60 protein-coding genes (2 of these 60 only partly in view) are annotated in these 53,030 nt (G+C 67.8%); 14 read left to right on the top strand and 46 right to left on the bottom strand.

Going from position 1 to position 53,030, the window contains the following annotated elements:
* From mgtE to NJD74_RS04040, 14 genes are all read right to left on the bottom strand, one after another.
* Nucleotides 1–1,339, bottom strand: the 5' portion of a protein-coding gene (gene mgtE / locus NJD74_RS04105) for a magnesium transporter (protein WP_019185398.1). The gene continues 23 nt to the left of window position 1, outside the view; the window shows 1,339 of its 1,362 coding nt (coding positions 1–1,339); it begins with the start codon at nucleotides 1,337–1,339; its stop codon lies off the left edge, out of view.
* 262 nt (nucleotides 1,340–1,601) lie between these two features.
* The gene (gene ptsP, locus NJD74_RS04100; RefSeq protein WP_046274054.1) at nucleotides 1,602–3,311 is read right to left on the bottom strand and encodes a phosphoenolpyruvate--protein phosphotransferase; all 1,710 of its coding nucleotides are present in this window, start codon (nucleotides 3,309–3,311) and stop codon (nucleotides 1,602–1,604) included.
* A gap of 59 nt (nucleotides 3,312–3,370) precedes the next feature.
* The gene (locus NJD74_RS04095; RefSeq protein ID WP_019185400.1) at nucleotides 3,371–3,640 is read right to left on the bottom strand and encodes an HPr family phosphocarrier protein; all 270 of its coding nucleotides are present in this window, start codon (nucleotides 3,638–3,640) and stop codon (nucleotides 3,371–3,373) included.
* Complete coding sequence (locus tag NJD74_RS04090) at nucleotides 3,633–4,025, bottom strand: PTS sugar transporter subunit IIA (protein WP_019185401.1); 393 nt, start codon at nucleotides 4,023–4,025, stop codon at nucleotides 3,633–3,635. Before NJD74_RS04090 ends, NJD74_RS04095 begins: the two co-directional genes overlap by 8 nt.
* 197 nt (nucleotides 4,026–4,222) lie before the next feature.
* Nucleotides 4,223–5,119 (bottom strand): RNase adapter RapZ, encoded by an 897-nt coding sequence (rapZ, locus tag NJD74_RS04085; protein WP_319623716.1) that lies wholly within the window; start codon nucleotides 5,117–5,119, stop codon nucleotides 4,223–4,225.
* A complete protein-coding gene (gene hprK, locus NJD74_RS04080; RefSeq protein ID WP_019185403.1) occupies nucleotides 5,116–6,066 on the bottom strand; it encodes an HPr(Ser) kinase/phosphatase in 951 nt (316 codons plus the stop codon). The genes rapZ and hprK overlap by 4 nt, the downstream gene beginning before the upstream one ends.
* On the bottom strand, nucleotides 6,063–6,515 hold the full coding sequence (locus tag NJD74_RS04075) for a PTS sugar transporter subunit IIA (RefSeq protein ID WP_019185404.1): 453 nt from the start codon (nucleotides 6,513–6,515) through the stop codon (nucleotides 6,063–6,065). The genes hprK and NJD74_RS04075 overlap by 4 nt, the downstream gene beginning before the upstream one ends.
* 21 nt (nucleotides 6,516–6,536) lie before the next feature.
* Nucleotides 6,537–6,863 carry a ribosome-associated translation inhibitor RaiA gene (gene raiA, locus NJD74_RS04070; protein WP_046274055.1) on the bottom strand — a complete coding sequence of 109 codons (327 nt, stop codon included), beginning with the start codon at nucleotides 6,861–6,863 and terminating at the stop codon, nucleotides 6,537–6,539.
* Between the two features lie 58 nt (nucleotides 6,864–6,921).
* A complete protein-coding gene (locus NJD74_RS04065) occupies nucleotides 6,922–8,361 on the bottom strand; it encodes an RNA polymerase factor sigma-54 (protein WP_019185406.1) in 1,440 nt (479 codons plus the stop codon).
* A gap of 42 nt (nucleotides 8,362–8,403) precedes the next feature.
* Nucleotides 8,404–9,123, bottom strand: coding sequence for an LPS export ABC transporter ATP-binding protein (gene lptB, locus NJD74_RS04060; RefSeq protein WP_019185407.1), 720 nt, complete (start codon nucleotides 9,121–9,123; stop codon nucleotides 8,404–8,406).
* The gene (gene lptA / locus NJD74_RS04055) at nucleotides 9,123–9,698 is read right to left on the bottom strand and encodes a lipopolysaccharide transport periplasmic protein LptA (RefSeq protein ID WP_019185408.1); all 576 of its coding nucleotides are present in this window, start codon (nucleotides 9,696–9,698) and stop codon (nucleotides 9,123–9,125) included. The genes lptB and lptA overlap by 1 nt, the downstream gene beginning before the upstream one ends.
* Nucleotides 9,676–10,242, bottom strand: coding sequence for an LPS export ABC transporter periplasmic protein LptC (gene lptC, locus NJD74_RS04050; protein WP_019185409.1), 567 nt, complete (start codon nucleotides 10,240–10,242; stop codon nucleotides 9,676–9,678). The genes lptA and lptC overlap by 23 nt, the downstream gene beginning before the upstream one ends.
* Nucleotides 10,239–10,787 carry an HAD hydrolase family protein gene (locus NJD74_RS04045; protein ID WP_019185410.1) on the bottom strand — a complete coding sequence of 183 codons (549 nt, stop codon included), beginning with the start codon at nucleotides 10,785–10,787 and terminating at the stop codon, nucleotides 10,239–10,241. Before NJD74_RS04045 ends, lptC begins: the two co-directional genes overlap by 4 nt.
* Before the next feature lie 43 nt (nucleotides 10,788–10,830).
* Nucleotides 10,831–11,832: a KpsF/GutQ family sugar-phosphate isomerase gene (locus NJD74_RS04040; protein ID WP_319623715.1), complete on the bottom strand. Its 1,002-nt coding sequence runs from the start codon at nucleotides 11,830–11,832 to the stop codon at nucleotides 10,831–10,833.
* A 53-nt stretch (nucleotides 11,833–11,885) separates the two neighbouring features.
* Between NJD74_RS04040 and NJD74_RS04035 the strand changes: the two genes are divergently transcribed.
* From NJD74_RS04035 to NJD74_RS04025, 3 genes are all read left to right on the top strand, one after another.
* Nucleotides 11,886–12,119 carry a BolA family protein gene (locus NJD74_RS04035; protein ID WP_019185412.1) on the top strand — a complete coding sequence of 78 codons (234 nt, stop codon included), beginning with the start codon at nucleotides 11,886–11,888 and terminating at the stop codon, nucleotides 12,117–12,119.
* Between the two features lie 104 nt (nucleotides 12,120–12,223).
* The gene (gene murA, locus NJD74_RS04030; protein ID WP_019185413.1) at nucleotides 12,224–13,498 is read left to right on the top strand and encodes a UDP-N-acetylglucosamine 1-carboxyvinyltransferase; all 1,275 of its coding nucleotides are present in this window, start codon (nucleotides 12,224–12,226) and stop codon (nucleotides 13,496–13,498) included.
* Nucleotides 13,495–13,803 carry a hypothetical protein gene (locus NJD74_RS04025; RefSeq protein ID WP_019185414.1) on the top strand — a complete coding sequence of 103 codons (309 nt, stop codon included), beginning with the start codon at nucleotides 13,495–13,497 and terminating at the stop codon, nucleotides 13,801–13,803. The genes murA and NJD74_RS04025 overlap by 4 nt, the downstream gene beginning before the upstream one ends.
* Nucleotides 13,804–13,836: 33 nt before the next feature.
* Here the strand turns inward: NJD74_RS04025 and NJD74_RS04020 are convergent, their stop codons facing one another.
* The 5 genes from NJD74_RS04020 to purM all read right to left on the bottom strand — a co-directional run bounded on the left by NJD74_RS04020 (nucleotide 13,837) and on the right by purM (nucleotide 17,563).
* A complete protein-coding gene (locus NJD74_RS04020; RefSeq protein ID WP_019185415.1) occupies nucleotides 13,837–14,520 on the bottom strand; it encodes a DUF3108 domain-containing protein in 684 nt (227 codons plus the stop codon).
* 2 nt (nucleotides 14,521–14,522) lie between these two features.
* Nucleotides 14,523–15,299, bottom strand: coding sequence for a DUF3108 domain-containing protein (locus NJD74_RS04015; RefSeq protein ID WP_284128265.1), 777 nt, complete (start codon nucleotides 15,297–15,299; stop codon nucleotides 14,523–14,525).
* A 67-nt stretch (nucleotides 15,300–15,366) separates the two neighbouring features.
* Complete coding sequence (gene purN / locus NJD74_RS04010; RefSeq protein WP_319623714.1) at nucleotides 15,367–16,020, bottom strand: phosphoribosylglycinamide formyltransferase; 654 nt, start codon at nucleotides 16,018–16,020, stop codon at nucleotides 15,367–15,369.
* Nucleotides 16,017–16,499: a hypothetical protein gene (locus tag NJD74_RS04005; RefSeq protein ID WP_019185418.1), complete on the bottom strand. Its 483-nt coding sequence runs from the start codon at nucleotides 16,497–16,499 to the stop codon at nucleotides 16,017–16,019. Before NJD74_RS04005 ends, purN begins: the two co-directional genes overlap by 4 nt.
* Nucleotides 16,500–16,507: 8 nt before the next feature.
* Entirely contained in the window at nucleotides 16,508–17,563 is a 1,056-nt protein-coding gene (gene purM, locus NJD74_RS04000) for a phosphoribosylformylglycinamidine cyclo-ligase (protein ID WP_319623713.1), read from the bottom strand.
* Nucleotides 17,564–17,671: 108 nt separating this feature from the next.
* Between purM and NJD74_RS03995 the strand changes: the two genes are divergently transcribed.
* The 3 genes from NJD74_RS03995 to hda are packed head-to-tail and all read left to right on the top strand — an operon-like array spanning nucleotide 17,672 to nucleotide 20,672.
* Nucleotides 17,672–18,796, top strand: a complete 1,125-nt coding sequence (locus NJD74_RS03995; RefSeq protein ID WP_139146388.1) for a DUF2066 domain-containing protein — start codon at nucleotides 17,672–17,674, stop codon at nucleotides 18,794–18,796.
* Nucleotides 18,793–19,965 (top strand): AI-2E family transporter, encoded by a 1,173-nt coding sequence (locus tag NJD74_RS03990; protein ID WP_319623712.1) that lies wholly within the window; start codon nucleotides 18,793–18,795, stop codon nucleotides 19,963–19,965. The genes NJD74_RS03995 and NJD74_RS03990 overlap by 4 nt, the downstream gene beginning before the upstream one ends.
* Nucleotides 19,962–20,672 carry a DnaA regulatory inactivator Hda gene (gene hda, locus NJD74_RS03985; protein WP_019185422.1) on the top strand — a complete coding sequence of 237 codons (711 nt, stop codon included), beginning with the start codon at nucleotides 19,962–19,964 and terminating at the stop codon, nucleotides 20,670–20,672. Before NJD74_RS03990 ends, hda begins: the two co-directional genes overlap by 4 nt.
* A gap of 228 nt (nucleotides 20,673–20,900) precedes the next feature.
* On the opposite strand, the gene murU is transcribed toward hda, so the two are convergent.
* From murU to NJD74_RS03965, 4 genes are read right to left on the bottom strand one after another with little or no spacing between them, the layout of a single operon-like run.
* Nucleotides 20,901–21,614: an N-acetylmuramate alpha-1-phosphate uridylyltransferase MurU gene (gene murU, locus NJD74_RS03980; protein WP_102789117.1), complete on the bottom strand. Its 714-nt coding sequence runs from the start codon at nucleotides 21,612–21,614 to the stop codon at nucleotides 20,901–20,903.
* Complete coding sequence (locus NJD74_RS03975) at nucleotides 21,611–22,636, bottom strand: phosphotransferase (RefSeq protein WP_070471131.1); 1,026 nt, start codon at nucleotides 22,634–22,636, stop codon at nucleotides 21,611–21,613. The genes murU and NJD74_RS03975 overlap by 4 nt, the downstream gene beginning before the upstream one ends.
* 53 nt (nucleotides 22,637–22,689) lie before the next feature.
* On the bottom strand, nucleotides 22,690–22,959 hold the full coding sequence (locus NJD74_RS03970) for a GlsB/YeaQ/YmgE family stress response membrane protein (RefSeq protein ID WP_019185648.1): 270 nt from the start codon (nucleotides 22,957–22,959) through the stop codon (nucleotides 22,690–22,692).
* Nucleotides 22,960–23,018: 59 nt separating this feature from the next.
* A complete protein-coding gene (locus tag NJD74_RS03965) occupies nucleotides 23,019–24,512 on the bottom strand; it encodes a M20 family metallopeptidase (protein WP_019185649.1) in 1,494 nt (497 codons plus the stop codon).
* Nucleotides 24,513–24,765: 253 nt separating this feature from the next.
* On the opposite strand from NJD74_RS03965, the gene NJD74_RS03960 reads away from it, so the two are divergent.
* From NJD74_RS03960 to NJD74_RS03945, 4 genes are all read left to right on the top strand, one after another.
* Nucleotides 24,766–25,041: a helix-hairpin-helix domain-containing protein gene (locus NJD74_RS03960; protein ID WP_319623812.1), complete on the top strand. Its 276-nt coding sequence runs from the start codon at nucleotides 24,766–24,768 to the stop codon at nucleotides 25,039–25,041.
* 408 nt (nucleotides 25,042–25,449) lie between these two features.
* Nucleotides 25,450–26,511, top strand: a complete 1,062-nt coding sequence (locus NJD74_RS03955) for a L,D-transpeptidase (RefSeq protein ID WP_019185651.1) — start codon at nucleotides 25,450–25,452, stop codon at nucleotides 26,509–26,511.
* 27 nt (nucleotides 26,512–26,538) lie between these two features.
* Nucleotides 26,539–27,246 carry a murein L,D-transpeptidase catalytic domain family protein gene (locus NJD74_RS03950; RefSeq protein ID WP_319623711.1) on the top strand — a complete coding sequence of 236 codons (708 nt, stop codon included), beginning with the start codon at nucleotides 26,539–26,541 and terminating at the stop codon, nucleotides 27,244–27,246.
* 37 nt (nucleotides 27,247–27,283) lie between these two features.
* Nucleotides 27,284–27,895 (top strand): HutD family protein, encoded by a 612-nt coding sequence (locus NJD74_RS03945; protein WP_102789116.1) that lies wholly within the window; start codon nucleotides 27,284–27,286, stop codon nucleotides 27,893–27,895.
* A 17-nt stretch (nucleotides 27,896–27,912) separates the two neighbouring features.
* On the opposite strand, the gene NJD74_RS03940 is transcribed toward NJD74_RS03945, so the two are convergent.
* The 19 genes from NJD74_RS03940 to NJD74_RS03850 all read right to left on the bottom strand — a co-directional run bounded on the left by NJD74_RS03940 (nucleotide 27,913) and on the right by NJD74_RS03850 (nucleotide 46,907).
* Complete coding sequence (locus NJD74_RS03940) at nucleotides 27,913–29,526, bottom strand: flavodoxin domain-containing protein (RefSeq protein WP_319623710.1); 1,614 nt, start codon at nucleotides 29,524–29,526, stop codon at nucleotides 27,913–27,915.
* A complete protein-coding gene (locus tag NJD74_RS03935; protein WP_319623709.1) occupies nucleotides 29,523–30,503 on the bottom strand; it encodes an FAD:protein FMN transferase in 981 nt (326 codons plus the stop codon). The genes NJD74_RS03940 and NJD74_RS03935 overlap by 4 nt, the downstream gene beginning before the upstream one ends.
* Before the next feature lie 121 nt (nucleotides 30,504–30,624).
* Nucleotides 30,625–31,431, bottom strand: a complete 807-nt coding sequence (locus NJD74_RS03930; RefSeq protein ID WP_293984385.1) for a DUF4198 domain-containing protein — start codon at nucleotides 31,429–31,431, stop codon at nucleotides 30,625–30,627.
* A 25-nt stretch (nucleotides 31,432–31,456) separates the two neighbouring features.
* Complete coding sequence (locus tag NJD74_RS03925; RefSeq protein ID WP_319623708.1) at nucleotides 31,457–31,975, bottom strand: DUF2271 domain-containing protein; 519 nt, start codon at nucleotides 31,973–31,975, stop codon at nucleotides 31,457–31,459.
* Nucleotides 31,976–31,998: 23 nt separating this feature from the next.
* Nucleotides 31,999–32,637: a PepSY-associated TM helix domain-containing protein gene (locus NJD74_RS03920; protein ID WP_345785050.1), complete on the bottom strand. Its 639-nt coding sequence runs from the start codon at nucleotides 32,635–32,637 to the stop codon at nucleotides 31,999–32,001.
* Nucleotides 32,638–32,787: 150 nt separating this feature from the next.
* Complete coding sequence (locus tag NJD74_RS03915; RefSeq protein ID WP_319623707.1) at nucleotides 32,788–35,211, bottom strand: TonB-dependent receptor; 2,424 nt, start codon at nucleotides 35,209–35,211, stop codon at nucleotides 32,788–32,790.
* Nucleotides 35,212–35,351: 140 nt separating this feature from the next.
* The gene (locus tag NJD74_RS03910; RefSeq protein ID WP_146027609.1) at nucleotides 35,352–35,786 is read right to left on the bottom strand and encodes a hypothetical protein; all 435 of its coding nucleotides are present in this window, start codon (nucleotides 35,784–35,786) and stop codon (nucleotides 35,352–35,354) included.
* Between the two features lie 129 nt (nucleotides 35,787–35,915).
* Nucleotides 35,916–36,629, bottom strand: a complete 714-nt coding sequence (locus NJD74_RS03905; RefSeq protein ID WP_102789109.1) for a tetratricopeptide repeat protein — start codon at nucleotides 36,627–36,629, stop codon at nucleotides 35,916–35,918.
* Nucleotides 36,622–37,311 (bottom strand): Fe2+-dependent dioxygenase, encoded by a 690-nt coding sequence (locus NJD74_RS03900; RefSeq protein WP_019185662.1) that lies wholly within the window; start codon nucleotides 37,309–37,311, stop codon nucleotides 36,622–36,624. Before NJD74_RS03900 ends, NJD74_RS03905 begins: the two co-directional genes overlap by 8 nt.
* 49 nt (nucleotides 37,312–37,360) lie before the next feature.
* Complete coding sequence (locus tag NJD74_RS03895; protein WP_102789108.1) at nucleotides 37,361–39,643, bottom strand: TonB-dependent siderophore receptor; 2,283 nt, start codon at nucleotides 39,641–39,643, stop codon at nucleotides 37,361–37,363.
* Between the two features lie 147 nt (nucleotides 39,644–39,790).
* Nucleotides 39,791–40,177, bottom strand: coding sequence for a hypothetical protein (locus NJD74_RS03890; RefSeq protein WP_319623706.1), 387 nt, complete (start codon nucleotides 40,175–40,177; stop codon nucleotides 39,791–39,793).
* A gap of 89 nt (nucleotides 40,178–40,266) precedes the next feature.
* A complete protein-coding gene (locus NJD74_RS03885; RefSeq protein WP_019185665.1) occupies nucleotides 40,267–40,599 on the bottom strand; it encodes a non-heme iron oxygenase ferredoxin subunit in 333 nt (110 codons plus the stop codon).
* Nucleotides 40,596–41,132, bottom strand: coding sequence for a GNAT family N-acetyltransferase (locus tag NJD74_RS03880; RefSeq protein WP_019185666.1), 537 nt, complete (start codon nucleotides 41,130–41,132; stop codon nucleotides 40,596–40,598). Before NJD74_RS03880 ends, NJD74_RS03885 begins: the two co-directional genes overlap by 4 nt.
* Before the next feature lie 107 nt (nucleotides 41,133–41,239).
* On the bottom strand, nucleotides 41,240–42,496 hold the full coding sequence (locus tag NJD74_RS03875) for a cysteine desulfurase (protein WP_102789106.1): 1,257 nt from the start codon (nucleotides 42,494–42,496) through the stop codon (nucleotides 41,240–41,242).
* Nucleotides 42,493–43,755: a Fe-S cluster assembly protein SufD gene (sufD, locus tag NJD74_RS03870; protein ID WP_319623705.1), complete on the bottom strand. Its 1,263-nt coding sequence runs from the start codon at nucleotides 43,753–43,755 to the stop codon at nucleotides 42,493–42,495. Before sufD ends, NJD74_RS03875 begins: the two co-directional genes overlap by 4 nt.
* Nucleotides 43,755–44,519, bottom strand: coding sequence for a Fe-S cluster assembly ATPase SufC (gene sufC, locus NJD74_RS03865; RefSeq protein WP_019185669.1), 765 nt, complete (start codon nucleotides 44,517–44,519; stop codon nucleotides 43,755–43,757). Before sufC ends, sufD begins: the two co-directional genes overlap by 1 nt.
* A gap of 45 nt (nucleotides 44,520–44,564) precedes the next feature.
* Nucleotides 44,565–44,969, bottom strand: a complete 405-nt coding sequence (locus NJD74_RS03860; RefSeq protein WP_102789104.1) for a lysozyme inhibitor LprI family protein — start codon at nucleotides 44,967–44,969, stop codon at nucleotides 44,565–44,567.
* On the bottom strand, nucleotides 44,966–46,441 hold the full coding sequence (gene sufB, locus NJD74_RS03855) for a Fe-S cluster assembly protein SufB (protein WP_102789103.1): 1,476 nt from the start codon (nucleotides 46,439–46,441) through the stop codon (nucleotides 44,966–44,968). The genes NJD74_RS03860 and sufB overlap by 4 nt, the downstream gene beginning before the upstream one ends.
* A 13-nt stretch (nucleotides 46,442–46,454) precedes the next feature.
* Nucleotides 46,455–46,907 (bottom strand): SUF system Fe-S cluster assembly regulator, encoded by a 453-nt coding sequence (locus tag NJD74_RS03850; protein ID WP_319623704.1) that lies wholly within the window; start codon nucleotides 46,905–46,907, stop codon nucleotides 46,455–46,457.
* 172 nt (nucleotides 46,908–47,079) lie between these two features.
* Between NJD74_RS03850 and NJD74_RS03845 the strand changes: the two genes are divergently transcribed.
* The gene (locus NJD74_RS03845; RefSeq protein WP_019185673.1) at nucleotides 47,080–47,547 is read left to right on the top strand and encodes an SET domain-containing protein-lysine N-methyltransferase; all 468 of its coding nucleotides are present in this window, start codon (nucleotides 47,080–47,082) and stop codon (nucleotides 47,545–47,547) included.
* A 123-nt stretch (nucleotides 47,548–47,670) separates the two neighbouring features.
* Nucleotides 47,671–48,213: a type 1 glutamine amidotransferase domain-containing protein gene (locus NJD74_RS03840; protein WP_019185674.1), complete on the top strand. Its 543-nt coding sequence runs from the start codon at nucleotides 47,671–47,673 to the stop codon at nucleotides 48,211–48,213.
* A gap of 39 nt (nucleotides 48,214–48,252) precedes the next feature.
* Here NJD74_RS03840 and NJD74_RS03835 read toward each other — a convergent pair whose 3' ends face one another.
* The 3 genes from NJD74_RS03835 to NJD74_RS03825 form a co-directional block, all read right to left on the bottom strand.
* Nucleotides 48,253–48,849, bottom strand: coding sequence for a DUF1439 domain-containing protein (locus NJD74_RS03835; RefSeq protein ID WP_019185675.1), 597 nt, complete (start codon nucleotides 48,847–48,849; stop codon nucleotides 48,253–48,255).
* 80 nt (nucleotides 48,850–48,929) lie between these two features.
* Nucleotides 48,930–49,274, bottom strand: a complete 345-nt coding sequence (locus NJD74_RS03830) for a DUF3861 family protein (RefSeq protein WP_083298719.1) — start codon at nucleotides 49,272–49,274, stop codon at nucleotides 48,930–48,932.
* 254 nt (nucleotides 49,275–49,528) lie between these two features.
* Nucleotides 49,529–49,927, bottom strand: a complete 399-nt coding sequence (locus NJD74_RS03825) for an HU family DNA-binding protein (protein ID WP_019185677.1) — start codon at nucleotides 49,925–49,927, stop codon at nucleotides 49,529–49,531.
* A gap of 364 nt (nucleotides 49,928–50,291) precedes the next feature.
* Here NJD74_RS03825 and NJD74_RS03820 point away from each other — a divergent pair, with 364 nt between their 5' ends.
* Both NJD74_RS03820 and NJD74_RS03815 read left to right on the top strand, forming a co-directional pair.
* Complete coding sequence (locus tag NJD74_RS03820) at nucleotides 50,292–50,726, top strand: OsmC family protein (RefSeq protein WP_070426802.1); 435 nt, start codon at nucleotides 50,292–50,294, stop codon at nucleotides 50,724–50,726.
* Nucleotides 50,727–50,809: 83 nt separating this feature from the next.
* The gene (locus NJD74_RS03815; RefSeq protein ID WP_319623703.1) at nucleotides 50,810–52,483 is read left to right on the top strand and encodes an amidohydrolase; all 1,674 of its coding nucleotides are present in this window, start codon (nucleotides 50,810–50,812) and stop codon (nucleotides 52,481–52,483) included.
* A gap of 15 nt (nucleotides 52,484–52,498) precedes the next feature.
* Here the strand turns inward: NJD74_RS03815 and NJD74_RS03810 are convergent, their stop codons facing one another.
* On the bottom strand, nucleotides 52,499–53,030 hold the 3' portion of the coding sequence (locus NJD74_RS03810) for a PhzF family phenazine biosynthesis protein (protein WP_070471088.1). The gene runs 344 nt beyond the window's last position; the window shows 532 of its 876 coding nt (coding positions 345–876); its start codon lies off the right edge, out of view; its stop codon occupies nucleotides 52,499–52,501.

Genomic DNA, 53,030 nt, shown 5'->3' with positions numbered 1-53,030 from the left:
CCAGGCCGAGGAAGCTGAAGAAGCCCATGACGTCGGTGACGGCGGTGACCACCACGGTGCCGGCCACGGCCGGGTCGACGTTCATGCGCTTGAGCAGCAGCGGCAGCAGCACGCCGGCCAGGGCCGCGGCGCAGAAGTTGATGATCAGCGCCAGGGTGATCACCAGCGACAGCAGGAAGCTGTGGAACCAGAGGTAGGCGATGATGCCGACCACGGTGCCGATCAGGGTGCCGTTGATCAGCGCGACGCGCGATTCCTTCCACAGCAGGATGCGCGCGTTGCTCTGGCCGACCTGGCCCAGGGCGATGCCGCGCACCATCAGGGTCAGCACCTGCACGGCCGCATTGCCGCCCACGCCGGCCACGATCGGCATCAGCACGGCCAGCGCCACCACCTTCTGCAGGGTCAGCTCGAACTGGCCGATCACGCTGGCCGCCAGGAACGCGGTGCACAGGTTGATGCCCAGCCAGACCACGCGACCGCGCACGGCGCGCTTGATCGGCGAGAACAGATCTTCTTCTTCATCCAGGCCGGCGGCGCCCAGCGCCTGGTGCTCGGCCTGCGACCGGATGATGTCGACCACGTCATCGATGGTGATGCGGCCGAGCAGGATGTTGTTGTCGTCCACCACCGGGGCGGACACCCAGTCATGATCGGAGAACTGGCGCGCGACTTCATCGGCGCTCTCGCCGACATCGATCGCCGGCTGCTCGTCATCGATCAGGCGGTTGATCGGGGTGTTGTCCTCATGCGTCACCAGCGCGGCCAGCGAGAGGCGGCCCAGGTACTGATGGCGGCGGCTGACCACGAACAGGTGATCGGTGTGGTCGGGCAGTTCGCCGCGCAGGCGCAGGTAGCGCAGCACCACATCGACATTGACGTCGGCGCGCACGGTCACCACGTCCGGGTTCATCAGGCGGCCGGCGCTGTCCTCGGGATAGGACAGCACCTGCTCGAGCCGCTCACGGTTCTCGCGGTCCATCGACTTGAGGACTTCGTCAATGACCGTGTCCGGCAGATCCTCGACCAGGTCGGCAAGGTCATCGATGTCCAGGTCTTCGACCGCGGCGATGATTTCGTCCGGGTCCATGTCGGCCAGCAGGCTTTCGCGGACTTCCTCGCCGACGTGGACCAGCACCTCGCCATCGTCTTCCGGATCGACCAGGCCCCAGACAATCTCGCGCTTGCCCGGGGGCAGCGATTCGAGCAGGTTGCCGATTTCCGCCGGCGCCAGGGTATTGACCAACCGACGGACCGGCCCCAACCGCCCGCTGTCCAGTGCATCGGACAACAGCCGCAGCTGGCGCGCCGTCTTGTCGTGGCGTACGGCTTCGGCCATGCGCAGCTCCTGCGGAAAAAGAAAAAGGCCGCTATCCGGTGGAGGATGCGGCATGGGCGGTGGTCACCGCGTCATTATCGCGTGCTTGTGTGTCAATCGGGTAGGGCGCGACCGTTGGCCGTGCCGCACATGCGACGTCGCGCGGTCAAGCGCGTATCGACCAACGGTCGATACCTACTGGTGGCGTTGGTAGTGCCGGCCGCTGGCCGGCAACCACGCATACCGATCCGAAGGTTCATGCGGAGCCGGCCAGCGGCCGGCACTACCGGGCCTTTTCGATCCAGCGTTCGATGCCACGCCGGTCGCGCGCCTGCAGCAGCTTGGGCGCCATCGCCTGCAGCACGGACAGGTCGCTGTCGCGCACCGCGCGGCGCACTTCCAGCAGGGTGCCCGGGTGCAGGCTGAATTCCGTCAGCCCCAGCGCCAGCAGCAGACGCGTCATCAGCGGGTCGCCGGCGATCTCGCCGCACACCGCCACCGGGATGTTGTAGGCCTGGCCGGTGCGCAGGATATGCGCCAGCAGGCGCACCACCGCCGGGTGCAGCGGTGAATACAGCTCGCCGACCGCCTCGTTGTTGCGATCGGCGGCAAGCAGGTACTGGACCAGGTCGTTGGTGCCGATCGAGAGGAAGTCGACCAGATCGATGAAGCTCTCCAGCGCGATCGCGGCGGCCGGCACCTCGATCATCGCGCCGAAGGGAATGTGTTCGGCCACCTCGTGGCCTTCGGCGCGCAGCAGCTCGGCCTGCTTGGCCAGGCGCCGGCGGACCGCGAGGATCTCCTCGCGGGTGCTGACCATCGGGATGAGGATGCGCAGCTTGCCGTAGGCCGAGGCGCGCAGGATCGCGCGCAGCTGGGTGTCGGCCACCTTCGGCCGCGCCAGCGACAGGCGCACGCCGCGCAGGCCCAGCGCCGGGTTCTCTTCGTTGCTCAGGGTCAGCCCGGTGCGGTCGGCCTTGTCCGCGCCCAGGTCCAGGGTGCGGATGGTGACCGGCCGTCCGCTCATGCCCAACGCGGCATCGCGGTAGGTCTCGAACTGCTCCTGCTCGTCGGGCAGCTCGTTGCGCTGCAGGAACAGGAATTCGGTGCGGTACAGGCCCAGCCCGTGCGCGCCCAGCGCATGGGCCTGGGTGACGTCTTCGCTGGATTCGGCGTTGGCCAGCAGCGCGATGTCGACGTTGTCGCGGGTGCGGCTGGGCTTGGTGCGCAGGCGCCCGAGTTCGCGCTGTTCGCGCGCATGCTCGCGCAGCCGCACGCGGTAATCGCGCAGGTCCGGTGCCTGCGGGTTGATGGTCACCGTGCCGTCGCTGCCATCCATGATCAGCACGTCGCCATCGGCGACCTTCTGCAGCACGTTCGGCACGTTGACGATCAACGGCAGGTGCAGGCTGCGCGCCAGGATCGCGCTGTGCGACAGCGCGCTGCCGCCGGCGGTGATGATGCCGACCACCCCGTGGGCCTGCAGCTGGGCCAGCTCGGACGGGGCGATGTTGTCGCAGATCAGGATTTCGCCGGCCATGCCTTTGACGTCCGGCGGGCGCTTCTGCAGGAAGGCATGGATGCGCCCGATCACATGGTCCAGATCGTCCATGCGGCTCTTCAGGTAGGCATCGTCCATGCCATCGAAGACCTTGGCCAGGCGGTCACGCTGCACGCGCAGCGCGTAGCCGGCGCTGTAGGGGCCACTGCGGATCAGCTCGTCCAGGCCGAACAGCAGTTCGGGGTCATCCAGCAGCAGCGCATGCAGGTCGAGGAACTCGCCGACTTCCTGGTTGAGCGCGCCATGCAGGCGCTGGCGCAGATCGTGCATTTCGCCGCGGGCCGCTTCCACGGCCACGTGCAGGCGCTCCAGTTCGGCCTCGACCTTGGCCGGCGGAATGCGCTGCTCGGCCACTTCCAGGGCATGCGGCAGGCGCACCCGGGCGCGGCCCAGGGCGTTGCCGCGCGAGGCACCGTGGCCGGACAACAGCATCGCCCCGGACGCGGTCCGGGCCGGTGCGGAGGATCCCGGTCGCGGTTGCCCCCCCATGCTCAGTTGTCCTCGTCGAAACGCCGTTCGAACAGGGCCACCACCGCGTCCATCGCGGCGGCTTCGTCCTCGCCGTCGATGCGCACGGTGACCGGGGTGCCCTGGCCGGCGGCCAGCAGCATGACGCCCATGATGCTCTTGGCGTTGATCTCACGGCCCTTGGCGGCCATGGTCACGTTGCAGCGGAAAGGCGCCAGCTCCTGCACCAGCTTGGCAGTGGCGCGGGCATGCAGGCCCAGGCGGTTGGAAACAGTGAGTTCACGTTCAAGCATCGTCGACAATCGCTCCATTGCGAGTGCCTGCCGCGGCAGTGGCAGGCAGTTGATCCAGTCCCTGTTCCGGATAATTCATCACCCGCATCAACATCGGCAGGCTCAGCGCCGAAACCCGGCGTGCCGGGGTGCCCAGACGAGCCAGTTGCCCGGCCAGATTGCTGGGGCTGGCGCCGTACAGGTCGGTCAGGATCAGCACGCCCTGGCCACTGTCCACCCGGCGCAAGGCGGCCGAGGCGAGCGGGAGCAGGACGTCCATATCTGCGTCGAACGGTACTTCGAAAGCTTCGGTCTTCAGCGGCAGGTGCCGCAGCAGACGGGTCGCCACGTCCAGCAGGGCCGTGCCGACACCGGGATGAGTTACGAGGAGAATGCCACAGGTCATTGCCGAACGTTAACAGGTCAACATGAATTGGCGATAGCACGCGTGAAAGACTGCTGTGTTCCGCGGTTCAGCGTGTCGATGACCTGTCCCGGGTCGGCGCAGGACAGGGCGATGGGTAGACGCCGCGTCGAGGGTCGGGCAGGCATGTCGCCACGCCCGGCCGCAGTGCATGCCGGCGGCCGCCGGCGATGCCGTTTTCAGTCGAGTTCGCGATGGAACGTGGCCACTTCCGGCCAGCCCTGGTCGCGGGCATGGCGGGCCATGCGCTCGGCCATGTAGACCGAGCGGTGCTTGCCGCCGGTGCAGCCGAAGGCGACCGTGACATAGCTGCGGGTGTCATTGCCCAGCCGTGGCAGCCAGGTGTCGAGGAAATCGACCAGCTGGCCGGCGTAGTGCTGTACGTCGGGCTGCTCGTCCAGGTGCTCGCGCACGCCGGCATCCCGGCCGGAGAGCGGGCGCAGCTCCGGGTCCCAATGCGGATTGGGCAGGACCCGCACGTCGAACACGAAGTCGGCCTCGGCGGGGACGCCGCGCTTGTAGGCGAACGATTCAAACAGCAGCGACAGCTTGTTGCCGTGGGCGAGCGCGAATTCGGTGACCACCTTGCGGCGCAGCTGGTGCACGTTGAGGTTGCTGGTGTCGATCACCGCATCGGCGGCGCGGCGCAGCGGCGCGGTGAGTTCACGCTCGCGGGCGATCGCTTCGGGCAGCGACAGCCCCAGCTGGCTCAGCGGATGGCGGCGACGGGTGTCGGCGTAGCGCTTGAGCAGGGTCTCATCGGTGGCATCGAAAAACAGCAGCTGCGCATCCAGGCCGGCGGCCTTGGCGTCTTCGCGCCAGTGCGAGAGCTGGGTCAAATCGCTCTGCGCGCGCACGTCGATGCCGACTGCCAGCCGGCGCGGCGCTTCGCGGCCGGGATCACCGAGCAGACTGCGCACGAAATCCGGCAGCAGGTCGATCGGCAGGTTGTCCGAGCAGTAGTAATCCAGGTCTTCGAAGGTCTTCAGCGCGACCGTCTTGCCGGAACCGGACAGGCCACTGACGATGATCAGGGTGGCGGCGGTCGGGGCGGAGGCGGGGGCGGGGGTGGTCATGGCGTGCGGCGTTCCAACATGTTGCTGTGGCGGGCGATGAACATCGCGGCCGGGTCGATGCCCTTGGTCCGCAGGATGTGCAGGCGCGTGGCGGCTTCGGTCAGCACGGCCAGGTTGCGGCCGGGCATCACCGGCAGGGTGATCAGCGGCACATCCAGGTCCAGCACGTGGCGGGTACCCGAGTCGCCGGTCAGGCGTTCATAGCCGTAAGGGGTGGGCTCGGTCATCGGCTTGGTCAGGTGGACGATCAGCCGAAGGTACTTGTTCTTCTTTACCGCCGTGTCACCGAACATCTCGCGCACGTTGAGCACGCCCAGGCCGCGCACTTCCAGCAGGTCCTGCAGCAGCTCCGGGCAGGTGCCGTCGAGCACGTCGGGGGCGATCTGGGTGAATTCGGGGGCATCGTCGGCCACCAGGCGGTGGCCGCGGCTGAGCAGTTCCAGCGCCAGCTCGCTCTTGCCCGAGCCCGCTTCGCCGGTGATCAGCACGCCGATGGAGTAGATCTCCATGAATACGCCATGCAGGATCACCCGCGGCGCCAGCGTGCGCGCCAGGTGGTAGGAGAGGTGGTTGAGCAGCTCGTGGCCACGCTTGGGCGAGATCCACAGCGGGGTCTGCGATTCGTCCGCAGCCGCGCGCAGGTCTTCCGGGCAGGACTGGTTGCGGGTGATCACCAGCGCCAGCGGATGGGACTGCATGATCCGCTCGATCGTTTCCCAGCGCTGGCGCGAGTCCAGCGAATCCAGCCAGGACAGCTCCTCGGTGCCGAGGATCTGCACCTTGTTGGGGTAGATCGCGTTGAGGTACCCGGCCAGCGAGGGGCGGCGGGAGACCTTGTTGCCGGCCTCCAGCTCACGGCGCTCGCCCTGCTGGCCGGCGACCCAGCGCAGGCTCAGGCGGTCGCGCTGCTGTTCGAACAGTTCGCGCGCGGTGATGCTGGTATTCATGCGGCACTCGCCGGCGGGGGGAATTCGATGACCCGACGCAGCGCGTCGCCGTCGCGCGCTTCGCGCAGCGCTTGGCGGATGGCCGGCTCGGAGAACAGCTCGGCCAGCTCGGACAGCAGCATCAGGTGTTGATGGGTGTAGTGCGCGGGCACGGCAATCGCGAAGACCAGATCGACCGGCTCATCGCCGCCGAACTCCACCGGCGATTCCAGCCGCAGCAATGCGCCGCGGGGGCGTTCAAGCAGCGGGGCACGGCCGTGCGGGATGGCGATGCCGTGGCCGATCGCGGTGCTGCCCAGCGTCTCGCGCTGGCACAGGTTCTGGTACAGCAGCTCGGCGTTGGCTTCGCGGCAGGCCAGCAGGCGGGCTGCGGCCATCAGCACGCTGTCGCGATCGGCGGCCGGCAGCACTTGCGTGCGGACGGCCGCCAGAAGATCAGTCAGAGGCATGTCGGGGTGGAAACGGGGGCATCAGCCCTCATTGTCGCCCACCGGCAGCGGTTGCGGTGCGTGCTGCTGCTTTTTCTCTTTGTGCTTGATGACCAGGCGGTCGAGCTTGTCGGCCAGGATGTCGATTGCCGCATACATGGTGGGGCCGCTGGCGTCCGCGTGCAGAGTCTGCCCGGGAACATTCACACTCGCATCGGCATGGTGCTCCGGCTTGCGGATCGACAGTTGCACGCGGACCTCGCAGTGCTGGTCGAAATGCTTCCTCAGCCGTTCCAGCTTGGTCTCCACGTACTCGTTCAGAGCCGGGGTGATCTCAAGGTGGTCCTTGCCAAACGTCTCGATGTGCATCGGGTTTCTCCTTTGTTCGGATGTGCCAATGAACCTTCCCGCCGGGCGCGGTGGAGCGTCAGACGATTCGTACCCTTTCGTGCGAGGCGGAAATGTTCATGGCTTCACGATACTTCGCCACGGTGCGTCGCGCCACCGGTATTCCCGAGGTTTTGAGCAGGTCAGCCAGCTTGGCGTCAGAAAGCGGCTTGCGCGGGTTCTCGTCATCGATCAGGCGGCGCAGCATGGCCTGGATGGCGGTGCTGGAGGCTTCGCCACCGCTGTCGGTGTCGATGCCGGAGGCGAAGAACGCGCGCAGCGGCAGCGTGCCGCGCGGGGTGCGCACGTACTTGCGGGCGATCGCCCGGGAAATGGTGGATTCGTGCAGGCCGAGCTCGCCGGCCACTTCCCGCAGGGTCAGCGGGCGCAGGGCCTGTTCGCCGAACTCCAGGAAGGCGGCCTGCTGGTCGAGCAGGCAGCGCATCACCCGCAGCAGGGTCTCGCCGCGGGCCTCCAGGCCCTTGAGCAGCCAGCGCGCCTCCTGCAGATGGGCGCGCATGTAACCGGCGTCGGCCTCCCCGCAGCGGCGGATCAACTGTTCGTAGCCGCGGTGGATGACCACCCGCGGCCCGGCGTGGCCGGCCAGGGCCGCGCGCCAGACGCCATTCTGGCGCCAGACCACGCAGTCGGGCACCACGTAGCTGTCGTGGGAGAGCTCGCCGATCTGGGTGCCCGGGCGCGGGTCCAGCGAGCGCAGCAGCTGCACCGCCACCTCGACCTCGGCCAGCGGCTCGCGCAGCTCGTGGGCGATGCCGGCCACGCCGCTGCGCGGCAGGCGCTCCAGCGGCCCATCGGCGATGCGCCGGGCCAGGGCCAGCCCGGGGGTATCGGCGGGCAGTACCAGCAGCTGCAGGTCCAGGCACTCGCCCAGGCTGCGCGCACCCACCCCGACCGGGTCGAAGCGCTGGATCTGGTGCAGGACGGTCAGGATTTCGGCCTCGTCGGCCTGGATGGCCGGGCGCAGGGTCTCGGCGATGGCCGTGAGCGGCTCGCGCAGGTAGCCGTCCTCTTCGAAAGCGTCGATCAGGGCCGCGCCGATGCTGCGGTCGCGGACCGACAGGTGCGACAGGTGCAGCTGCCAGAGCAGGTGGTCGGCCAGCGATTCGGTCTCGGCCACGCGTTCGGCGGCGCTGCCGTTGTCGTCATCGTCGAAGGAGCCGCCACTGCTGCCGCTGGTCCAGTCGCCCTCGCCGGGCGACCACTCGTCGCCGGCGGAGACCTGGTGCTCCCCATCGGCATGGGTATCGGCGGGGGCGGGCGGGGGGCTGTCCTCGCCGGGGCTGGCCTCGAGCGCCGGTTCAGCGTTCTCGGCCCAGTCCAGCAGCGGGTTGGTTTCCACCGCCTCGTTGATTTCCAGCTCCAGCTCGGCGCTGGACATCTGCAACAGCTTGATCGCCTGACGCAGCTGCGGCGTCATGACCAGGTGTTGCCCCATCGATGTCTGCAGCCGTGCTTTCATGCCTGTGCCGAACGGAAGGAAGGCGTTGCGGCGGCCGCTGGATCAGAGCTTGAAGGTATCCCCAAGGTAGACGCGGCGGACGTCGGCGTTGGCCAGGATCTCGTCCGGCGCGCCCTGTGCCAGCACGCTGCCCTCGTTGAGGATATACGCGCGGTCGCAGATTCCCAAGGTTTCGCGGACATTGTGGTCGGTGATCAGCACCCCGATCCCGCGCTGCTTGAGATGGGTGACGATGCGCTGGATTTCACCGACCGAGATCGGGTCGACACCGGCGAAGGGTTCATCGAGCAGGATCAGGCGCGGTTTGGCGGCCAGCGCGCGGGCGATTTCACAGCGGCGGCGCTCACCGCCGGAGAGGCTGGCCCCGAGCTGGTCGGCCACGTGGTTGATCTGCAGTTCGTCCAGCAGGCTGGCCAGTTCCTTTTCGCGGCCGGCCTTGTCCAGGTCCTCGCGCAGTTCCAGCACCAAGCGCAGGTTGTCGGCCACGGTCAGCTTGCGGAACACCGAGGGTTCCTGCGGCAGGTAGCCCACGCCCTGCTTGGCACGGGTGTACATCGGGTCGCTGGTGATGTCCTTGCCGTCCAGCACGATGCTGCCGGCATCGGTCTCGACCAGCCCCACGATCATGTAGAAGCAGGTGGTCTTGCCGGCACCGTTGGGGCCGAGCAGGCCGACCACTTCACCGGCCTCCAGGGTCAGCCCGAAATCCTTGACGACTTCACGCTGCTTGTAGCGCTTGCGCAGGCCTTTGGCGACGAGCATTACTTCTTGCTCCCGGCGGCGGGCGGGGTGGCTGGCTTGGCCGCGGGCGTGGCCGGCTTGGCCGCCGGGGCGGCCGGTGCGGCGCCCTTGTTCTTGGGCTGGATGACGGTGCGCACGCGGGTGCCGTCGCCACCGCTCTGCATGTTGCCGGTGCGCGTGTTGTAGGTCATTTTCTGGCCGCTGTTGGTGCCGCGCGGCGACTCGACCTTGTAGTTGCCGGTGAGGATGATCACTTCGCTGTTGACGTTGTAATCCATGTTGTCGGCCCAGGCATTCATCTTGGAACCGTCATCCATTTCCTGCTCCAGCGTGGCCTGCTTGCCGGTCAGCACGACGCGCTCGATATCGCCGTTCTTGCGGAACAGATCGGCGTTGGCCGCGTGGATCACCAGGGTGCCCTGGGTGATCACCACGTTGCCGGTGAACGTGCACTTGCCCGCATCGTCGGTCAGGTTGCAGTCGTTGCTGTTGGATTCCAGGTTCATCGGCTGGTTGCGGTCGGACGACTTGGCCAGCGCCACGCCGGGCAGCAGCAGGGCGAGCAGCGCGAGCTTAGCGGGCAGCGTTCGGTTCATAGCGGGTCTTGACCTGTGAAAGGAGTTTGTACTGCCGGGTTTTCATGTCGGCTTCAAAGCCGACGCCTGTCTGTGACAGGCCCGGGCGGGTCATGGTGACCCGGGCATCGGTCCTGGCGCGGTTCTCGTTCGGGAACACGTCCAGATGATCGGTGCGGAAGGTGGTGGGCACAACGCCGGGGACCTTGGGGCTGTCGCCGCTGACGTTGCCGATGAGCTTGAGCTGGTCGCCCTTGGCGCTGACCCAGCCGCTGTCCCCGCGCATCTCCCAGTGATTGCCGTCCTGGTCGGGCAGCAGGAACACCGGGGTGGTCAGGGTCATGGTTTCATCGCTGCGCGCACGCTCCAGCAGCGGGGCGCGCAGGGTGGTGGATTCCTTGCCCTGTTCGTCCAGCGCCACGATCTGGAAATCGTGCAGCACGTAATCCTTGGTGGCATCCTCGCCCTCGGCCACGGGGGCCTTGTCGCGATGGTGCAGGGCCAGCCAGCCGGTCAGCAGTGCGGCGACCAGCAGCAGGCCGCCGATGGCGGTACGCACGTTCATGCGCCGAACCTCGCCAGCACGGCGTCCACATGGCCCTGTGCGGCCAGCAGGACATCGCACAGCTCACGCGCCGCGCCCTGGCCACCGTCGCTGCGGGTCTGCCAGTGCACGCGTTCGGCGATCCACGGGTGGGCATTGGCCGGCGCGACCGCCAGGCCGACCGCGCACAGCGGGCCGAGATCGGGCAGGTCGTCGCCCATGAAGGCCACCTGGTCCAGGCCGATGCCGTGCTGCCCGCACAGCGCCTTGACGCTGGCCAGCTTGTCGCCGACCGCGATCTGGGTATCGATGCCCAGGTCCGCGCCGCGCTTGAGCGCGGACTGGCTGTTGCGCGCGGTGATCAGCACCGGGTGGATACCGTGGTATTGCAGCAGTTTCAGGCCGAGTCCGTCCTGCACGTAGTACGCCTTGCTCTCGTTGCCGTCCTTGTCGTAGTAAAGCCGACCGTCGGTGAGCGTGCCGTCCACGTCGAAGCACGCCAGCCGGATACGGCCGGCGACGGCATGCAGGTGGGACGGGAAACCGGGCAACGGGGAGTAAGGCATCGTCTGGGGGCAGCTCAGCTGAATGGAGGAAGGCAACTGTGGTTTAAACCACCCGGGCCCGCAACAGGTCATGAATGTTGAGCGCGCCGACCAGATGGCCGTTGGCATCGACCACCATCAAGCCGTTGATCTTGTGGGCTTCCATCAACTGCGCGGCCTCGGCCGCCAGCTGGTCGGCACCGATGGTGCGCGGGCCGCGGGTCATCACATCGGCGATCTTCGCGCTGCGCACGTCCAGGTCGGTATCCAGCGCGCGGCGCAGGTCGCCGTCGGTGAACAGGCCGATCAGGTGGTTGTCCGCGTCCACCACGGCGGTCATGCCCAGGCGCTTGCGGCTCATCTCCACCAGGGCTTCGCTCAGGCTGGCACCGACGTCCACGCGCGGCAGCTCATCGCCGCTGTGCATGACATCGGTGATGTGCAGCAGCAGGCGGCGGCCGAGGCTGCCGGCCGGGTGCGAGCGGGCGAAATCATCGGCCGTGAAGCCACGCGCATCGAGCAGGGCCACGGCCAGCGCATCCCCCATGGCCAGCGAGGCGGTGGTGCTGGAGGTCGGGGCCAGGGCCAGCGGGCAGGCCTCGGCCGGCACGCTGACATCCAGGTGAACGTCGGCGGCGCTGGCCAGGCTGGACTGCGGCCGGCCGGTCATCGCGATCAGACGGTTGCCCTGGCGCTTGAGCACCGGCAGCAGCATCAGCAGTTCGTCGGACTCGCCCGAATAGGACAGCGCCAGCACCACGTCGGCCTCGGTGATCATGCCCAGGTCGCCGTGCCCGGCTTCACCGGGGTGCACATAGAAGGCCGGGGTGCCGGTCGAGGCCAGGGTAGCGGCGATCTTGCGGGCCACATGGCCGGACTTGCCCATGCCGGTGGCGACCACGCGGCCCTTGCCCTGCAGGACCAGCTGGCAGGCCTGGCTGAATGCCTCGCCCAGCCGCTCGGCGACCGCGCCCAGCGCATCGCGCTCGATCTCGAACACGCGGCGGCCGCTGGCGACCAGTGCCGCAGCGTCGGCCGGATGGGGGAGTTGGGGCGAGACAGCCATGCGAGCGCCACGTGGAAGAGTAGAATGAGCGCTCATTTTATTAGGAAAGCCCGTTGGACGCCGAGACCATCCGCAATCTGATCGAAACCGGCCTGCCTGGCGCCCGCGCGGACGTGCAGGGTGACGACGGCGTGCACTTCGAGGCCACCGTGGTCTGCGACGCCTTTGCCGGCAAAATGCCGCTGGCGCGTCACCGCATGGTCTACGCGACCCTGGGCGATCTGATGGGCGGGGCGATTCATGCGCTGGCGCTGAAGACGGTCACCCCGGCCGAAGCGGGCGGTTGATTCCGGGGTACCCCTCACGGTTATCGTTTCAGCCGACCCACGGTCGGCTACCCAGACCATTCAGCCGACCAACGGTCGGCTCTACCTCATTCCAAGTAGATTCCATGGCCAAGATCGTAGTGACCGGCGGCAAGCCGCTGCACGGTGAAGTGAACATTTCCGGCGCCAAGAACGCTGTCCTCCCCATCCTGTGCGCGACCCTGCTGGCCGATGCGCCGGTGGAGATCACCAACGTGCCGCACCTGCACGACGTGGTGACCACCGTGAAGCTGCTCGGCGAGCTGGGTGCCAAGGTCACCATCGACCAGGGCACCCTGTCGCGCGGCAGCGCGATCGTGGTCGACCCGCGCTCGGTGGACCAGCACGTGGCGCCGTATGAGCTGGTCAAGACCATGCGCGCCTCGATCCTGGTGCTCGGCCCGCTGCTGGCCCGCTTCGGCGCGGCCGAAGTGTCGCTGCCCGGCGGCTGCGCGATCGGCTCGCGTCCGGTCGACCAGCACATCAAGGGCCTGCAGGCCCTGGGTGCGGAAATCACCGTCGAGAACGGCTTCATCAAGGCCCAGGCCAAGCGTCTGAAGGGGGCCCACTTCACCTTCGACATGGTCAGCGTCACCGGCACCGAAAACGTGCTGATGGCCGCCGTGCTGGCCGAAGGCACCACCGTGCTGGACAACGCGGCGATGGAGCCGGAAGTCACCGACCTGGCGCACTGCCTGATCGCGCTCGGCGCGAAGATCGAAGGCCTGGGCACCGCCCGCCTGACCATCGAAGGCGTCGAGAAGCTCTCCGGTGGCCGTCATGAAGTGCTGCCCGACCGTATCGAAACCGGCACCTTCCTGGTCGCCGCGGCGATGACCGGCGGCAAGGTCACGGTCAACCGTGCCCGCCCGAACACCATGGACGCGGTGCTGGCCAAGCTGGTGGAGGCCGGTGCGCATATCGAGACCACCGAAGACAGCATCACCTTGGACATGGGCGGCAAGCGCCCGCGTGCGGTCAACCTGACCACCGCGCCGTATCCGGCGTTCCCGACCGACATGCAGGCGCAGTTCATGGCGCTCAACTGCGTGGCCGACGGCGTGGGCGTGATCAACGAAACGATCTTCGAAAACCGTTTCATGCACGTCAACGAACTGCTGCGCCTGGGCGCGGACATCCAGGTGGAAGGCCACACCGCGATCGTGCGGGGTGCCGAGCAGCTCAGCGGCGCCCCGGTGATGGCCACCGATCTGCGCGCCTCGGCCTCGCTGATCCTGGCCGGCCTGATGGCCGAGGGTGATACCACCATCGACCGCATCTACCACCTGGACCGCGGCTACGAGAACATCGAAGAGAAGCTGTCCTCGCTGGGCGCCACCATCCGGCGCGTCGCGGCATGATCCTGCGCGGCCGGTTCACCCGCCGCCGCAAGGCGCTGCTGGTCCTGGTGCTGATCGTGCTGGCATGGCTGGGCTACGCCTGGTATGCCGGCATCGCGATCACCCAGGGCATCCAGCAGGAAGACATGGACTGGAACGCCGATGGCACGGTCAGCCGTACCGAGGTGTTCCAGTCGTTCTATGCGGTCGGCGTGGACAAGAGCGTCGACGGCAACCGCCACTGCAGCACCTACTACTGGCGCGATACGCGGCAGCAGATCCGGGTGGACTGCAGGACGGTCTTCGGCGAGGCCAAGCCGGAATGAAAAAACGCCCGCGCAAGCGGGCGTTTTTCTTGGTCAGTTCATGCCTTTGATCGTCAGGTCCAGCGCATCCTTGCCGCTCTCACGCTGCAGCAGGCGCGCCGGCACCGGGAACTCCGGCACGATCCAGGCGATCAGTTCCTTGTTGCCGTCCACGCGCGAGACCTTCGTCGCGTCGTAGGACTTGCCGGCCACGGTGATCTTTTCCTTGCCGACCACCTTGTAGGACATCGGCTTGATCCGGCCTTCGTCGACCATGCGGTAGTTCAGCGGCTTGCCGGCAGCCAGATCCCGCGCGATCGCCAGGTTGATCAGCAGGGCGTCCATGTCGCCGGCCTTGAGCGCGACCGGGCCGCGACGGTCCGGCTTGACGTCGCCGGTCCAGGTCGCCTGGTTGCTGGTCCAGTTGTAGTTGGCGTCCACGTTGCGCTTCTTGACCAGCAGCACCGAGCGGTCGTTGCTGCTCAGCGGGCGCAGGCGGCCGTTGGCTTCCTCGAAGACGGTGTTCTGGCTGAGATCGGCCAGCTGGTTCTTGACGTTGAGGCTGTAGCGCCACTTGTTGGCGCCTTCGCTGGTGAGGGTCATGGTGCCATTGGCCTGCATGCCCATGTAGCTGGCCTGGTAATCGGCCTTGAACGGCTGCAGCGCCATGGCGGGCAGGCTCACGACAGCCAGGGCGCCAGCGGCGATCCAGGTCAGCGGACGGTTCAGTGTGGTCATGCTCAGACTCCTTGGTATTCGATCAGGCGCAGATCAATCCGATCTTCGCCATCTTCGCGTTGCAGGATGCGCACCGGCGTGGGAACACCGTTGGCGATCCAGAGGATGGTTTCGTCGTTGCCGCCGTTGGTGCGGTACACCCGCAGCGCGTTGTAGGACAGGTCGCCCACCGGCACGTTCTCCGTGTCCGGCGCGGCCTGGTAGTCGTGCTGGCGGACGCGGCCCACGTCCACATAGCGGTAGTGCATCTGCCCGCCGGGGCGGGCGTCGCGCATGATCGCCAGATTCAGCAGCAGCGCGCTCTGGTCGCCGGGCTGCAGCGGGATCGGCTGGCGGCGTTCCTTCTTCAGATCGCCCAGCCACTGCGCGGTGCCGGCCTTCCAGTCATAGGTGCCGGTCACTTTCTTGCCCAGGAACAGGCCTTTGCGGACAGTGCTCTGGCTCAACGGCACGTAGGTGCCGTTGCGGTTCTCGAACACCGTGCTCTGCTCCAGGTTCAGGCCGAGAACGCTGGCAAAGCCGCTGCGACCCACCACCTGCATGTCCACCCGCCACTGGTCGCCGCCGGTGTGGGTGACGCGCATGGTCGCATCGCCGGCCTGCTTGCCCTTGTAGAGGGCTTGGTAGGTAGCGGTGAATGGCTGCAGCGGCGGTGCCTCCCAGTCCATTGCAGGAAGGGCGGGCAACGGGGGGGGCGCCGTCTCCTGCGCGTGGGCAAGGGCGGCAGTGCACAGCAGGGAGGCCATCAGCAGCACGGGCTTGAACAAAGGCGTTCTCATGCGGGCCGGTCGGTGGGGGAAGGGGAAGAATGCCAGCGCCGGGATCAGCGGCGTGTGTGCGCGGCGCTTATCGGTTCAGCTGTCCGGCGCAATCTAGGCGCAGCGGGCTAAACAGGGGGTGACCGTCGAGCTGGAGCTGACCTGCCTGTTCAGTTACGCGGCCGCTGACCAGCAGCCCGAGGCTGGCGATGAGCAGCGGATGCTCCACGGCCAACACCCGCAGGGCCAGCGCTTCGGCGGTGTCACCGGCCTGGACCGGCACGCGGGCCTGTGCCAGCACGGTGCCGGCATCCAGTTCGGGCACCACGAAGTGCACGCTGGCGCCGTGCTCGGCATCACCGGCTTCCAACGCGCGCGCATGCGTGTGCAGTCCCTTGTACAGCGGCAGCAGGGAGGGATGGATGTTGACCAGGCGGCCATCGAACCGCGCCACGAAGGCCGGGCCGAGGATGCGCATGTAACCGGCGCAGACGGTCCAGTCCGGGGCGAACGCGTCCAGCGCATCGGCCATCGCCGCATCGAAGGCGGCGCGGTCCGGGAAGTCCCTGGGCGAGCGCGCCCAACGCTGGGCCGGGCCGACCTTGAGCAGGGCCGAGGCCTCGGGTTTGTCCGAGAGCACGGCCACGACCTGCGCATCCAGCCGCTGCGCGGCGATGGCGTCCAGGATGGCCTGCAGATTGCTGCCCCGGCCGGAGGCGAGTACGGCGATACGGCTGCTCATGCGGTTTCGAAGGCCGCCTTGACTGCCGGGCGCGACAGCACCACCAGGGTGAACACGCCCAGGGCGGTACCGAACGGCATGAAGATGCAGGCGATACCGGCCACCACCATGCACAGTAGGTAACGCCGGCGCTGCGCCAGGCAGCGCCCGGCATAGGCCATGTACCCGGCCAGCACCAGCCCGGCAGCGCAGCCCAGCCCACCGATCAGCACGAACACCCACCCAAGCAGGCGCGGATCGAACGGCGGCGGCGCCTCGCCCGGCGCCAACGGCGGTGGTGCGGCGAAGATGACGGCCACGCCCATCAACAGATAGATCAGCGGGAACAGCGAGAACAGCGCGGTCAGGCCGGCCAGCACATAGTGGAAGACCGACAGCAGTTGCAGCTGCGAGGTGTCAACCGCGGTGCCCGGCACGGCCGGCGCCGCTGCGGCGGGCAGCGACGGCGGTTGGGCAGCGGCCTCCAGGCGGGGCTCCATGACCGGGCTCAGCCGATCTTGACGCGTTCGGTGCCATCGGCGTGGGTCACGGCACCGATGGTCCAGTGGTCCAGCCCCTGCGCGGTGACGGCGGCAGCGACCGAGGCCACCTGGTCGGCGGCCACGATCAGCACGAAGCCGATGCCGCAGTTGAAGGTGCGCCACATCTCGCTGTCGGCCACCGCGCCTTCCTTCTGCAGCCACTGGAACACCGGCGGCAGGGTCCAGGCATCGGCCTGGATGTCCAGGCCCAGGCCCTCGGGGACGACGCGGATGATGTTCTCGGTCAGGCCGCCACCGGTGATGTGGGCCATGCCGTGGATCGCCGCGCTATGGGTCTTGAGCAGCGCCAGGATCGGCTTGACGTACAGGCGGGTCGGCGCCATCAGCGCATCGACCAGCTTGACCCCGCCCTCCAGTTCCAGGTCGGCCGGCTGGCCGGCGCGGTCATAGATGCGGCGCACCAGCGAGTAGCCGTTGGAGTGCGGGCCGGAGGAGGCGATGCCGATCAGCACGTCGCCGGCGGCCACGCTGGCGCCGTCCTTCAGTTCGCTCTTCTCGACACCGGCGACGGTGAAGCCGGCCAGGTCGTACTCGCCCGGGGCATACATGTCGGGCATTTCAGCGGTCTCACCACCGATCAGCGCGCAACCGGCCTCGGTACAGCCGTTGGCGATGCCGCCCACGACCGCTGCCGCGGTATCGATGTCCAGCTTGCCGGTGGCGAAATAATCCAGGAAGAACAGCGGCTCGGCCCCCTGGACCAGCACGTCGTTCACGCACATGGCGACCAGATCGATGCCGATCGTGTCGTGGCGGCCCAGCTGTTGTGCGAGCTTCAGCTTGGTGCCCACGCCATCCGTCCCCGAGACCAGGACCGGCTCGCGGTACTTGCTGGAGAGGTCGAACAGGGCGCCGAAGCCACCCAGGCCCCCCATGACTTCCGGGCGGAAACTGCGCTTCACCAGCGGCTTGATGCGCTCGACCAGCTCATTGCCCGCGTCGATATCGACACCAGCGTCGCGGTAGGTCAGGGGAGAGGGGTTGGACGGGGAATTGGTCACGGGCGTCGGCGCTGCGCTGGGGTGAAAGCGCGATTTTAACAGGCCACGTTGGCGCGCAGGCCCTATTCGGGCAACAATTCCCCCCGGATACGCTCAATGGAAGTCCTGATGCGCCGCAGCCTCTTTTTCATGATGTTCCTCGCGCTGTGCCTGCCGGTGGCCTCGATGGCCCAGAGCGGCCTGCGCACCGAAGGCGATGTGGCCACCGCCAGTGGCGCTTACGAGGCCGAGGTCCCGGTCAACAGCCAGGCCGATTCGGACCGCAACGGTGCCCTGGCCAGGGCGCTGGGCAATGTGCTGGCCAAACTCTCGGGCGACCGCAGCGTGATGAGCCGCCCCGGGGTGATGCAGGCCCTGCGCAACGCCAAGGATTACGTGGCCAGCTATGACTACCGCCAGGACCAGAGCACCTCGGCCGGCGGCGCCCCGAGCTACCGCACGATCCTGGTGGCGCGCTTCCGCGAGGATGACGTCGACGGGCTGATCTCGGCCCTGGGCCTGCCGCTGTGGCCGCAGCCCCGCCCGAAGCCGGTGATCTGGCTGGCCATCGACGATGGCTCCGGCCCGCGCCTGGTCACCGTCCAGCAGGCCAACGCGGCGCGCCCGCTGCTCAACCGGGCCATCGAACGCGGCTACAAGCTGGGCCTGCCCTCGGGCAGCGCGGCCGAGCAGGCGCTGGTCGGCGCGATCTGGCGCCAGGACACGGCCGCCGTTGCCCGCGCCTCGGCGCGCTATGCCCCGCCGATGCAGCTGATCGGCAAGCTCTACCGCGATGGCAGTGGCTGGGTCGCCGACTGGGTATTCGTCGATGGCGGCAAGGAACTGAACAAGTGGAGCACCAAGGACAGTGACGCCCGCCGCGCCATGGCCGGTGGTGCCGACGGCGCCGCCGATGCGCTGGTGCGCCGTTACGCCAAGGCCGGGGCCGCCACCGGTGCCGCCGGGACCTACACGATCGTGGTGCTGGGCCTGAACAGTGCCGAGGACTACATGCGCCTGGCTGCCGGCCTGCGCGAGACCGCGGTGGTGCGCAACGTCACCCCGGTGCGCGCCTCGGGCGACCGCCTGGAGCTGTCGCTGGAACTGACCACCGGCCTGGCCGGCCTGAACCGCATGCTCGGCGACAACGGCGTGATCGCGCCGACCGCGCCGCTGGCACTGCCGGTGCCGATCGATGAAACCAACCCCTCGGCCCTGCCGCCGCCGCCCAGCAACGAGTACCGCCTGCGATGATCCTCACCCCCGAAGCGGAAATCGCGCAGTTCCTCAGGCGGTTGAAGTATGTGCTGGTGGCACTTGCCGCCGGCTGGGTGATCTGGCTGCTCGGCCCGATCCTGACCCCCTTCGTGCTGGCCCTGGCGCTGGCCTGGCTGGGCGACCCGCTGGTCGACCGGATCGAGGCCACCGGCCGCTCGCGCAACACCGGCGTGGTGCTGGTGTTCGTCGCGATGATCCTGCTGGTCACCGCCGCGCTGCTGATCCTGGTGCCGATGATCGAGCGCCAGGTCGCCACGCTGGTGGCGGCGATTCCGCAGGCACAGCAATGGCTGATGGAAAAAGGCATCCCGTGGTTCGAGCACAAGACCGGGCTGGAGGTCATGCAGTGGATGGACCCGGACCGGCTGATCGAGTGGGTGCGCAGCCACTGGCAGCAGGCCGGCGGCTTCGCCAAGACCTTCTTCGGTTACGTGCAGCGCTCGGGCTTCACGATGGTCACCTGGGTGGTCAACATCCTGCTGCTGCCGATCCTGGCGTTCTATTTCCTGCGCGACTGGGACAAGCTGGTCGAGCGCGTGGCCTCGATGATTCCGCGCAACCACGTCGGCACCATCACCAACCTGGCGCGTGAATCGGACGAGGTGCTGGGGGCGTTCATCCGCGGCCAGTTCCTGGTGATGATCGCGCTGGGCGTGGTGTACGCCGCGGGCCTGTCGCTGGTCGGCCTGAAGCTGGGCCTGTTGATCGGGCTGGTGGCCGGCCTGATCAGCTTCATTCCCTACCTGGGCGCGACCACCGGCATCGTGATGGCCGTGGTGGCCGCGCTGGTGCAGGCGCAGGGCTTCGATCTGAAACTGCTGATCCTGGTCGGCGTGGTGTTCACCGTGGGCCAGCTGCTGGAAAGCTACGTGCTGACCCCGCGCATCGTCGGCGACAAGATCGGCCTGCACCCAGTGGCGGTGATCTTCGCGGTGATGGCCGGTGGCCAGCTGTTCGGCTTCCTGGGCATGCTGCTGGCGCTGCCGGTGGCGGCGGTCAGCAACGTGCTGCTGCGCTATGCGCACCAGCGCTATCGCCAGAGTGATCTGTATGCCGGTGAGAAGTCGGCGATCGTGCTCGATGCCTACGTCGACAAGCCCGAGATCGTGATCGTGGGCACCCCGAAGGGGCCGGACGCGCAGTGAGTGTCGTGCCGCAGTTGCCGCTTGCCCTGCGCTACCCGCAGGACGAGCGGCTGGAGACCTTCATCGGTGCGCCGGATGGCGCACTGGCGCAGCTGCGCGCCATCGCCGTGGGCGCGGCGCACGACTGGGTCTACCTCGAAGGCGCGCCGGGCACCGGCAAGACCCACCAGGCGCTGGCGATGTGTTCGCTGGCCGAACAGGCCGGCCGCCAGCCGACCTATCTGCCGCTGAAGGCGGTGGTGGGGCGTACGCGCGCCGCGCTGGAATCACTGGAAGGCCGCGACCTGGTCGCACTGGATGGGCTGGATGCCGTGGCCGGGCAGCGCGAAGACGAAGTGGCGCTGTTCGATTTCCACAACCGCGCGCGCGCGGCGGGCATCACCCTGCTGTACACCGCGCAGCACGCGCCGGATCAGCTGGGGCTGGTGTTGCCGGACCTGCGCTCACGCCTGCAGCAGTGCGTGCGCGTGGTGCTGCAGCCGCTGGACGACGAAGGCCGTGCGGCGGTGCTGCGCGAGCGCGCGGCGCGACGTGGCCTGGCCATCGACGAGGCCGCCATCGAATGGTTGCTGACCCGTACCGGCCGCGAGCTGGGCAGCCTGGTCAGCCTGCTGGACTGGCTGGACCGCGAATCGCTGGCGGCGCAGCGCCGCATCACCGTACCCTTCCTGCGCCAGGTCCTGGAAGACGGCCCACACCTGTTGTAGAGCCGACCGTTGGTCGGCTGCTCAGGAGACGGCCCCACCGTGTAGAGCCGACCGTTGGTCGGCTGCTCAGGAGACGGCCCCCACCGTGTAGAGCCGACCGTTGGTCGGCTGCTCTGGCGGGCTCGGGCGGAGAGCAGCCGACCAACGGTCGGCTCTACCATCGGGCGGAGAGCAGCCGACCAACGGTCGGCTCTACCTCCGGGTCGCCCAAAGGGGGGGCGCGGTGTTTTATCCGTGCGGGGATTGCAACTGGGCGTCCAGCTGCGCCAGACGCTCCGGCGTGCCTACGTCGGTCCATCGGCCGCGATGGTGCTGGCCGGTCACACGGCCCTGCGCCATCGCGTGGCGCAGGAGGGGGACGAGGCTGAACTGCGGCGGTGTCGCGCCGGCCCCGGTGGTGTCGCCGATCACCGCCCGCCAGCCGTCGAGGATCGCCGGGCGGTACACGCCGATACCGGCATAGGTGAGCCGCGCGCTGTCGCCGTCATCACTGACGCGACCATTGGCGTGCAGGATGAAATCACCGCGCGGGTGCTGCGCGGGATTGTCGACCAGCACCAGATGCGCATCGCCGGCAGGCGTGCGCGGCAACGTGGCGACCTCCATATCCGTCCACACATCGCCGTTGATCACCAAGAACGGTGCCTCGCCGAGAATCGGCAGGGCATTGAGGATGCCGCCACCGGTTTCCAGCGGCACGGCGCCCTCATCGATGAAGTGCAGGCGCAGCCCCCAGCGCGCACCGTCGCCCAGCGCGGGTGCGAACTGGTCACCCAGCCAGGCGGTGTTGATCACCACCTCATCGATGCCGGCGGCAGCGAGCCGTTCCAGGTGCCACACGATCAGCGGCTTGCCCCCGGCCACCAGCAGTGGCTTGGGCGTGTGCAGGGTCAGCGGGCGCATGCGCTCGCCCTTGCCGGCCGAGAAGATCATGGCCTTCATGGGCGCGCCTGCACCGGTTCGGCGATGCGGGCCAGGGCCGGTTTGATGCGCAGCTCGAACAGGTCGTGCAGTGGGGCCAGCTCGGGATGGCGCGGCAGCACTTCATCCAGATAGCGGATGAAACGGGGTGCATCCTCGAAGTAGTGACCCTTGCCGTCGCGGTCGCGCAGGCGCACGAACAGGCCGAGAATCTTCAGGTGGCGCTGCACGCCCATCCAGTCGGCGTCGCGCAGGAACTGCGGCCACGGCCGCACCGGCAGGCCGGCGGCCAGGGCGAGCGCGTGATAGCGCGCCAACCACGCGTCCACGCGTTCGATCGGCCAGCTCAGGAACGCATCCTTGAACAGGCTGACCGGGTCGTAGGCGATCGGCCCGCGCACCAGATCCTGGAAATCCAGCACGGCCGGCCCGCCGTCGATCGGCATCAGGTTGCGCGGCATGAAATCGCGGTGGGTCAGCACCTGCGGCTGCTGCAGGGCGTTGTCCATCAGCAGGCGGTGCATGCGCTGCAGGTGCTCGATCTCGCCGCCGTCCAGTGCCAGGCCGAGGTGACGTTGCAGGAACCATTCGTCGAACAGCCCGGCATCACGCTGCAGCAGCGCCTCGCCGAAGCTGCCCATGCCCTCGGGCACGGGGATCGACTGCAGCCGGATCAGCTGCGCGAAGGCGGCATCGAACCAGGCATCGGCGTTGTCATTGTCGATATGGCGCGCCAGGGTCGGGCCGCCCAGGTCTTCCAGCAGCAGGAAACCGTTGTCCTCATCGCGCGCCAGGACCTGCGGCACGCGCACGCCGTTGGGCTCGAGCAGGTCGTGCATGCGCAGCCACGGGCGCACGTCCTCCAGCCCGGGCGGGGAGTCCATCACGATGTGGCTGCCGCGCGCGCTGGTGGCGCGCCAGTAGCTGCGGAAACCGGCATCGACCGACGCACGGTCAAGCGCAGTGGCCGGGTCGCCGAGGGCGGCACAGGTCCACTGCCGGCGGTGTTCGGCGCGCAGCGGATCGGAAGCGGGATCGTTCATGGACGGGTACGTCGAAGCGGCGCCGGACGGCGCGCGGGAAGAAAGGGCGATGCTCAGCGCTTGCTGCTGAACAACCGCAGCACGGCCAGGACCGCGACCGCACCCAGGATCGCGCCGATGAAACCGGCCGGCTCGCCGCGGGCATACCAGCCCATGTACTGGCCGAACCAGCCGGCCAGCAGGGCGCCGACGATGCCGAGCACGATGGTCAGCAGGCAGCCCATGCGGTTGTTGCCCGGCATGAAGAAACGCCCGAGCAGACCGACGACGAAGCCGACCAGGATGATGTAGAGCCAGCTGGTGCTGCCAAACAGTCCGTTCATGCCAAATGCGTCAGTAGAGGTGGACGCAGCCTAGCAAGGCCGGGCTGCGTCCGCCAACGTCAGCAGCAGCCGTGGCCGCCGTGACGGGTACCGCTGTCGGCGGCGACCGGCGAACCGCTGGTCTCGCCACGCAGGCTGGCCGCGTAATGCTCGCTGATCACCTTGGACACGCACGAGGTCACGCGCTTGCCCATCGGGATGTGCAGGAACTCGTTCGGGCCGTGTGCGTTGGAGTGCGGGCCGAGCACGCCGGTGATCATGAACTGCGCGCCCGGGAACTTCTCGCCGAGCATGCCCATGAACGGGATCGAGCCGCCTTCGCCCATGTACATCGCCGGCTTGCCGAAGAAGGTCTGGCTGGCATCGTCGATCGCCTGGGTCAGCCACGGCGCCATGGCCGGGGCGTTCCAGCCGCTGGAGGCCTTCTCCAGGTCCAGCTTCACTTCGGCGCCGTTCGGCGGATCGCGCAGCAGCGCTTCCTTGAGCAGCTCGCCGCAGGCCTTGCCGTCGGCGGTCGGGGGCAGGCGCAGCGACAGCTTCACCGCGGTATGCGGGCGCAGCACGTTGCCGGCCGAGGCCAGCGGCGGCAGGCCGTCCACACCGGTGACCGACAGCGCCGGGCGCCAGGTGCGGTTGAGCACCAGTTCGGCCAGGTCATCGTTCATCGGGCGCAGGCCGTCGACCATCGGGAATTTCTCGAAGATGGCGGTGTCCACCACTTCAGCGGCGCGCTTGGCCTGTTCCTGGCGCTCGGCCGGGATCTCTACATTCATGCCGTCGATCAGGATGCGGCCGGTGTTCTCGTCCTCGATGCGCGAGATCAGCTGGCGCAGCAGGCGGAAGCTGGACGGGATCACGCCGGAGGCATCGCCGGAATGCACGCCTTCGTTGAGCACCTTGACCGAGAAGTTGCCGCCGGTCAGGCCGCGCAGCGAGGTGGTGCACCACAGCTGGTCGTAGTTGGCGCAGCCCGAATCCAGGCACACCACCAGCGACGGCTTGCCGATGCGCTCGGCCAGGTGATCAACGTAGGCGGGCAGGTCGTAGCTGCCGGATTCTTCGCAGGCTTCGATCAGGATCACGCAGCGCGCGTGCGGCAGGCCCTGTTCCTGCAGCGCCAGCACGGCGGCCAGCGAACCGAACATCGCGTAGCCGTCATCGGCGCCGCCGCGGCCGTACAGCTTGTCGCCGCGCAGCACCGGGATCCACGGGCCCAGGTCATCGTCCCAGCCGGTCATTTCCGGCTGCTTGTCCAGATGGCCGTACAGCAGGATGGTGTCGTCGCCGGTCTCGGCGCCGGAGGCCGGGATTTCCAGCAGCAGCAGCGGGGTGCGGCCTTCCAGGCGCACGACCTCGACGGTCAGGCCGGGCAGGTTCTGGGCCTTGGCCCAGGTTTCCATCAGGGTGACGGCCTGTTCCATGTAGCCGTTGGCGACCCAATCGGCGTCGAACATCGGCGATTTGTTGGGGATACGGATGTAATCGACCAATTGCGGGACGATCTCGTTGTCCCACTTTTCACTGACGAATTGGCCGAGCTTGGCGCTGTCCATCTGAACTCCGGAGTGCTTTTGACAAGTCCGTCCATTCTACGCCTGCGCTGGGGTAGGTATTTCCCTACATCACGTCGGGTGTTAGGCCTGCTGTGTGAAGGCGCCGTGGACGATAGGCTGTGTGTATGTGGCGAGGGACGCTGGAACCTTCGACAGGATTGCCGGCAGGGGCCGGTTCCGAGCCACAAGGAGCTACACAGTGGGACCTTGGTTTTCGTGCAGGGCGCTGGTGCTGGGACTGCTGTTGAGCGGAATGGCCTTCGCGGCCGATCGGATCAACATCAATACGGCGGATGCGTCGACGCTGCAGCAGGGATTGTCGAACGTGGGCCCGATGAAGGCCGAAGCGATCGTCGCATACCGGCGACAACACGGCCCTTTTGAACGCGTCGAGGATCTGGCGCGGGTGAAGGGGATAGGGACAGCTACCGTCGAACGGAATCGACAACGGATGACCACCGGGGCCAGGCAGGCGCCGGTCCAGGCACCGCCCAGGAGGGCAGCGCCGGCCACCGTACCAAGGCGCTGAACAACAGCACACGTCGGGACGGGCAGGATGCCGGTCACTGGCTGCCACGGCAGGATGCCGCGGTGGCACCGACCGCTGCAGGGAGGCGGCACGCACGGAGGCGGCGCGGAAGGAGCGGCGCGGACCCACCAGGACGGTGGCATCCAGACCCCGGGAAGGGCTGAGATGGCGGAAGCATATACGGCCGAGTGCACGGAGCATGGCCGGCACCCAGACTGCGCAGGACGCACAGGGGGAAGGCGGGATGCCGACAAGGATGTATCGATTGCCCGGTCTGCACACGGAGGTGTGGCCGGGCAATTACTGTTTGGGGCGAACGAAATACGACGCGTGGCCGCCCGTGGTTTTCGCGAACGCATGGCGGCACTTCGTGTAGCGTGGCGGCATCTCTTCGAATGGATGCACGACATGGCAGTACGCAGCACGCTGTTGAGTCTGGCGCTCGGAACGCTGTTGGCGACCGGGATGCTTCCCGCCACGGCCGCCAACACTGCGCCGACGGCCAGCAGGACGACCGAGGCCCCGCGCGGCCCCACCGATCTCAAGCCCGGCGAGTTCCTCTGGCATCCGGAGATCTCCCCGTCCGGCCCGATCGTGCTGGTGGTCAGCCTCGATGAGCAGCGCGCTTACGTGTACCGCAACGGCATCGCGATCGGCATGAGCACGATCAGCTCGGGCAAGGCCGGGCACGAAACCCCGACCGGTGTGTTCACGATCCTGCAGAAGGACAAGGACCACAAATCCAACCTCTACAACAGCGCGCCGATGCCGTACATGCAGCGCCTGACCTGGGACGGCATCGCGCTGCACGGCGGCAGCCTGCCCGGGCATCCGGCCTCGCACGGCTGCGTGCGGTTGCCGCAGGCGTTCGCGCAGAAGCTGTTCGGCGAGACCCATCGCGGCGATACCGTGGTGGTGGCCGATGCCAAGAGCGCGCCGATGACGCTGGCCTATCCGGCCGTGCTGGCCCCGGTCAGCAGCACCGGCAAGCCGCTGGTGGAGAGCACCGACGCACCCGCGCACTACTGGAACGATGCGGCCGCACCGGCGGGCCAGGTCGGCATCCTGGTCAGCCTGCACGACCAGCGCCTGTACGTGCTGCGCGATGGCGTGCTGATCGGCGAGTCGCGGCTGGAAGCCAAGGCGCTGCCGGCGTTCGAGGGGACCACCCTGTTCGTGATGGGCCAGGGCTACCAGGACAACCCCAGCCCGCTGGATCCGCACCGTCCGCTGCACCGCTGGACCGCGTATCCGCTGCTGGGCCAGACCGCCGCCAATGCGACCCCGGACCTGCTCGCCACGCCGAGCCTGCCGATGGCGCTGCCGCCGGAATTCGCCGAACAGCTGTACAGCGTGCTGGTGCCCGGCACCACGCTGCTGGTGACCAGCCTGCCGGCGGTACGCCCGGTGGCCGATGAACAGAACCTGCAGCCTGTCTTGGAATCCGACGCCGGTGGGTCCACTTTGTAAGGGTTGCCTCCGCCTGGTGAGCTGCCCATGCCCGTTGTGAAATTGCTGCCTGCTGCGTTCTGTGGCCTGATCGCGTCCGCCACGGCGGGCGCGGCCAGCCCTGCGCCGGCGCCGACCGGCAGCCCGGTGCAGATGGCCGAGATGCTCTCCAGGGCCGCCCCTGCGGCGGACAAGCACGTGCTGCAGCTCGCCGCCCGCGCGATGCGCTGTGCGCTGCGCCGGCCGGAGCTGGGCGTCGACCCGGGCAAGTTGAGCGTGATCGATTACTCGCGGCCGTCGACCGAACCGCGCATGTGGATTTTCGATCTGACCCGCCAGCGGCTGCTGTTCGAGGAGTGGGTTGCGCATGGGCGCAACAGCGGTGACAACCGCACCCAGCATTTCTCCAACAAGGACGGCAGCTTCATGTCCAGCCTGGGCGCGTTCACCGCCAAGGAAACCTACATGGGCGGCAACGGCTATTCGCTGCGGCTGGAAGGGCTGGAACCCGGCTTCAACGACCATGCCCGCGACCGCGCGATCGTCATCCACGGCGCGCCGTACGTGAATCCCGCGATCGCACGGCTGCAGGGTCGCCTGGGCCGCAGCCTGGGCTGCCCGGCGGTGCGGTTGTCGGTGGCGCGGCCGCTGATCGATAGCCTGCGCGGTGGCACGATGGTGTTCGCGTACTACCCGGACAAGGACTGGCTGGCGCGTTCGCGGCTGCTGGAACCCGATTGTGGCGGCGTGTCCTGAGGCAGCTCTGCTGCGTCGGCTCAGGCACACTGGCGCCATGTCGACCGATACCGTCCTGAGCGCGGCCAGCCGCGTCATCCCCTCCTTCGAATACCGCCGCGAACGCTGGCGCAACGGCCTGGGCTGGACCCGCGAGATCCTGCGCGTGCCCGACAACGACGATTGGCAGGTGCGCCTGTCGATCGCCGAGATCGAGCAGGACGCCGCGTTCTCGGCCTTTCCCGGGATCGACCGCGAACTGGTGCTGCTGCGTGGCGAAGGCCTGCACCTGCGGTTCGCCGATGGCGCACTGCATACCCTGATGCCGCCGCACGACCGCCTGCGGTTTGCGGGCGAAGCGCAGGTGACCGGCGAACTGATCGACGGGGTGACCCACGATTTCAATCTGATGTGGCGGCGCGATGCCGTGCAGGCCGAGCTGCTGCACCGGCCGCTGGTGGGCAGCATGTTCTTCTTCACCGAACCGGCGGCGGCGTGGGCGATTCATCTGCTTGCCGGCCAGGCCGAATTCGAAGGCGAGCCATCGCTGACGCCGCTGGCTGCCGGTGATACCGCGTGGTTGGCGGCCGGCGAGCGCCGCCGGTTTGCGTTGCACGGCGGCGGGGAGTTGTTGGCGATCCGCGTCAGTGCGGTGGGCCGCAACGCCTGAGGGCCTGCAGGCACTCCTCAGTACACGTCGCGCCGGTAGCGTCCGGCCACGATCAGCGCTTCTTTCACGTCGCGGCCCAGCGCCTGCTCGATCACCGCATCCACCGCCGGTGCCATGCCCTGCAGGCTGCCGCAGACCAGGATCGTGGCACCGTCGTGCACCCACTGCTGCAGCGTGTGGATCTGCGCCTGCAGCCGGTCCTGCACGTAGTGATGCTCATCACCGTCGCGACTGAACACCGTATCCAGCCGTGCGATCCAGCCGTCGCGCTGCCAGGCGCGCAGGTCGTCGCCGAAGAAGAAATCGTGCGCGGCCGTACGCTCGCCGAACAGCAGCCAGTTGCGGCGCGCGCCGGCGCTGATCCGCTCCCGCAGGTGGGCGCGCAGGCCGGCGATGCCGGTGCCGTTGCCGATCAGGATCAGCGGCGTTGCCGCTGCCGCACCGTGGAAGTTCGGGTTGCTGCGGAAGCGCAGATCGATGCGGCCCTCCAACGCAGCGTGATCGCACAGCCAACCACTGCCCAGCCCCGGGGTGCCATCAGGACGCAGCTGACGGCGCAGCAGCAACTGCACCTGGCCTTCGGCAGGCAGGCTGGCGATGGAGTACTCCCGGTGCGGCAGCGGGCGTAGCGCGGCGACCAGTGCGTCTGTGTCGGTAAACGCGGCCGTCTCGTCGCTGCTGGGCAGATGCGCCCGCGCGAGATGCGCACGCAGCGGCTGTCCATCGATGTCCGCATCGCCCTCCCAGGGGGTATCGCGCAGCCAGGCCTCGACCTCGGCCGGCGAATGCTGCGGCCCGATCTCGACCACGTCGCCGGCCTGCCACGTCGGCAGCACGCCATCGGCAGGCACCAGGGTGATGCGGTAGGTCGGTGCGCCCGGGCTGCCCGGGTTTTCCAGATGGCGCGCCTGCAGTTGCCAGGGCAGATAATCGGCCGGGGCCCAGTCCGGCAGTTCGGTCGCTTCACCACCGAGCTGGCCGAGCAGTTGCTGCCAGTGGCGCAGTGCGCCGGGATCGGCGTTGTCTACCTCCACGGTATCGAACAGCGGATGCGCGCCGTGCTGACGCAGCCACGCATCGAGCTGGTGGCCGAAGGCGCAGAAATGTCCGTAGCTGCGATCACCCAGCGCCAGCACGCCGTACTGCAGCTGCGGCAATGCGAGCGCCTGTGGCATCACCTTGCGCAGGAAGGGCAGGGCATGATCCGGCGCATCGCCTTCGCCGGTGGTGCTGACCACGAACAACACCTGCCCGCTGCGCTGCAGAAGCTCGGCCGTCACCGCATGCAGCGCGCGGATGCGGACCGGCAGGCCGGCAGCGCGCAACGCCTGCGCACTGCGTTCGCACAGCTGCTGCGCGAAGCCGGTCTGGCTCGCCCAGACAAGCAGGATCGGTGCGGGTCCGTTGTCGGCCACGTGGTCTTCGCGCGCGCGCCCGCGCCACCAGATCAGCGTGCAGAACGCGGCATAGCCCACCAGGCTGCCCGCTGCCCAGCGCCACTGCGAGGCCAGGGGTGCGCTCTGCCACCACGCGTCACCCAGATGCAGGCGCAGCAGCGCCCAGGCGATGACCGCCAGCAACAACATGACCGCCAGGTTGCCCAGCCACGCACGGGAAGGACGCAGACTCATGCCGCGCCCACGCGGTCGTCGGCGAGCAGGTGCTCGAATGCGGGACTCATCTGTTCCTCGATCCCGTGCGCGCCCCGGCTGACAACGCGGGCGGCCAGTGCATGGGTGCGCGCAAATGCGATGCCCTCGTCGGGGCCCATCACCGTCAATGCGGTGGCCCAGGCATCGGCCTGCATGGCACTGTCGGCGACCACGGTGACCGCGGCCGCAGCGTGCGTGACCGGCGCACCGGTGCGCGGGTCCAGCGTGTGGCTGAACTGCTCGCCGCCCTGTTCGAAGTGATGCCAGCGATCACCGGAGGTGGCCACCGCCCGATCTCCCAGCGCGAGCACGCGTGGCGGATGGTCTGCCTGTGCATCGTCTTCCGGGGCCGATTCCACCAGCACGCGCCACGGCTGGTCATCAGGCTTGCGGCCAAAGCCGTGCAGCTCGCCGCCGACCTCCACCAGTGCGGCGTGCACCCCGTTCCCGCGCAGCCACCTGCTGACCTGATCGACACCAAATCCCTTGGCGATCGCCGACAGATCCAGTGCCAGTCCGCCGGGTTGCAGCAGGCGACCGGGCTGCCACTGCAGGCGTTCCCAGCCACAGCGCGCGCGCGTTGCCGCCAGCGTGTCGGCATCGGGAATCCGCCGGGCCTGCGCCTGCGCCCCGAACCCCCACAGCGCCACCAGCGGGCCCACGGTGGGATCGAAGGCGCCGCCGCTGCGCTGCGCGATCTCCAGCGCACACTGCATCACCGTATCGAACAACGGCGGCAGCACCTGCCATTCACCGGCGGAGGCACTGTTGAAGCGCGCGATATCGCTGTCGGCTTCCCACGTGCTCATCTGCGCCACGATGGCATCGAGCTGCGCCTGGATGCCGGCATGCAACGGGTGCAGGTCGCGGGTGCGCGCCACGGCCAGTTTTACCTGCCAGGTGGTGCCCATGGTGTGGCCACCGAGGCGGGCGATGTCGAAATCCGGGTTGGTCATGGGGGAGGGGCAGGTCGGGCCTTGGTAAGCCCGATGGCCGGAATGCGTCGGGTGAAAAGCCCCCGTCAGGTCGGCGGGGGCGGGTGGGGAGGACGGCGCGCGCACGGCGCGCCGGATGCCGTTACTCCGGCAGCACTTCCAGCGTGGCCACGTAGCTCAGGCGACGCTTCTTGGCTTCCTTGATCGAGGTCTTGCTGTCCTCGGTGCCGGTTTCCAGCCAGTACATGCCCGCTTCCGGCCAGGTCACGGCGAATTCGCCCTTGGCATCGGTGCTGACCTTGATCTCTTCCTGCGCATTGCGGTACCGGGTACCGCCACGGGTGATCTCGAAGTCCAGCCCGGCGGTCGGCTTGCCGTCGACCAGCACGCGGAAGCGCGCGGCTTCACCGGCGACCAGATCGTTCGGGTGGGCCAGCGCGATCATCTCGATGCCCTGGTTGGTCGGCTTGAGCGCGGTGTCGTTCGGGGTGCCATTGGTGACGAAGGTTTCCACGCGACCGACCGACTGCGAGACCTGGAGGTTCTTCGCGTTCTTCGGTACCTCGGTGGCGAAGGTGGCAGGGGTGCCGCGCCAGCGCTTGGGCTTGCCGTCTTCTTCCCAGCTGGCCGACAGCCCATTGTTGATCGTGGCCAGGCGGTAGGTGCCCTGCTGGGTCAGTTCGACATCGAACACGCTGCGGAACTTGCCGGTCGCCGCGTTCTGCGGCTGCACGGTGCTGCCGTCCGGCGCGGTGATGACCAGGTTGTCCAGGCGCAGCGGCACATGGTTGAAGTAGAACAGGTCGTTGGAGACCGCCGCATCGACGGTGATCCACGGGTTGGTGCCCGCGATCACGGTCTGCGAGGGCTGCAGCCAGGCCTTGTGGGCCAGGGCGGAGAACGGAAGTGCGGCGGCCATGGCGGCGGCGAGGACGAGCGTGCGCTTCATCGAAAAACTCCAGGTGGATGGGGTATCAGGGCTTGGCGGACAGGGTGACCAGACCGAGTTCGGTCGCGCCCTGGGCCTTGCCCGTCTGTGCGGACGTGACCGGCCAGGTGAAGGGGATCTTGAGCAGTTCGCGTCCGCCGACTTCGCGCACCGCTTCCACCACGAGGGTGTAGTTGCCCGGTGCCAGCGCCTTGAGCGCGGGCTGCTTGTCGTTGAACGAGAGCGCGTGCTTGCCGACCGGACGGGTCGGGCCGGTCACGCCGTCCACCGGCACCTCCAGCGTGCGGCCGCTCTTGCGCCACCACTGGCGCAGGTCGGGCAACCACTTGGTGCCATGGCCTTCGGCGTTGCCGGTCTGCTGATACCAGACCGACAGGTTGGCGGCGACCTTCTGGTCGGCGCCTTCCAGCCACACGGCCACATACGGGCGGTGATACTCGGCCACGTTGAGCTTGGGCACCTCGACATTGATGTCCAGGGTGGTGGCATAGGCCGGCGAGGTGGCCAGCAGGCCGCTCAGGGCGATGGTCAGGGTGACGCGCATGGTGCGGCTCCGGAAGGGGACGGTCAGTGGATGAGGATCAGGGCGATCAGCAGCGGGATCAGCAGGCCCAGGCCGACCAGCGGCCAGGTCATGCGGCGCTGGCGGGCATGCAGGTGCAGCAGGAACAGGCCGGTGATGCAGAACACCAGGCAGGCCACGGCGAAGATATCCAGGAACCAGCCCCAGGCGGGCCCGGCATTGCGCCCTTTGTGCAGATCGTTGAAATAGGAGACCCAGCCGCGCGCCGTGGATTCGTATTCCACCGCCCCGGATTCCCGGTCGATACTGAGCCACGCGTCCGCGCCCGGGCTGGGCATGGAGAGATAGATTTCGCCATCGGACCATTCGGCCGGGCGACGCCCGATCGAGATGCCGAGCTGTGCATCCAGCCAGCGGCTGGCCACGCGGGGGATCGGTGCCTTGCCATCGGCGCGGTCGCCCAGCTTGCCGAGCAGGTCGGCAGGCAGTTCCAGCTGGCGGCTGACCACCTCCGGCGTGGCTTCGATCCGGGAGGCGTGGTTCAAGGTGATGCCGGTCGCGGCGAACAGCAGCATGCCGATCAGGCACACCGCCGAGCTGATCCAGTGCCACTGGTGCAGCGTGCGCAGCCAGAAGCCGCGGCGTTGTTGTTGCACGCTGGAAGAGGGAGCGCTGGCGGCCACGGTCGGAAGAGAGAGTACTGAGGGGCGAATTACACCATTGATGAGAATGATTCGCAATTTGTAGACAAAGAAGGCAGCGGCCCGTTGCCGGCCCGCTGCCCGAGGTCAAGACCGGGCGCGGCGTCACCACGGACGCCGCGCCGGTGTGCCTCAGAACTTGGCGTTCAACGAGATCCAGTAACTGCGGCGCTGGTCCTTGGTGGAATAGTCATCCACGCAGTTGTATTCGCTGTCGCTGATCAGCACGCAGGACTGCGACACGAAGTCCTTGTCGAACAGGTTGTTGACCCGCGCGTTGACGGTCAGCCAGTTGTTGATGTCCCAGCTGCCGCCGAGGTGGAAGATCGTGTAGTCCTCGTAGTAGCGGGTCTGCGAGCTGCTGACGCCGCCGACATTGCTGACCAGCGTGTCGCGGTAGCGGTCGTAGCGGCCTTCGCCGATCAGCGACAGGCTCACCGCCTCGCTGATCTGCCAGTTCAGGCTGGCATTGGCCATGTGTCTGGCCGGGTTGCCGGTGATCGGCAGGCCCTTGCCGATGCCGCTGGTCTGCTCGCTCTTGGTCCAGGTGTAGTTGCCGCGCAGCTGCAGGTTGTCCAGCAGATCGACCTGGGCCGCCGCCTCGACGCCGCGGGTTTCGGCCTTGTCGATGTTCACGCTCTGCCCGAAGGTGCTGTAGCCCAGCTCGGCCCAGCCCGGGCCGATGTCCACGCAATAGCTGCCATCGTTGGGGGCCACTTCGCAGTTGGCGAAGGTGCCGCCGCTGGCGATCTTGTCATCGAACTTGTTGAGGAAGCCGGTGACGTTGAAGCCCCAGCGATCGCCTTCGTAGTACGCGGCGATTTCGTAGTTGGTGCTGGTCTCCGGCTTCAGGTTGGGCGAGCCGACCAGCGGGGTCACGCCCTGGCCACCGAAGCCGACGATGCCGGGGAACAACTGGTCCGGGCGCGGTGTTTTGTAGCCGGTGCTGACGCCGCCCTTGACGGTCCAGGCATCGTTGGCATTCCACACCAGGTAGGCGCGCGGGCTGACGTGACTGCCGAAGATGTTGTGATCGTCATAGCGCACGCCGACCGTGGCGGTCAGGGTATCGGTCAGCGACCAGTTGTCCTCGGCGAACAGCGCCCACATGCGGTGCTGCTGCTTCACGTTGTCTTTGTAGCCGGCGCCATCCATGCCGAACACGCCGTCGACCATGTCGGTGTCGTTGTACTGGCCGCCCACGGTCAGCTTGTGCGCACCGAAGGTGAGGTCGAGCATCGTGTCCAGCACGTTGCCCTTCAGCTCCATGGTGCGCAGCGGGCGTGGCAGGAAGGCCTGCAGGCGCGCCATCTCGGCCGGGTTGAGCGCGCCCAGTCCGTTGCGTGCACCGGCAGCGCAGTTGGCGGCGGCGCCGGTGCGGCGGCAGACATCATTCCACAGCGTCTGCAGATCGGCGCGTTCGTCCAGCGTCAGCGGCAGCGAGCGGCCGAGGTTGTTGCTGGTGATGTGGGTCAGGGTGGTCTGCCAGGTGCCGAATTCATAGCGGCCCTGATGGGTCAGCGCCAGCTGGTCGCGCTCGTAACGCTGGTAGGCGGTGTAGCCCACGCGCGGCTGCACCACCCGGCGGGTGACGTTGCCGGGGCCGTTCGGGTTGGGGATCGTGGCATTGCCCACGCGCCACAGGCTGGCCAGGCTGTCCAGGGTGCCGGTCTGGCCTTCGCTGTTGTCGTACTTCTGGCGCGACACGTCGTAATCCAGCCACAGCTCGTGGTCGTCATTGACGATGAAGTTCAGGCGCATGCCCGCGTTCCAGTTCGTGTTGGCCACCGCCTTGCCACCGGCACCGAAGCCGATGCTGCGCGACCACATCGTGCCGTCCGGCAGCGGCAGGTCATCCCATTCCGGGTTGGAGGCCTTGGCGTCGTAATAGCTGCCGCGCACTGACACGCCCAGACGGTCCTTGACCAGCGGGCCGCTGAGGTAGACATCGGTGCTGCGCGCGTCACCGAACTGGTCGTCCTGCTGCACCGTGAAGCCCTGGGTGACCGCGCCATGCCACTCGGCCTGGTTGCGGCGGGTGATGATGTTGATCACCCCGCCCATGGCATCGGAGCCATACAGTGTGGACATCGGGCCGCGCACCACTTCGATGCGTTCGATCGCATCCAGCGGCGGCATGTACGAGAACTGGCCACCGCCGAAGTTGTTCGGGTACAGGTTGCCGGCGTTGCTCTGGCGGCGACCGTCGATCAGCACCAGGGTGTAGTCCGAGGGCATGCCGCGCATGGAGATGGTGGCGCGGCCGTTCTTGTCGGTCGGTTCCATGCCCACGTCGATGCCTTCCACGTCGCGCAGCGCATCCACCAGGCTGGTGTAGGGGCGCTTGCTCAACTCTTCGCGGCTGATCACGCTGATGCTGGCCGGGGCATCGGCGATCTTCTGTTCGAAGCCGGCGGCGGTGACCACTACCTTGTCCAGCGTGGTCGGAGCGGCGGCGTCGCCGTGGGCGAAGGCCGGGGCGCTCAGCGCACCGAGCAGGGCGAGGGACAGGGTGCAGCGGGACAGGGACGTGCGACGACGATGGCGCTGGGCCATGGGGGCAACCTCGGCAAGGAGAAAACGGACGCGACGTGGCAGGCCGCAGGGCGGCAGCACGCGCAGGAATCAGGAACGCCCGGGGCGGGCGGAACGCGCAGGACCGGAGGCGGGCACGGTGGCGCCGCCGAAGGTCGGCATCAGCCCTGCGGTGGGGCTTGGCCGCGCTGGACGCGCAGGCCGGGTGCGGCAGGCAGCGGCGTGGCCGGTGCCGAGTCAATGGCCGGTACGACCCGCGGCGGCTGTGCCACCAGTGTGGCCATCAGCGAATCCAGCGATTCCACGACCGGCGGCAACGCGGGCGGCAGCGGCGGCGTCGCGGCAGGGCGCGCGCTGGCGACCCGGCGCGGCTTGGCCGGGGCTTCTTCCTGTGCGGTCTCACCACCGCCGGCCGGGTGCTCGCCCATTGGCATCTGCAGGACCATCACAGTGCTGCCCGGGGCGGCCCGTTCCAGCACGGGCAGGCCGGCCAGCAGCAGCGACAGCAGGCCAAGCCATGCCAGCACGCTCGACAACGCCTGCTGCCGCCCGCGCATGGCGGGAGCAAAGCTGCGATGGCGGTGTGGATGGCGCAAGGCGGGCCCCTGTGAACGGCCAGTCGATCAGCCGACCAGCAACGCGGCGGGATTGTAGGTGAGATTCGTTAGCGGACGCAAATGAGAATGATTAATGATTTCGGTCCCTGCGCGTCCGGAGCGCAGGAATCAGCTGACCAGCGCCCGGATCGCGGGATGCGGAGAGGCCGCCAAGGTGGGGCGCACGTGAGCCAGAAACGACGGGCTCCCGTGTGCAAGTGCGCGACGCAGCCAGTCCGCCGCACCGTCGATATCACCGGCGGCGAGCAACAGGGAGGCATGGCTGGCCTGCCCGCGGAAGTCGCCGGCCTCGGCCGAACGCCGGTACCAGGCCGGTGCCGCACGCGGATCGGCCGGTACACCGATGCCGTCTTCCAGACAGCGGCCGACCAGGTTCATCGATTTCGCATGGCCCAGCCGTGCCGCGCGCAGGTACAGCGCGAATGCGGCGGCGTCATCGCGCGGCACGCCGCGGCCGGTGCCGAGCAGGTTGGCCAGGTTGTACAGGCCCCAGTCCAACTCGGCATCCGCTGCCTTGCGGTACCAGACCGCGGCCAGTGCCAGGTTGATCGGCGTCCCGGTGCCGAGTTCGTGGCAGCGGCCGAGCATGTTCATGGCGAGGGGCAGACCACCGTTGGCGGCGCGCTCGAACCAGAGCACGGCCGCCGCCGCATCGGGCGCGATCCCGCGCCCTTCCATCCGGGCCTGCCCGAGCAGGAACTGCGCCTGTGGGTCGCCGCGCTGCGCGGTCGCTTCCAGCGTGGCGAGCGCGGCGGCCGGATCGTGCTGCAGCTGGTCGGCCAGTGCTGCCACGTTGAACGCGGGCAGGGCCGCCTCAGACATCGGCCCACTGCCGCAGCAGGTTGTGATACACGCCGGTGAGATTCACCAGCGCAGGGTGTTCGGGGTGGTCATGGGTGAGGCGGCGGATCGAGACATCCAGGTCCCACATCAGGCGCCGCTGGCCGTCATCACGCAGCATGCTCTGGATCCAGAAGAACGAGGCCAGCCGCGTGCCGGCGGTGACGGGGGTGACCTGGTGCAGGCTGGTGCCCGGGTACAGCACCATGTGGCCCGCCGGCAGTTTCACCCGCTGGTTGCCGTAGGTGTCTTCGATCACCAGCTCGCCACCCTCGTACTCATCCGGGTCGCTCAGGAACAACGTGGCCGACAGGTCGGTGCGCACCGGCTGCGGCTGGCCGGGGGCGGTGTAGTCGTAGCGCACGGCGTTGTCCACATGGAACCCGAAGGTCTGCCCCGGCTGATAGCAGTTGAACAGGGGCGGGAAAATGCGACGCGGCAACGCGGCCGAGAAGAAGGTGCTGTTGCGGCCGAGTGCATCGAGGATGGCCGAGCCGACCGCACGCGCGGCCGGATCGGACTCGGGCAACTGCAGGTTGTGCTTGGCCTGCGCGGACTGGTAACCCGCGGTCAGGCGGCCGTCGGTCCAGCCGGCCGTGGCCAGCTGCTGGCGGGCCTGGGTGACCTGCTCGGCGGTGAGGACGTCGGGAATGTGCAGCAGCATGGTGGGCTCCAGCCCCTCCCGCACGAGCGCGCGGGAGGGGGCGTATCGCTTAGAACTTGAAATTGAAGGCCAACGTGGCCGAGCGGCCCGGCGCGATGGCGGCGTAATGCGAAGCGTACGCCTTGGTGAAGTAGGTTTTGTTGGTCAGGTTCTGCACGTTCAACTGCAGGCTGTAGCGCTCGCTGAAGGCGTAGCCGACCATCGCATCCCAACGGGTATAGGATGGCACCCACTTGGTGTTGTTGACGTTGCCGTAGACCTTGTCCACGTAGTTGGCACCGGCGCCCAGGCTCAGGCCCGGCACGAACGACGGCGCCCACGTGGTCCACAGGCTGGCGCTGTGCTTGGCGGTGTTGGGGAATGCGTTGCCGTTGAACGGCGATGGCACGTAGACCCCGTTGACCAGCGCAAAGCCGTTGTCCTCGACCACGGCATCCAGGTAGGTGTAGCCACCGAAGACCTGCCACCCCTCCACGATCGTGCCGCTGAAGCCGAGTTCGGCGCCCTTGACCTTCTTGGTGCCGGCGTTCTGCGTGGTGCCCGCATCGCTGGTCACGCGCGCGTTGCTCATCTCGGTCTGGAAGATCGCACCGGTCAGCGACAGGCGGGCATCGAACAGATCCCACTTGGTGCCCAGCTCGATGTTGCGGCTGCGCTGCGGCTTGAGGTCCTGGATGGTCGCGCTGATGCCGTCGGCGCCATCACCGCCGTCCACGCCGACCGGGGTGGAGGAGGTGCCCCAGGACAGGTAGATGCTGCCGTTGGCGACCGGCTTGAACACCAGGCCGGCCTGGCCGTTCCAGAACGAGGTGTCGTTGCGCAGGTGCTGCAGGTTGGCCGCGGCCGTCGGGTTGAACTGATGCGTGTTGTAGTCGTCGAAGCGCGCGCCCAGGTTCAGCATCCACTGCTCGCTGAAGCTGATCGTGTCGAACACATAGGCCGACTTGGTGCGGGTGGTCTGACGCACGTCGCGGGCCGGGTCGCTGCGGGTGACGGTATGCGTGGCCGACCACGGATCGTTCGGGTTGGGGTTGGTGAGGTCGGTGCAGTTGTAGCCGGTGGCCGCGCCGGTGGTCGGGCAGCTCTGGTTGCCGGTCAGCGGGTTGTTGGTGCCTGCGGTGGTCTGGCCATTGGGGCGGCGCACGTCGGCGATCGCGTAGGTGCCGCGCACGGTCTTTTCGCTGCTGTATTCCACGCCGGCGTTGAAACTGTGGCGCAGCGGGCCGGTCTCCAGCTCACCGGTAACGCTGGTCTGGTTGACGAAGCTGTCGGTCTGCGTGGCGCGCGCGTTGGTGCGGCGCCAGACGGTGCCGAACAGGTTCGGATTGCCCTTGCTGTCGTCCGGCTGGGTCCACAGGTAATCGTTGCTGGTGTCCCCGTAGCGGGTGATGTTGCGCAGGACGATGCCGCCGAAATCATGCGACAGGTTCAAGGTGGTGATGTCCGCCTTGGTCTTCTGGAAATCGCGGTCGACCAGGCCGTAGAACGCGTCGCGGTTGGTCACGATCGGGCTGCCGTCGCCATTGAGCGCCAGGTTGGGGCCGCTGGTGAACGGGTTGTTGTACGGGAAGCCGCCGGCATCGGGCAGGTCGTCGGTTTCCATGTGGTAGTGGCTGATCACCGCCTGGGTCGGGCCGTTCAGACCGAACGCCAGCGACGGCGCGATGCCCCAGCGGCTGCTGTTCACTTCATCGCGTCCGGCCACGTCGGCCTCGTGCTTCATGATGTTCACGCGGGCGGCGATGCCGTCGCCGATCACCTGGTTGGCATCGAGCGTGCCGCGGTAGTAGCTGTCCGTGCCGGCGGCCAGGGTGCCGGCCACGAAGTTCTCCAGCTTGGGCGTCTTGCTGACCAGGCTGATGGTGCCGCCGGCTGAACCGCGGCCGGAGTAGGCCGAGCTCGGGCCTTTGACCACGTCGATCTGCTCGATGGCGAACACTTCACGGGTCTGGCTGCCGGCGTCGCGGATGCCATCGACGTAGATGTCCGAGGCCGAATCGAAGCCGCGGATGAAGGGACGGTCACCGGTCGGGTTGCCGCCTTCGCCGGCGCCGAAGGTGATGCCCGGCACGGTGCGCAGTGCATCGAGCAGGGTGGTGGCGGCGGTCTGTTCGATCACCTGCTGGGAGATCACGCTGACCGACTTGGGCGTATCCAGCAGCGGCGCGGTGAATTTGGACGATTGCGCGCGCACGCGCTCGCCGTGGACGTCGACGCCATCCAGTTCGGTGGCGCGCTGCGGATCGGCAGCGTCGGCCTCGGCATGGGCGATGGCGGGGGCGGCGATGGCCAGCAGCAGGGCGGACGACAACGGAGTCGGGCGGACGGTCATGGTGATTCCTGGCAGGACGGACGAAGGCCGGACAGCGTGTGGCGGTCACGGCGGAGCGGAGGCAGGTGGGGAAAACGGGCAGACGGCCGACGGCGGCGCGATGGCGCGGGCGTGGGCGGGCAGCGACGCGCAGCGTCGCCGCCGGAATCAGGCGTGGGGCGGGGCGTGGCCGGGGTTGAGCCGCAGCGAAGGTTCCAGCCGCTGCCAGCGCAGCGCGTCGGACGGCCACAGCGGGACGACGGCGACCCAGGGCGTGCGGCGCAGCTGGGCCAGTACTGCCGGCGCGCTGGGCTCGGGGTCGGCACCGGTCTCCGCCGCCAGGGTCGGCTCGGCAGGAAGCTCCGGTGCAGGCGTGGACGGCGCCGATGCCCGGCGCGCGCTGTCGGCGCTCAGCAGGCCCGCGGTGTGCGCCGCCGCCGCCGCCGGACCGGCGGTACCGGCGCCGCCGGCCGTCAGCCAGCCGCAGGCCAGCAGCACCACGCAGAACGTGGCCCACAGGGCGGCGAGACCAAGGGCGGAGCGGTTGGCGGACACGGCTTACCGGGCAGGAGCGGCCAAGTGACCGCAATGCCTATGGTAATAGGAACAATTCGCGTTTTCAAAACGCCCGCGTTCAGGCCGGATCAGTCGCGGTCGTCGCGGGCCCAGACGGCGTCGTGTTCCCGCTTGACCGGGAACTTCGCCACTGGCGAATAGGCCGGCGCGCAGAGGGCAGCGCCGTCACGCACGTCGAAACGGGCCCCGTGCAGGACGCACTCGATGCTGCCCTCGCCGGTATCGAAGGTGCCCGACGACAGCTCGAACTCATCGTGGGTGCACTGGTCTTCGAGTGCGTACAGTTCCCCGTCCAGGTTGAACACCACGATCGGCGTCCCGGTCACTTCGTCGAAGGTGCTCTTCATCTCGCCGGGCAGCAGCTCGGCGCTGGCGCAGACGAAGGTCCAGGTCTCGCTCATGCCGGCACCGCCAGCGGCTTTTCCAGGATCTCGAAGCGCAGATCGTCGCGCTTGGGGATGCCGAAACGTTCATCCCCATACGGGAAGGGCTTCTTGATGCCGGTGCGCTGGTAGCCGCGGCGCTCGTAGAAGGCGATCAGCTCGTCGCGGACGTCGATCACCGTCATCTGCATGACCGGCACGCCCCACTCGCGCGCCGCGTGGGCCTCGGCGGCCAGCATCAGCTGCTTGCCGATGCCGCCGCCCTGCTGGGACGGGTCGACCGAGAACATGCCGAAGTAGCCCTTGCCGTGGTCATCGGCCACGTGCGCGCAGGCCAGCAGCTGGCCATCGCGCTCGGCCAGCAGGATGGTCGAGCGTGGCTTGGCGAGGTCGGCCTGCAGGCCGTCGGCATCGATGCGGGCGCCGTCCAGCAGGTCGGCCTCGGTGGTCCAGCCGGCCCGGCTGGCATCGCCACGGTAGGCGGAAGTGACCAGGGCGATCAGGGCGGGGATGTCGGCGGCAGTGGCCGCGCGGAAGGTCAGGGTGCTCATGGCGCCATTTTAGGCCCGCAGGAAGCGCTACGGAAATGTGCGGGGCGCGCAATGAAAAACGCCGTGGCAGGCCACGGCGTTCGAGTGGGGCGCAGTCTGGCGCGGGCTCAGCCCAGCAGCTTGCGCACCTTGTTGAGCGCCACGATGAAGCGCTCGATTTCCTCATGGGTGTTGTAGAACGCCAGCGAGGCACGGCAGGTGGCGGCGACGCCGTAGTACTGCAGCAGCGGGTGCGCGCAGTGCTGGCCCGAGCGGACCGCGACGCCTTCCAGGTCGAGCAGGGTGGCCAGATCGTGCGAGTGCGCGCCGTCCACCAGGAAGGAGACCACCGCCGCCTTGTCCGGCGTGGTGCCGAAGATGCGCAGGCCGTCGATCCTGTTCAGCTCTTCGGTGAAGTGCGCCAGCAGCTCGCCTTCGCGGGCTTCCACGTGATCCAGGCCCAGCGACTCGAGGTAATCCACCGCCACGCCGAGGCCGATGAAGCCGGCGATGTTCGGGGTGCCGGCTTCGAACTTGTGCGGGGCGTCGTTGAACACGGTGCCTTCGAAGCTCACTTCCTTGATCATCTCGCCCCCGCCGAGGAACGGCGGCATGGCATCAAGGTGTTCGCGCCTGGCCCACAGGGCGCCGGTGCCGGTCGGACCACACATCTTGTGGCCGGTGATGGCATAGAAGTCGCAGCCGATCGCGGGGATGTCGACCTTGCGGTGCGGCACGGCCTGCGAGCCGTCCACCACGGTGATGATGCCGCGCTTGCGGGCCTCGCGGCAGATTTCGCGGACCGGGTTGACCGTGCCCAGCACGTTGGAGACATGGGCGACGGCGAGCAGCTTGACCTCGGGGGTCATCGCCGCGCGCAGCGCGTCCAGGTCCAATGCGCCCTCCGGGGTGATCTCGGCCACGCGGATTGTCGCGCCCGTGCGCTGGGCGACCAGCTGCCACGGCACGATGTTGGCATGGTGCTCCATGCGCGAGACGAGGATGACATCACCGGCCTTGAGCCGCGGCAACGCCCACGAATACGCGACCAGATTGATCGCGAAGGTGGTGCCACTGCACAGCACCAGTTCGTTCGCGCGCACGTTGAGGAAGCGCGCCAGCTTGTTGCGTGCGCCTTCGTAAGCATCGGTCGCTTCGGTGCCGAGCGCATGCACCGCGCGGCTGACGTTGGCGTTGTAGCGGCGGTAGAACTCGTCCACCGCGCCGATCACCTGCACCGGCTTCTGGCCGGTGTTGGCGTTGTCGAAGTACACCAGCGGCTTGCCGTGCACTTCACGCATGAGCAGCGGGAAGTCCAGGCGCACGCGGTCCCAGTCGGGCGCGGTGCCGGTATCGGCAGCCGGGCGCGGCGTGGACAGGTTCATGCCACGCCCGCCACGGCCAGCGCACGGCTGAGCTGGGCGGTGAGCTGCTCGGTCAGGCGTGCGTCGAGGACGTTCAACGGTTCATGGCAGAACGCGGCGCTCAGCAGCTGCTGTGCACGATCGGCCGGCAAGCCGCGCGAGCGCAGGTAGAACAGCGCGTTCGCGTCGAGCTGGCCAACCGTGGCGCCATGTGCCGCCTTTACTTCGTCGGCATCGATCACCAGGGTGGGCTGGGTATCGATCTCGGCATCGGCCGACAGCAGCAGGTTCTTGTTGGAGAGGTTGGCGTCGGTGCCATCGGCGCCTTCGCGGATGTGGATGCCGCCGTGGAAGACCACGCGGCTGCGGTTGGCTGCGACGCCACGCCAGACCATTTCCGAGGCGGTATCGCGCGCGATGTGCTCGATGCCCAGGCGCGTATCGACATGGCGGCGGCCATTGCCGAGCAGCACACCGTTGGCGGTGAGCTGGGCGTTGTCGCCTTCCAGGCGGACGTTGAGCTCATGGCGGCTCAGCGCCGCACCCAGCTCCAGGTCCACGCGGCGGTACTGCGCGTTGCGGGCCAGCACGGCGTCGGTGCGCAGCAGCGAGGTGGCGCGGGTGGCATCGGCCTGCACGCGAGCGTGCGAGAGCACGGCATCCTGCGCGAGGTGAACGTGCACCAGGGTGTTGTCCAGGTGCGCGGCATCACCGACATGCAGGTGATGCTCGACCACGCCCAGCGCGGCACCGCTGCGCAGTTCGATCAGGTGGCGGTGATGCCAGGACAGATCGGTCTCGCCGGACACGCTGATGAAGACCAGCTGCAGCGGCGCCTCGACCTGCACGCCTTCTTCCACGCGCAGCAGCACGCCTTCATCGGCGAGTGCAGCGTTGAGACGGGCGAATACTTCCTCGCTGCGCTCGAAGCGACGGCCAAGGAAACGGGCGGCTTCATCGCCGGCGGCCAGCGCCGAGGACAGTGTGGCCAGCTGCACACCGGCCGGCACCGCCGCGACTTCGCTGAGCGCGCCGGACGGGCGGCCATTGACGAACACCAGCCGCGGCGACGGGATGTCGGCCAGCAGGGCGGCATCGACCACGGCCGCGGCGAGCGGGGCGGGCTGGAAGCTGCGACGCTCCAGCTGGCGCAGCGACGTGTATTTCCAGGCTTCGGTACGCGGGCCGGGCAGGCCGGCCTGCAGCGCGGCATCCAGCTCGGCGCGACGTGCATCGCTGCCGCAGAAGCCGCTGGCGAGGGAATCGAGCAGGGCGCTCATCAGACCGCTGCCTCCGGCACCACGCGGTCCTTCAGGAAGTGGTAGCCATGGGCTTCCAGTTCCAGGGCCAGTTCCGGGCCGCCGCTCTGCACGATCCTGCCATCGGCCAGCACGTGCACCACGTCCGGCTTGATGTAGTCGAGCAGGCGCTGGTAATGGGTGATCACGATGAAGGAACGGTCCGGCGAACGCAGCGCGTTGACGCCGTCGGCCACGCTCTTGAGCGCATCGATGTCCAGGCCGGAGTCGGTTTCATCCAGGATCGCCAGCTTCGGCTCGAGCACGGCCAGCTGGAAGATCTCGTTGCGCTTCTTCTCGCCACCGGAGAAGCCTTCGTTGACGCCGCGGTGCAGCAGTTCGTCCTTCAGGTGCAGCACGGCCAGCTTCTGGCGCACCAGCTTGAGGAACTGCATCGAATCCAGTTCTTCCTCGCCGCGCGCCTTGCGCTGGGCGTTGAGCGCGGCGCGCAGGAAGTAGGTGTTGTTCACGCCCGGGATTTCCACCGGGTACTGGAAGGCCAGGAACAGGCCGGCGGCGGCGCGTTCTTCCGGCGCCAGCTCGAGCAGGTCACGGCCTTCGAACTGCACGCTGCCTTCGCTCACGTCATAGCCGTCGCGGCCGGCCAGGACATTGCCCAGGGTGGACTTGCCGGCGCCGTTGGGGCCCATGATGGCGTGCACCTGGCCGGGCTTCACGTCGAGCGAGAGGCCCTTGAGAATCTCTTTTTCGCCGATGCGTGCGTGGAGGTTGTCGATCTTCAACATGTCGATAATCGTCTTGTCAGATAGGGGAACTGGAGGCAGCGCGACTCAGAGGTCGTATTCGCTGCGCTCGAGGAATTCTTTGCGCAGGTAATCGGTGCGGGTTTGAGTCAATGCAGTCTTGGCCCCGGAATAGAGCATCGGGTACATCGAGCCGTACAGCATGCGCGGGTCTTCATCCTTGCCGACCGGGTACTGCGCTTCCAGATCGGCATCGCGCAGCTGCACCCACAGGCGCTGGGCGGCTTTAAGGTTGGCCAGCGCCACCGGTGCACCGGCCAGCTTGCCCACCACCTGCCGATACACCGCGTTCAACGCGGCGTCGGCTTCTTCGAACCCTTCGTTGGCGCACTCATTCATCTGCATCTGCGTGCTCAGGTCATCGCAGGCCGATTCGGCAGACGCCGGCGCCGCAGCCCCAAGCAGCAGGGCCAAGGTCAGCACGCTCTTCATCCGACCGAGCCTTCCAGGCTGACTTCCAGCAGCTTCTTGGCTTCCACCGCGAACTCCATCGGCAGCTCGCGGAAGACCTGCTTGCAGAAGCCGTCGACGATCATCGAGACCGCGTTTTCCTGGTCGATGCCGCGGGCGCGGCAATAGAACAGCTGGTCGTCGGAGATCTTGGAGGTGGTCGCTTCGTGCTCGACGGTCGCGGTGGGATTCTTCACCTCGATATAGGGGAAGGTGTGCGCGCCGGATTTCTTGCCGATCAGCAGCGAGTCGCACTGGGTGTAGTTGCGCGCACCCTCGGCGCCACGGTCCATCTTCACCAGGCCGCGGTAGGTGTTCTGGCCGTGGCCGGCGCTGATGCCCTTGCTGACGATCTTGCTCTTGGTGCGCTTGCCGATGTGGATCATCTTGGTGCCGGTGTCGGCCTGCTGACGATGGTGGGTCAGCGCGACGGAGTGGAATTCGCCGACCGAATCATCGCCAAGCAGCACGCACGACGGGTACTTCCAGGTGATCGCCGAGCCGGTCTCGACCTGGGTCCAGGTGACCTTGCTGCGCGCGCCACGGCACTCGGCACGCTTGGTGACGAAGTTGTAGATGCCGCCCACACCGTTCTCGTCGCCCGGGTACCAGTTCTGCACCGTGGAGTACTTGATCTCGGCATCTTCCAGCGCGACCAGTTCGACCACCGCGGCGTGCAGCTGGTTCTCATCGCGCATCGGCGCGGTGCAGCCTTCCAGGTAGGACACGTATGCCTTGTCTTCGCAGATGATCAGCGTGCGCTCGAACTGGCCGGTGTGGCCGGCGTTGATGCGGAAGTAGGTGCTCAGCTCCATCGGGCAACGCACGCCCTTGGGGATGAACACGAAGCTGCCATCGGAGAATACCGCCGAGTTGAGTGCGGCGAAGTAGTTGTCGCCGACCGGCACCACGGTGCCCAGGTACTGTTTGACCAGCGCCGGGTGCTCCTTGATCGCTTCGGACATGGAGCAGAAGATCACGCCCTTCTCGGCCAGTTCCTTGCGGAACGTGGTGCCGACGGAGACCGAATCGAACACCGCATCCACGGCCACGCCGGCCAGCTTGGCGCGCTCATGCAGCGGCACGCCGAGCTTGTCGTAGGTATCCAGCAGTTCCTTGGGCACGTCGTCCAGCGAGGCGTACTTCGGGCCCTTCGGCGCGGAGTAATAGCTCAGCGCCTGCAGGTCGATCTGTGCGATCTGCAGCTTGGCCCAGTCCGGCATCGGCATGGTCAGGAAGTGGCGGTAGGCGTCCAGGCGCCACTGCGTCATCCACTCCGGCTCGTCCTTCTTGGCCGACAGGGCACGGATGGTGTCTTCGTCCAGGCCGGGCGGCAACGAGTCCGATTCGATGTCCGTGATGAAGCCGGCCGAATACTTGCGGCCGAGCTGCTCATGGATCTCGCGGTTGGGGGTATCGCCGGTGGCGACGGTATCGAGGGTATCGGTGGCCATGGGGGCTGCCTGATCAGGAGACGACATCCGCCGCGATCGCGCGGCGGTGGGCGTCAACAAGGGGAAGAGGGGGCAGGATCTGCGCCAGGGTGACCGCGCGCAGCGCTTCGGACACCACGTCGTTGATCATCCGCCAGCTGCTGCGGGCGCCGCACTGCAGCTCGCGGCCGCACTGGCTGTGGTCGTGGGCGCATTCGGTCAGGCCCAGCGGCCCTTCCATGGCTTCCACGATCTCGAACAGGGTGATCTGGTCCGCCGCGCGGGTCAGCCGGTAGCCGCCGCGCACGCCGCGCAGGCCTTCCACCAGCCCGGCCTGGGCCAGAGGCTTGAGCAGCTTGCTGACGGTCGGCGGTTCCAGACGGGCGAACTCGGCCAGTTCGGTGGCACTGAGCACCTCGCTCGGGCGGGCGGCGAGTACGGTCAGCACGACGGTGGCGTAATCGGTAAGCTTGGTGACGCGGAGCATGGTGGGGGCAGAACCATAAAGCGGACTGAAATTGTACGCTTTTCTCCGCCGGCATCCAACCCGCCCGTTCAGGCGCCCGCAGGGCGGCCTTTGAGGCGTATTGAACCGCATCGCTTTGGCAATCACAAAGATTAAGCGAGAATCGGGGCTTCCCACCGCAACGGTCAGCCAGATGCCCAAGAAGATCCAGGCCCGCAAGTCCACCATCCATGGCAATGGCGTGTTCGCGCTGGCGCCGATCAAGAAAGGTGAGCGGGTCATCCAGTACAAGGGTCTGCTGCGCAGCCACGCCGACGTGGATGCCGACGACACCGGGGATGTGGAAAGTGGTCATACCTTCCTGTTCACCCTCAATGACGACTACGTCATCGATGCGAACTACAAGGGCAATGACGCGCGCTGGCTCAACCACAGCTGCGAGCCCAACTGCGAAGCGGTGATCGAGGAAGCCGAGGGCGACAACCGCCGCGAGGACAAGGTCTTCATCGAGGCGATCAAGGACATCCAGCCGGGCGACGAGCTGACCTACAACTACGGCATCACCCTGGCCGAGCGTCACACCGCGCGCCTGAAGAAGATCTGGGAATGCCGCTGCGGCTCTAAAAAGTGCACCGGCACGATGCTCCAGCCCAAGCGCTGACCGCGCTGGCGGTCACCGGCCACGTGCGCCGGTGACTGCGCCGACACGCTGTGCACATCCTGGTCACCGTCGCCCAATGCGTGCCTGGCCACACTGAAGGCTCCTACTTAATGGAGCCGCTCAATGGCACATGCACTCAACGGCAAGCACATCGCGATCCTCGCCACCGATGGTTTCGAACAGTCCGAGCTGCAGGAACCCAAGCGACTGCTGGAGTCCTGGGGCGCCTCGGTGAAGGTGATCGCCCCCGGTGACGCCAGCCAGATCCGCGGCTGGAAAGACAAGGACTGGGGCGAGAACGTGAAGGTCGATGCCCCCTTGAAGGGCGCCAAGGCCGACGACTACGACGCGCTGGTCCTCCCCGGCGGCGTGATCAATCCCGACAAGCTGCGCATCGATACCGACGCGGTGGCCCTGATCAAGGCCTTCGGCGCCGCGGGCAAGCCGGTTGCTGCGATCTGCCACGGGCCGTGGCTGCTGGTCGAGTCCGGCCTGGCCAAGGGCCGCAAGGTGACCTCGTGGCCGTCGCTGAAAACCGATCTGGGCAATGCCGGTGCCGAGTGGACCGATGCCGAGGTGGTGGTGGATGGTGGCCTGATCACCAGCCGCAAGCCGGGTGACATCCCGGCGTTCGCCGATGCCGTGGCCAAGGCGCTGGCCGCTTGATGGATGCAGGCACCGACCGTGGGTCGGTGCCATTTCCGGTTACTTGCTCAGCAAGCCTGCCGGCACCAACGCACCGAGGTCCTGGTTGAAGGTGACCACCAGCTTGCCGTTCTCTACCTGCGCCGACTGCACCTGCAGCGTGCCCAGCACCGCCGCGACCGTCGGGTCGATCTTGTAGATCGGCTCGCGCCGGGCGTAATCGACCAGCCAGGCGTTGAGCAGGCCACGCGTGCGCGAATCAAGCTTGCCGCCATTGTTGGCCGGCGTGAAGTCATCGACCGTCGGCTCCTGCAGGTGGAAGCCCTGGGTCTGCGCGTCATAACGCAGGCCACTGCTCAGCTTGACCTTGCCCAACGGGGCCGGGTTGCCGCCGGCAGTGGCCATGGCGATGTCGAAACCCAGATCCAGGCGGTTGCCTTGCGGCAGGGTGAGCTGGGGATGGCTCATGGTCATCGCGATCAGGCCGCCCAGCGCGTCCTGCGTGCGCGGGAAACTGCCATCGAGGTACTGCTGCACATCGGTGGCGCCCACCGACAACTGACGGCCGGAAATGCTGGGCGCAGCCTGAGCGCCGATGGCGGCGGCCAGCAGCACGGTGCAGGCGGCGAGGCGGGATAACAGCGGGCGAACGTTCATGACGGCAGGCCGTGCGGGAATGAGACGCCAACAATAACGCGCGCGGCTGAATCCAGCTTTGACGCGTGCGGGTGGTGGGCTCAGGGCGCGCCCTGGATCGATTCCAGCGCGGCCAGCACCTCGTCCAGCTGCGGCTGCAGCACGGTCAGCGGGTGGCTGGGTTCATTGGCATGGCGCTGGGCGAGATCGCGCAGCAGCTGGGTGGCGACGATCGCCGCGGCCCGTTCGTCTCCGCTGAGGCCGGTGTTGCGCCGTGCGATTTCCAGCAGGCGCATCCAGTCCTGCTGCGCACGATGCTCCAGCTCGATAGTGCAGCGCCCGCTGCACTGCAGGCCGTCCTTTTCGATCGGGGTGACGGTGATGCGGTAACGCTGGGAAGAAGAGCTGGCCATGGCTGCCTGCGCGGTGGGGGACAAGGCCACCATAGGCTGCGATCCGCACCGCGACGACAGGCGCGGTCGCACGCAGTGTTCCACCCTGTGCGTTCCGGCCGGTCCTGCCATCGCGTGGATCACGGCAGGACAGGCATCTGCGCGGGAAGGGCGCGCCGTTGATGGCTTTGGAAACGCTGTGTTTCGGCAGCGTCGGACCCACCCGCCGCCTCGATGGGATGGCAGAACCTCCAAAAAAAACGGGACGGTGTGAGCCGTCCCGTCGGGTGCTGCAGGAAGCGCGCAGATTAGAGCGCGGCGTCCTTGAGCTTCTTGAGCGGACGCACCTTCAGCTTGGTCGACGCCGGCTTGGCGGCAAACCACTGCTCTTCCTTCGTGAACGGGTTGATGCCCTTGCGCTTCGGCTTGGCCGGCACGCTGACGGTGGAGATCTTCAGCAGGCCCGGCAGGGTGAAGCTGCCAGCGCCCTTCTTGTGCACCGAAGCGGCGACGGCGCCTTCCAGCGAGGCGAGCACGGCGCGCACGTCCTTGGCGACAACGCCGGACGCTTCAACGATGTGTGCAACCAGACCAGACTTGCTCAGCACTTCCTTGATCGGCTTGGGAGCGGCCGGCTTCGCGGCTGCCTTCGTAGCGACTTTCTTTACTGCCTTCTTCGGGGCAGCCTTCTTAGCGGTCTTTGCCATGGTTTCCTGTTCCGTGAACGGTTGGTTGTTTGGTCGCGCCGAACCCCGTCGGCAAGCGAAATGTAGGGCAACTGTGGGGCGCCGCCAATAGGCAGACGCATAAAAATTCGTGATTTCCACGCCCTTCGTTACCGCGGTGCATCAGGTCATAGCCAAAAAACAGGGTCCGCCCTCGCGGCGGGTGCCATCGGTCATGGACCGTCGCACCCCGACTGTCGCACGAAAACCACTTGAAAACAGCATCCATCCTGATCGACGATTCAGCTGGGGGCGACACCCGGCAGCAGGCTGGCGGCGGCCAGACACGGTGCTAACGCGGACCGGTCTACGATGGCCTGGCCATTCATCCCGCAGGAGATCAACGATGGGTATTTCGCGTCATGCCACCGCGCATTGGGAAGGTGACCTCAAGACAGGCAAGGGACAATTGAGCACGCCCCAGAGCGGCTTGATGGACAAAACCCGCTATGCCTTCAGCAGCCGCTTCGGCGATGAGAAGGGCACCAACCCGGAAGAACTGATCGCCGCCGCACACGCCGGCTGCTTCACCATGGCGCTGTCGGCCAAGCTCACCGAAGCCGGTTTCGTGCCGACCTCGCTGGATACCGAAGCCAAGGTCGACCTCTCGATGGAAGGTGGCCCGCAGCTGTCGCAGATCACGTTGAAGGTGAAGGCCGTGGTGCCGAACATCGAGGCCACCCAGTTCCGTGCCATCGCCGATGACGCCAAGCAGAACTGCCCGGTCTCCAAGGCGCTCAGTGCGGTGCCGATCACGCTGGAAGCCGAACTGGCCAGCTGATCGGCGCAGGATTGGTGCACAGCAGATTGTGATGGGAAAGCGGCGGCCGCATAGTCGCCGCTTTCCTTTTGTGGGGTGTCTGCATGCGTCCGACTGCTTTCGCTGCCCTGATGGCCTGCCTGCTGGCGGGGACCGCGCAGGCCGATGTCCGCCTGTTGACCGCCGCCACCATCCACACCGGCGATCCGGACGCGCCGACCGCCACCGCGCTGGCATGGGAGACCGAGACCGGGCGCGTGCTTGCCGTCGGTGACCGGCAGGCGATGCTCGAGCTGTATCCACTGGCGGCGCTGACCGACGTCGGCCAAGCGACCGTGATCCCGGGCCTGATCGACGCGCACGCGCACCTGATGTTTCTCGGCGGCACCCTGATGCAGGCCGACCTGACCGGCGCGACCAGCACTGCCGACATCGTCGCGCGCCTGCAGCGCTTTGCGGCGGAGAACCCCGAGGGCTGGCTGCTGGGCAGTGGCTGGGACCAGAACCGCTGGCCGGTCAAACAGTTTCCGACCCTGGCCGATCTCGACGCTGCATTCCCGGACCGCCCGGTCTGGTTGGGCCGCATCGACGGCCACGCCGGCTGGGGCAACAGCGCGGCACTGCGCGCGGTCGCCCAGCGCCCCGGGCAACGCGCGCTGAAGGGCAACTGGCAGCCTGCAGGCGGGCGCATCGTGCGCGATGCCAAGGGCCAGCCGAGCGGGGTGTTCATCGATGAAGCGATGACCCTGGTGCAGGCGGCGATACCGGCCCCGGGCGAGGCCGCACGCGAGCAGATGCTGACCCGCGCGCTCGACAAAGCAGTCAGCCAGGGCCTGACCGGCGTGCACGACATGGGCGTATCGCGCGCCGATCTGGCCCTGATGCGCCGCTTCGCCGACGCCGGCAGGTTGCCGCTGCGCATCGATGCCTATGCCGATGGCAACAGCGACGCATTGGCCGATCTGTGCGTGAACGGGACCTACCAGCACGCCGGCGGCCGGCTGGAAATGCGCGGGGTCAAACTGTTCATGGATGGCGCGCTGGGCAGCCGCGGTGCGGCGCTGTTGGCCGATTACAGCGATGACCCGCACAACCGCGGCTTGCTGGTCACCTCACCTGAGGACTTCGAGACCGCCGTGCGCAAAGCCGATGCCTGTCATGTCCAGGTCGCCACGCATGCGATCGGCGACCGCGGCAACCGGATCGCGCTGGACACCTATGCACGGGTGCTCGGCGAGCGCCGCAGTGGCGACCATCGCTGGCGCATCGAACATGCGCAGGTGGTTGCGCTGGAGGACATTCCGCGTTTCGCCCAGCTCGGCGTGATCGCCTCGATTCAGCCTACCCACGCCACCTCGGATATGGGCTGGGCGCAGGATCGGGTCGGCCCCGAGCGCATCCTCGGCGCCTATGCCTGGCGGCGGATGCTGGCCTCCGGTGCCCGGCTCGCCCTGGGCTCGGACTTCCCGGTCGAGCAGGTCGACCCGCGGCTGGGCCTGTATGCGGCGGTCACCCGCCAGGACCGTGCCGGCAGACCGCCCGGTGGCTGGCAGCCTGATCAGCGGCTGACCGCAGCCGAAGCGCTGCGCGGGTTCACCGCCGATGCGGCCTGGGCGGGTCATGACGACAGCCAGGTCGGGCGGTTGCAGCCGGGCCTGCGCGCGGACTTCGTGGTGCTTGATCGCGACCCGCTCAGCGTGCCGCCCGCCGGGCTGGCCGACCTGCAGGTGCGCTCGACCTGGGTCGATGGCGCACCGGTGTATGACGCGGCGCGCTGAGTCGCCGCCGCAGGATCACCAGTCCAGCGTGCCGCGGATGACGGTCTGCACCTGGCCGCCGGACCAGACATCGCCGTGGTCATCGATGCGCAGGGTCAGGCGCGCGTCGTGGCCGACTTCGCGGCCCTGGCTGACCACGTAGCCGTGCGCGGTGCCGGGCAGGGCATCGCGGCTGTCCAGCCAGGCAGCGAGCACGGCATTGGCCGCACCGGAGGCGGCATCTTCAAAGCGACGGCCGTTGCCGACGAAGGCGCGTACCGCGAGATCCCAGGCCTGGCCCTGGCTGCGCGCATAGGCGAACACGCCCATGCTATCGGTCGCTTCGGCGAGGGTGGCCACGGCATCCCAGTCCGGGGTCAGTGCGCGCAGGGCCGCTTCGTCTGCCAGTTCAACCACCCACCAGCTGCGGCCACCGGCCATGCGCGCCGGCGGCAGGCTGCCCAGCGGCCACCCGGCCAGCGCGGCCTGCAGGCGCGGATCGTTGGCGGTCGTCACTTCGGCCACCGCTGCACGCGGCGTGCGGATCGCAATGGTGCGGGTAGCGCCG

This window comes from Stenotrophomonas sp. RG-453, from assembly GCF_033843685.1.
GTDB classification, from domain to species: Bacteria; Pseudomonadota; Gammaproteobacteria; order Xanthomonadales; family Xanthomonadaceae; genus Stenotrophomonas; species Stenotrophomonas bentonitica_A.
Note: the sequence above shows the minus strand (reverse complement) of the source record. Positions and strands in the feature narration are given on the sequence as shown.

What these genes read in the sequence shown, in the direction of transcription:
- ptsP (WP_046274054.1), bottom strand. Translation starts at nt 3,311, where the DNA reads ATGCTGTTGTCCGGCCACGGTGCCTCGCGCGGCAACGCCCTGGGCCGC.
- NJD74_RS04095 (WP_019185400.1), bottom strand. Translation starts at nt 3,640, where the DNA reads ATGCTTGAACGTGAACTCACTGTTTCCAACCGCCTGGGCCTGCATGCC.
- NJD74_RS04090 (WP_019185401.1), bottom strand. Translation starts at nt 4,025, where the DNA reads ATGACCTGTGGCATTCTCCTCGTAACTCATCCCGGTGTCGGCACGGCC.
- rapZ (WP_319623716.1), bottom strand. Translation starts at nt 5,119, where the DNA reads ATGACCACCCCCGCCCCCGCCTCCGCCCCGACCGCCGCCACCCTGATC.
- hprK (WP_019185403.1), bottom strand. Translation starts at nt 6,066, where the DNA reads ATGAATACCAGCATCACCGCGCGCGAACTGTTCGAACAGCAGCGCGAC.
- NJD74_RS04075 (WP_019185404.1), bottom strand. Translation starts at nt 6,515, where the DNA reads ATGCCTCTGACTGATCTTCTGGCGGCCGTCCGCACGCAAGTGCTGCCG.
- raiA (WP_046274055.1), bottom strand. Translation starts at nt 6,863, where the DNA reads ATGCACATCGAGACGTTTGGCAAGGACCACCTTGAGATCACCCCGGCT.
- NJD74_RS04065 (WP_019185406.1), bottom strand. Translation starts at nt 8,361, where the DNA reads ATGAAAGCACGGCTGCAGACATCGATGGGGCAACACCTGGTCATGACG.
- lptB (WP_019185407.1), bottom strand. Translation starts at nt 9,123, where the DNA reads ATGCTCGTCGCCAAAGGCCTGCGCAAGCGCTACAAGCAGCGTGAAGTC.
- lptA (WP_019185408.1), bottom strand. Translation starts at nt 9,698, where the DNA reads ATGAACCGAACGCTGCCCGCTAAGCTCGCGCTGCTCGCCCTGCTGCTG.
- lptC (WP_019185409.1), bottom strand. Translation starts at nt 10,242, where the DNA reads ATGAACGTGCGTACCGCCATCGGCGGCCTGCTGCTGGTCGCCGCACTG.
- NJD74_RS04045 (WP_019185410.1), bottom strand. Translation starts at nt 10,787, where the DNA reads ATGCCTTACTCCCCGTTGCCCGGTTTCCCGTCCCACCTGCATGCCGTC.
- NJD74_RS04040 (WP_319623715.1), bottom strand. Translation starts at nt 11,832, where the DNA reads ATGGCTGTCTCGCCCCAACTCCCCCATCCGGCCGACGCTGCGGCACTG.
- murA (WP_019185413.1), top strand. Translation starts at nt 12,224, where the DNA reads ATGGCCAAGATCGTAGTGACCGGCGGCAAGCCGCTGCACGGTGAAGTG.
- NJD74_RS04025 (WP_019185414.1), top strand. Translation starts at nt 13,495, where the DNA reads ATGATCCTGCGCGGCCGGTTCACCCGCCGCCGCAAGGCGCTGCTGGTC.
- NJD74_RS04020 (WP_019185415.1), bottom strand. Translation starts at nt 14,520, where the DNA reads ATGACCACACTGAACCGTCCGCTGACCTGGATCGCCGCTGGCGCCCTG.
- NJD74_RS04015 (WP_284128265.1), bottom strand. Translation starts at nt 15,299, where the DNA reads ATGAGAACGCCTTTGTTCAAGCCCGTGCTGCTGATGGCCTCCCTGCTG.
- purN (WP_319623714.1), bottom strand. Translation starts at nt 16,020, where the DNA reads ATGAGCAGCCGTATCGCCGTACTCGCCTCCGGCCGGGGCAGCAATCTG.
- NJD74_RS04005 (WP_019185418.1), bottom strand. Translation starts at nt 16,499, where the DNA reads ATGGAGCCCCGCCTGGAGGCCGCTGCCCAACCGCCGTCGCTGCCCGCC.
- NJD74_RS03995 (WP_139146388.1), top strand. Translation starts at nt 17,672, where the DNA reads ATGCGCCGCAGCCTCTTTTTCATGATGTTCCTCGCGCTGTGCCTGCCG.
- NJD74_RS03990 (WP_319623712.1), top strand. Translation starts at nt 18,793, where the DNA reads ATGATCCTCACCCCCGAAGCGGAAATCGCGCAGTTCCTCAGGCGGTTG.
- murU (WP_102789117.1), bottom strand. Translation starts at nt 21,614, where the DNA reads ATGAAGGCCATGATCTTCTCGGCCGGCAAGGGCGAGCGCATGCGCCCG.
- NJD74_RS03975 (WP_070471131.1), bottom strand. Translation starts at nt 22,636, where the DNA reads ATGAACGATCCCGCTTCCGATCCGCTGCGCGCCGAACACCGCCGGCAG.
- NJD74_RS03970 (WP_019185648.1), bottom strand. Translation starts at nt 22,959, where the DNA reads ATGAACGGACTGTTTGGCAGCACCAGCTGGCTCTACATCATCCTGGTC.
- NJD74_RS03965 (WP_019185649.1), bottom strand. Translation starts at nt 24,512, where the DNA reads ATGGACAGCGCCAAGCTCGGCCAATTCGTCAGTGAAAAGTGGGACAAC.
- NJD74_RS03960 (WP_319623812.1), top strand. Translation starts at nt 24,766, where the DNA reads ATGGCCTTCGCGGCCGATCGGATCAACATCAATACGGCGGATGCGTCG.
- NJD74_RS03955 (WP_019185651.1), top strand. Translation starts at nt 25,450, where the DNA reads ATGGCAGTACGCAGCACGCTGTTGAGTCTGGCGCTCGGAACGCTGTTG.
- NJD74_RS03950 (WP_319623711.1), top strand. Translation starts at nt 26,539, where the DNA reads ATGCCCGTTGTGAAATTGCTGCCTGCTGCGTTCTGTGGCCTGATCGCG.
- NJD74_RS03945 (WP_102789116.1), top strand. Translation starts at nt 27,284, where the DNA reads ATGTCGACCGATACCGTCCTGAGCGCGGCCAGCCGCGTCATCCCCTCC.
- NJD74_RS03940 (WP_319623710.1), bottom strand. Translation starts at nt 29,526, where the DNA reads ATGAGTCTGCGTCCTTCCCGTGCGTGGCTGGGCAACCTGGCGGTCATG.
- NJD74_RS03935 (WP_319623709.1), bottom strand. Translation starts at nt 30,503, where the DNA reads ATGACCAACCCGGATTTCGACATCGCCCGCCTCGGTGGCCACACCATG.
- NJD74_RS03930 (WP_293984385.1), bottom strand. Translation starts at nt 31,431, where the DNA reads ATGAAGCGCACGCTCGTCCTCGCCGCCGCCATGGCCGCCGCACTTCCG.
- NJD74_RS03925 (WP_319623708.1), bottom strand. Translation starts at nt 31,975, where the DNA reads ATGCGCGTCACCCTGACCATCGCCCTGAGCGGCCTGCTGGCCACCTCG.
- NJD74_RS03915 (WP_319623707.1), bottom strand. Translation starts at nt 35,211, where the DNA reads ATGGCCCAGCGCCATCGTCGTCGCACGTCCCTGTCCCGCTGCACCCTG.
- NJD74_RS03905 (WP_102789109.1), bottom strand. Translation starts at nt 36,629, where the DNA reads ATGTCTGAGGCGGCCCTGCCCGCGTTCAACGTGGCAGCACTGGCCGAC.
- NJD74_RS03900 (WP_019185662.1), bottom strand. Translation starts at nt 37,311, where the DNA reads ATGCTGCTGCACATTCCCGACGTCCTCACCGCCGAGCAGGTCACCCAG.
- NJD74_RS03895 (WP_102789108.1), bottom strand. Translation starts at nt 39,643, where the DNA reads ATGACCGTCCGCCCGACTCCGTTGTCGTCCGCCCTGCTGCTGGCCATC.
- NJD74_RS03885 (WP_019185665.1), bottom strand. Translation starts at nt 40,599, where the DNA reads ATGAGCGAGACCTGGACCTTCGTCTGCGCCAGCGCCGAGCTGCTGCCC.
- NJD74_RS03880 (WP_019185666.1), bottom strand. Translation starts at nt 41,132, where the DNA reads ATGAGCACCCTGACCTTCCGCGCGGCCACTGCCGCCGACATCCCCGCC.
- NJD74_RS03875 (WP_102789106.1), bottom strand. Translation starts at nt 42,496, where the DNA reads ATGAACCTGTCCACGCCGCGCCCGGCTGCCGATACCGGCACCGCGCCC.
- sufD (WP_319623705.1), bottom strand. Translation starts at nt 43,755, where the DNA reads ATGAGCGCCCTGCTCGATTCCCTCGCCAGCGGCTTCTGCGGCAGCGAT.
- sufC (WP_019185669.1), bottom strand. Translation starts at nt 44,519, where the DNA reads ATGTTGAAGATCGACAACCTCCACGCACGCATCGGCGAAAAAGAGATT.
- NJD74_RS03860 (WP_102789104.1), bottom strand. Translation starts at nt 44,969, where the DNA reads ATGAAGAGCGTGCTGACCTTGGCCCTGCTGCTTGGGGCTGCGGCGCCG.
- sufB (WP_102789103.1), bottom strand. Translation starts at nt 46,441, where the DNA reads ATGGCCACCGATACCCTCGATACCGTCGCCACCGGCGATACCCCCAAC.
- NJD74_RS03850 (WP_319623704.1), bottom strand. Translation starts at nt 46,907, where the DNA reads ATGCTCCGCGTCACCAAGCTTACCGATTACGCCACCGTCGTGCTGACC.
- NJD74_RS03845 (WP_019185673.1), top strand. Translation starts at nt 47,080, where the DNA reads ATGCCCAAGAAGATCCAGGCCCGCAAGTCCACCATCCATGGCAATGGC.
- NJD74_RS03840 (WP_019185674.1), top strand. Translation starts at nt 47,671, where the DNA reads ATGGCACATGCACTCAACGGCAAGCACATCGCGATCCTCGCCACCGAT.
- NJD74_RS03835 (WP_019185675.1), bottom strand. Translation starts at nt 48,849, where the DNA reads ATGAACGTTCGCCCGCTGTTATCCCGCCTCGCCGCCTGCACCGTGCTG.
- NJD74_RS03830 (WP_083298719.1), bottom strand. Translation starts at nt 49,274, where the DNA reads ATGGTGGCCTTGTCCCCCACCGCGCAGGCAGCCATGGCCAGCTCTTCT.
- NJD74_RS03825 (WP_019185677.1), bottom strand. Translation starts at nt 49,927, where the DNA reads ATGGCAAAGACCGCTAAGAAGGCTGCCCCGAAGAAGGCAGTAAAGAAA.
- NJD74_RS03820 (WP_070426802.1), top strand. Translation starts at nt 50,292, where the DNA reads ATGGGTATTTCGCGTCATGCCACCGCGCATTGGGAAGGTGACCTCAAG.
- NJD74_RS03815 (WP_319623703.1), top strand. Translation starts at nt 50,810, where the DNA reads ATGCGTCCGACTGCTTTCGCTGCCCTGATGGCCTGCCTGCTGGCGGGG.